Source organism: Blautia sp. RTP21359st1_E11_RTP21359_211015, assembly GCF_040910705.1.
Lineage (GTDB): Bacteria > Bacillota > Clostridia > Lachnospirales > Lachnospiraceae > Blautia_A > Blautia_A fusiformis.
In genome coordinates this window covers 1-54148 of record NZ_JBDGAB010000024.1, presented here as the reverse complement: position 1 = coordinate 54148, position 54148 = coordinate 1, and the positions used below count along the sequence as shown (strand labels likewise).

Here is a 54148-nt window from a genome sequence, read left to right as displayed (position 1 = left end):
TTAACAATTCGTCCAAAGGACTGCATAGGGTGGTTTCATTCGTGTAATTATGTGCAATAATTTATTGGATTGCTATAGTTTTTCACCAGATTTATTTACAATTCAAATTCCTTCTCTTTAAATCCATAATTTGCTTTTTTCAAATGGAGAAGTCCCATCAGCGCTGCAGGTCTCCTCCACTCTTCAGCCAGTTTCAGGAACACCTCCAGCTCCTGTTCCCCAAACCATTCGTTCTCATAAAGCTTCTCGATCTTTTCCCAGTCATCTTCCAGGATCAGGCGTTCCACAGCCGGACGGATCCTTTTCTTAAGATATGCTCCATAATGCGCGCGTTCCTCTTCCTCCACACCTTCCTCCAGAAAATATCCCCGCAGGGCAACTGCCAGCCGCAGCGGCTCCTGCTTGGTACTTCCGAATTTCCGGTAAAGATGAATGGCCTCTTCTTTGGCATCCTCGTTCTCCGCCCGCATTTCAAGAGCAGTGGCAGCAACTTCCACATCTTTTTGAAAACGGCTTAATTCTGTCATAATGATCCCTCCTGTCTGCTGTCTGTTTATAGTGTTCGAGAAAATGCTTTTGTATGACATTATCATATCACGTACCGCTTTGTTTGAACATTATTTTTTGATAAAAAAGAAGCCGCCACTGCCTTTTTTCTGACAGTGACGGTCCGAAATTATTTTCTCAGATTCCCTTTTTATAAAGAATAAATGAATAGATCATTGGCACAAGGATGACCAGCAAAATTACCGCAAAAACAATTTCCGTTTTCAGGAGCAGCGAATTCATAAGAAAAAGCAGCCCTGACAGGATCAGTATCCAGCCTGTCATACGGTTGGTACGGTTCCAGTTCTCCTCGCTGTTCAAGGTCCAGGGAAGCTTCATTCCCACTGTATAATTCTGTTTCACCTTATGAACGTAATTTCCGAGAATGATAAACATGATCCCCACCATGATATTCACGATCACACCTATATCAATGTCCATACCCAGAGCAAGACCATAGATTGACATGCAGGTGATCACAGACACCACCGGAACCAGCCACAGGACCATGGTAAAAATACGCCTGTTGATATTTTTTCTCTTTGGATCATTGGCTGTAAAAAACACGCAAAACAAATGGATCAGCAAAAGCAGAAATGGAATTCCAAAAACTGCCATCGGCTTGCTGCTCCAGCCGTTGGCCACATTGTGCTGATCAAAATGTGTTGCGATCTTCTCCGGCAGACGGTTCCACAGCAGGATCCCTGCCAGTGACGGTGAGATCGTAAGGATACTCCCGGAGATCAGGGACATTTTATATTCCTTCAGAAACTCTTTTCTTTCTTCACCTTTCATCATTCTTTCCCCCTTTCAGATCACTGAGCCACAGAAGCAGCTCCTCTACAACTGTGGTATTCAGTTCATAATACACGAAATTCTTCACCTTCGTTTCCCACACAAGATCTGCTTTCTTCAAAATTTTCAGATGATAGGATATGGTTGCACCCGTCATGTCAAAATGTCCTCCGATCTCACCGGCTGACATTTTCCCGTTTTTCAGAAGCTGCAGGATTTCTCTCCGCACAGGATCCGAAAGTGCCTTGAAGGTTTCCGCAAACGCCATCGTGTATGTCTTCCTCCTTTCAGATAGTATTTAGAAATATTTCTAAATAGAATATAGCATTTTCGAATTTCCCAGTCAATAAGTATTTAGATTTTTTTCTAAATACTTACATTTGTCATCTATAAAAAAATGAGGATACCGATCATCGCCTCTGCGATCTTACGATATCCTCATTCACCATCGATCAACCATTATTTATTTTTTCCCCTCTTAAACCTACCTCATGCAAAAACCAAGACTGGATGTGATCTCCGGCGCAAGCTCCGGCACATGTGCACAAAAGTCCATCTCTCTTCCAAGGCCAATGGATGCAACTCCAAGAATGGATTTGCCATTTACCGTTCTGCTTCCCCTTTTCAGATCCACTGCAAACGGAAAATGCTCCGTCACATCAAGAAAACGGTTCACTTCATCCATGCTCTCAAACTGTACTTTTTTTACTGTCATCGTTTTTTTCACCTCTTTTCTCTATCTATACTACTATTTTACTATGATATAATTATTTGTATAGAGTAATTTTTTTATAAAAAAGGTGATTTTTTTAGATGTTATCTTCTCCTATTTCTGTTACAATATAAAAAAACAACACCCAGGAGGTATCAGAATGTCAAAAAAGAACCTTATCGCAGGACAGTCCGGCGGACCGACCGCAGCTATCAACAGCAGTCTTTACGGTGTGGTATCTGAAGCACTTAAACATACAGAGGAGATCGACCATGTTTATGGTATGGTCAACGGCATTGAGGGATTTTTAAACGGAACAGTCCTTGATTTCCAGGAAGCACTTCCGGGAGAGCAGCTTCTCGCTCTTACCTGGACACCCGGCGCCTATCTCGGCTCCTGCCGTTACAAGCTTCCGGAATCCCTGGAGGATCCGGTTTATCCGAAGCTTTTTCAGAAATTCGAGGAGATGAATATCGGCTGGTTCTTTTATATCGGCGGCAACGATTCCATGGATACCGTCAGCAAGCTTTCCCGCTATGCTGAAAAGATCGGCAGCGACATCCGTATCCTCGGTGAGCCGAAGACCATTGATAACGATCTTGTAAACACCGACCATACTCCCGGATTCGGAAGTGCTGCCCGCTACGTAGCCTCCACCGTCCGTGAGATCACCCTGGACGCCTGTGTCTATGAGAAAAAATCCGTCACTATCATCGAGATCATGGGACGTCACGCAGGCTGGCTCACCGGAGCTGCTGCCCTTGCCCGGAAATATATTGGAGACAATCCGCTTCTCATTTATCTTCCGGAAACCGATTTCGATGTAGAAGAATTTCTCCAGAAAGTTCATGCTGCCTTCGAGAAAAACTGCAACGTCGTAGTCTGTGTATCTGAGGGAATCCATGATAAAGACGGCACTTTCATCTGCGAATACGACAGCGCTGCCGGAACCGACGCCTTCGGTCACAAGATGCTTGCTGGCTGCGGTAAATATCTTGAGAATCTTGTACGCAGCCGTCTTGGCGTCAAAGCCCGCTCCGTAGAGCTCAATGTAAGCCAGCGCTGCTCTGCAGCTATGCTCGCCGGAACAGACCAGCAAGAAGGCATCCTCGCCGGTGAATTTGGTGTACAGGCTGCCCTGAACGGCGAAACCGGAAAGATGGTCGCATTTAAACGTCAGAGTGATTCTCCGTACTCCATGAAATGTACACTGGAGGATGTCAACGTTATCTGCAACGAAGAAAAGACGGTCCCTGTGGAATGGATCACAGAAGACGGCTCCGATGTCACCGAAGACTTTATCCGCTATGCCCGCCCGCTGATCCAGGGAACTGTAAATGTTCCGGTTGGTGAGGATGGACTGCCGGCGTTCGTGTATCGGAAATAAGATTTGTGGTAATGCGGATAAAAATATCCACATTTGCTGCGTAACTCTGTCCTGAGTAACTGTTTATCCGTCATTCAATAAAAAATGCACCGGGAATTTCCTAATAGTTCCCGATGCATTTTCTTTATTTCTCTATATATTTTCTTTTTTATTTCTTACTGCGGTATGCTTCTGCTTCCCAGTGTGTGATAAAATATGTGATCTCATCGGTCATCTGCAGCGGGCCGCCAAAGCTCTCTGCATACACTGCAAGCTTGATTGCATCCTTTACCAGAAGCTGTGCCTTTGCTGCCTTTCCTTTGTCATCTTCCATGATAAATGCGCCAACGCCCTGTACCAGGATCAGTCTTGGCTCTTTATCATGCTCTGTCATAAATGCATCCAGCGCATTTTTCGCCTCATCAATATTTTCTACAAATAACGGATAAGGTCCGCAATATACAATATGATCCGGAGTAAACGGCTTCAGAAGAGGTGCCGCAGCAGTTTTATCTTTTACAAAATTATCCGCCTCCGCAGCCGGTACGACTTCCACCGCATGTCCAAGCAGACTGGAAAGCTTCTGTGCTGCCTGCTCTTTTTCAGGTGTAACTGCATCACTTACATCCGCAGTTCTCTTTACCTGCTTTTCCAGCTTTCCGATCACACCATCGAATAAAACGCCGATCTCCTCTACAGTATCAGCCGCAACAAAAATTCCGTGATTCTGAAGCAGAAGAACCTGCACGTCTTTTCCTGTTTCTTCTTTATAGGCATTCATTTTCTCGAAGCAGATACGGGCAAGTGTGTATCCCGGTTTGCAGATATCGATCCAGAGTACATCTTTTCCAAGAAGCTCTTCGCAAAGAGCCTTTGCGCCCTTTCCGCAGGTCAGTCCATTGATAAGTGTCGGATGAACATGCAGGACATACGTATAAGCAAACAGATTGTGGAGCAGTGCTTCCACGCTGGGACGTTTGGTTTTATCCTCATCGGTCACTGCCGCCATTACATCTGCAAGATATGCAGATTCACGCTTCACATCATCCGCCGGATATTCCGTTTTCATGATCTCATTCAGACGGGCTCTGTCCATTTTGACAAATTCCTCTGCCTTAATGGTAGCAAGCTGTGTACCGGATCCCTTTACATACAGTGTTGTATCGTCTTTTACAGAAGTATTACCGCCTCCTGCCAGAACATAGGCCGGATTGCTTCCGTAAGTGTTTGACATTTTTACCAAAGTTGAAAGCTCCATAAGTAAAATTCCTCCCTGTTGTGTCATTATATGATTTTTCCATATATTTATAGTACACGATACAAAGTGAATTATCTATATGAATATTTTTTCCAAAATTAGTACTTTCGTATCCTTTTATTATTTTTCCAAATGTAATATCTATGCATCTACTCTTTCCAAAGGAAATGATCTGTTTCTGCTTTTCATATTTTTTCCAGCTCGCATCCTCTCACGTCAGCAGTTCAAAGGTATGATACAGATCCACCTTCCCGTACCCCCACTCCGGGTTTGGGTACTGCATGTTTTCTTCTCTTCTTGCGCCTCTCTGCAGATAATATTTCACGCTGCTCCCGGTAAAAAACGGCTGGTTATCCCGTATGATCGCCCATTCAAACAGAAGTGCCGCGATGCCGGCGGTCTGTGCGGCGGAGATACTGGTCCCGGAGCGGGTTCCAAAGCCGCCTCGTACCAGCGGCACTTTTACGTTAACGCCAGGAGCTGCCAGATGTGGAGTGATCATGCCATCTGGCGTATAGCCTCTGCCTGCTGCAATGTAGATGCTTCCGTCACGATGCTGGTAGGCAGTTGCCGTAATGCTGTTCCTGGCGTCTCCCGGCGCTGTCACCGTGGTATAGGGGGATGGTTCCAGAAAATAGGTATCCTGGGAGATCAGCCCTTCCACAGGAAGCCATATATGGAACTGTACGTTCTGTTGATTTCTTGCCTGGGTAAAAATTTTCCAGATACCGGACGCCGGATGGAAAAATCGGATATACACCAGGGAATATCCGGTCTGACGCTCGATCAGGATATAATTCACATACACCTTTGTTTCCACAAAAACAAATGACAGCTCCTGGGTTCTGGAACCTATGGAACTGCTGACTTCCAGTATCTCACCGGTTGGTGACTGGATGGAAAGCTCATAGATTTCCGGCGGTTCTCCCCAGAATTCTATGGTAAAGCCCTGCTCTCTTTCCGCTACACGGAGTTCTGTCACGATCTGTTCCCTTCCCTGAGAAAAAATCCCCGTACTGTGGTTTCTTGTATTTCCTTCGTTTCCTGCTGCCACAGATACGGATACCTGAGAAAAATTTGCCACATAGTCCACATACTGGCTTAACGCATTGGTCCCCAGATGCGCGCCCTGGCTGCTTCCGATCCCCAGGCAGATAGAAAGTGGCATCTTCAGCTTTTTGGCCTGGGAAATCGCAAAAGCAATGGCCATCATCACATCATTTTCCTGAAAAGCTTCTGCCTCCGGAGGATAAAGATAAAAATTCCGGAGATATTGCTTTGCCGGCTTTACCTTGATGATGATCAGGGTTGCCTCCGGCGCTGCTCCGGTAAAATTTTCTCCGGGTACCATATTTCCAGCAGCAATACCTGCCAGTGCCGTGCCATGGCCGTTGGTATCTCTGGATGGCACGATGGCAAACGGCTCCTCGGAAGCCAGTGCCCGGTCGATATCCTTTTTCCGAAATAATTTGCCATATGGAACTTCTGTATCTGCTATACCATCCCCCGGCAAATTATCTGCATCTCCATTTTCAGCTTCCAACTCCCGTCCAGACTGATTTTGTTCTTCCTCTTCTATGGACTGATCCCATAAATAAGCGATTCTGGAGCCGCCTGCATTTCGAAACACTTCATTCTGATAATCAATCCCCGAATCGATCACCGCCACCGCAGTACCTTTTCCACGCAGCTTCAGATAAGGGTGATCGTGCAGCCTGTTGATCCCTGATTCCCCTGCTGCCTCCATATCCATGTAGGTATAACATTTCGGGATCGAATTATAGGAGGTTCCCGTGACCTCAATTTCTCCCATACTTTCCAGCGGAACATAAAGAACCCCGAAAATTTCATTGATCGCCCGAAAAGATGCCCCCGGAAAAAGTTCCATAGTATCCTGGACATTCTGCATATATTTCACGATAAAATCCCCGAAGCGCTGACTCTGTGCCGGATTTTCCGTCTGCGCTCCGGGGATCTTATCCTCTGTTTTCATATTTGGTTCAAAATCTTCTTTTCTGAGCATGACAGGCCTGCTTTCGCCTTTTTCATAGATGTATGCAGCGAAAACCTGTCCTTATACCACTATTGTCCAACTTTTTCCTGATACATGGGACTTCCCTGATCCATTTAAACACTGCTCTTGCTATCTCTTTTTTTCCTGATCCGTATCAGCAGCACGATCCCCGCAATCCCTGTAAAAATACTGATAAACTGGGAAGTCGACAAAATTCCCACACTTCCACGGATAATATCCCCACGGAAAAACTCGATCACAAACCGTCCAATGCTATAAAAGATCAGATAACAGGCAGTAACCTGACCATCTTCTTTTTTGTTCCGTGCGATCAGCAACAACAAAAGAAAATGCAGAAAATCCAGTCCGCTGGAATACAACTGCGTCGGGATCAGCGCCACGTGATTGGGCGCATATTCGGAATTCTGAAATATCACAGAAAAAACACTCTCTGTCTCTTTTCCATAACAGCAGCCCGCCAGGAAACATCCGATCCGTCCAAATCCCTGGGCCAGTGCCACAGATGGCAGGATCACATCCGCGTATTTAAAAAATACAAGCTTTCTGATCCTGCAATACAAAAGCCCCGTCAGTATCCCGCCGATGATACCGCCAAACACCACAAAACCGGAGCTTAAAGTTTCCATTATAAATCCCGGATCCTGAACAATTGATTTCCACTCTGTGATCCAGAAGAGAAGCTTTGCACAGAAAAATCCACCCACCAGGCACCACAGGATCATTGGAAAGATCTGTTCACTGTCAAGCTTCTGTTTTCCGGCTCTGTATTCTGCAGTCAGGCAGCCTGCCAAAATTCCAATGGCGATCATCAGACCATAACCGTATACCGTAAATGGCCCGATGGTAAGAAGTTCATTTTTCATCGGTTTCCTCCTGTTATCTCATTCTTATTTCCGTCATGATCTTCGCTCCCGTATGCGGACAGAAAACACTCCAGCAATGTAGCATTGGCCCGGTCATTCAAGGCGCTGTTTCCAGATTCTGCTACATCACATTCACCACAGATATCCACGCCCAGGATTCCCTCTGCACATATTTCTCTGACTCTCTTCAGACATTCCAGCATCGTATTCAGGCGCATATCCCCCTGGCTCCAGTTCGTGTCCGCATCATCCTTGCAGAGAACATCTTTATCCACAGAAATGTACAGCGGCAGCTTTCCCACATGCTTGCTTACAAACGCACACACCTGCGCCTCTTCCATTTCCAGAAGCTTCTCTCTGCTCAAGAATTCCACCTTTTCCTGAATCTCCGATTCCACTCTGGAAAAAGCTTCCTCATCCGGGCCGATCAGGATCACCCTCTTAAGCAATGGAAGTTCCATAGCAGAATCGTAGATCCATCCTCCGCAGGAAAGCAGACCTCCGAATGCCGGCGGCTGCATATCCGTGTGATTGTCAAATACAAGAAGCGAGAAAGGCTCCGATATCTTTTCCAGCCAGATCCTTGTCATATAGTGATAGTTTCCGGAATCAATAAAATGGATTCCTCCGGAAGAATAAGGGGCAATACGGCTGCGAATGGCATTCATCGCATCCTCATCACAGTAGCAGTTGGTTCCGGGAATGTCCCTGGCCTCCACCCGGGATACTTCTTTTCCCCTCCAGAACTGCTGATCCTCATATATTCCGGAAAAATCCATCATCAGTATCTTTATATTTTTATCTGTATTTTTCATGTGCACATCTTACCACGGAATGGCAGATGATGCAAGAGAAGGGTCAGTCCTTCCACTCTTCCAGTTCTTCATCGGAACCGTCCAGAAGATCCTTCAGGCTGCCGGTTTCCGCCTGGTCTTTGCCTACAGCCCAGAGCTTCATCTCCACATTCTCCGGTTCTTTTTCCCATCGGGAATTCTTCTGCTTTTGCTCTTCTTCCGGTTCTGTGGATTCTTCTGTCTCTTTTCTGTCCGCAGAATATCCGTCTGCATCCTGCGCCAGCATAGCCGCTGTAGTCTCTGCTGTAGTTTCTGTTGGATATTCTGTTTCCTTCCCACTCTGCTGCTCACTCGGCGCATTTTCATCCTGGGTTCTTGTATCATTTGGCACATCCATATCTGCCGTTTCATTTACAGCATCTGAACTGTCTGCACCAGAATCTTCCTTCTCTGTCTCCGCCTTTTTTGCGATCTTTCGAAGCCCCAGCTTCATAATAATATAGAATACGATATCCGCAGCTCCGTCACACACCAGCACCCAACCGGAAAAGATCAGCAGAGTCATGATCTTCGGAAATCTTCCAAACAGCATCACGATTCCAAGTGCAATGAAAACAAGACTTCCGATCAGAAGCACGCTCCATGCGCCGTTTCCTCCTTTTTTCAGAAGGAAGGCTCCTTTAAACTTCCACAGACTGTCAACCAGTACAAATGCGCTGAGCATCCATGGAAGCAGTTTGATCACGATAGACGGTGTCATAAAAAGAAACACCCCCAGCACAAAAACAACCACACCACTTAGAAGATCCATGATCGTAGCTTTCGCTTTTCCACGTATGTAAATATAGATATGATAAATGCCAGCTCCGATGAGGATCAGCCCGAATACTACTTTGCAGATCACGTCCACCGTCTGCGTGGGGATCAGGATCAGGCAAAGTCCCAGCAGTATATAAAATACTGAGGAGATGATCTCACCCTTTAGAATGTTGTTGATTTTTTCACCCATGTTCCTTCATACCTCCTCTGTTATTCCAACAGTATAGCTCTTTTCCACTGGTCAGTCCACCCTGAACCGTCAAAAAAATTTCTTTTTTCCAGAAAAATATTCTTAGAATTCAATACAGCCCGAAGGACTTTTCCGGCGTCATTTCGCCTTGTTCCTTCAGGCTGTATTTTACTTTTTATGTTTCTTCTTTTTTGTCATAAGACCACCGATCCGTCCGGTTTCTTTTGCAGAAAGGCTTTTCCACCCGTCTTTGATCACTTTATCCAGAACTCCCATCTCATCGGCAATCTCGTATTTCAGTTTTTCCGCCTGGGAAAGCTTTCCCTCAAGATATGCTTTTACTTCTTTCTCCCTGTTCATCTTCCACACTCCTCATCTTTTTTATGGAGTATGGACAATTTCCGGATAAATTATGCATTCTGAAAAATATGTCCGTCCTTTATGGGTACTGTCATTTTTAATCCGGGATAATGATCGCCGCAATGATATACGCCAGGATTCCAGCTCCGCCCATCAGCGTGATGATTACCCATACCAGCCGGACAAGAGTCGGATCGATATTAAAGTATTCCGCAATTCCGCCGCAGACACCACATAACATACGGTTTACTGATGATTTGTATAGTTTTTTGTTACTCATAATGCTTCCTCCTTTAATCTTCTTCAAATTCAACCTGAACATTTCCCATTCCGCAATCCAGTTTTATATTTTTCGTGGCACCTTCATTTGTGATCTGTTTATTTCCGGAAGTAATGGATGTTTCCAGAGAATCATCCACCTCCAGATTTCCAAGACCACATTTCAACTCATAATTATACTCAGCAGCTTTTCCTGTAAGTGTAAGCTCCATATCTCCCATACCACAGCTTCCTTTTAAATTCTCCACCTGAAATTCACTGATGTCAGCAGTTCCCACTCCGACTGTAAAATCTGCTTCCTTTATATCCAGGCTGCCGGAATTTTCAATGGTTCCGGCCCCCACATTTACTTCCATCTGCTCCGCTTTAAAATCACCATCCAGTTCGATGGTTCCGGCTCCCATCTGAAGTTTTATCTTCTGAAAGCTTAAGTTTTCCGGGCAAAAAATTTCTATGGAACGGTTTCTCACTTTTTGATTGCTTGCAATTCTCAGACTACCGTTGTTATTGCTGATCTGAATGCGATTGTGATCCTTCCCTGAAACTTTCACCTGGACTTTATCCTCATTCCATGTTTTCAAAACCAGTTCTTCGTATCTCAGATCACAGAAAAGGTCTGACACAGCCGAGGCCTCATATACTTTCGTATATGCGGAACTGTCTGCACTGTCTGCCAGAACGCCCTTCTCAGTTACCGCGCTCTCTGCAGCTGCCTGAAAATCGTCCTCCTGCTCATCCATATCTTCCTCGGAATCTTCCACTTCCCAGCTGTCTTCATGATCCAGAACACGAAGCACCTGCGTGATTCCATGATCCAGAACACTCACATCTCCCATAGTCGCTCCCATGGCAGCTCCGCCGGCAGTAAGTCCCAGGCCTGCTACACCGAATACTGCTGCAAGGATCAGAATTACCTTCAGAAAACGTTTCATACTTTTTCCGCCTTTCTTCCATTCAGGAGATTGCTGCAGAATCCCGTAAATTTCCGCAGGATCGCAGGCAATATCTTACCTGTAAACCACACCGTCAGTAACAGTAACAAAAGTCCAAATGCCATCATCAGGCATCCGATACCGATCGTCAGGATCCCGGCCGGCGGAAGAGACACCGTCATGGCAATCCCAACAACAATGCACGCAGCTGCACCGATCACAAGGATGATCGATCCCGCTCCCGCAAAAAATGTCAGCAGGAAAGGCAGCAATGCCAGTGTCACCAAAATCCCCAGTACTCCGCCAAATAATCCTTTTATCAGAGGCGCCGCAAAAACAAGAACGATCAGCGCAAGAATGATTCCTGCCTTATTCTGCTTTTTCTCTGCGTGATAGCCGCGCTGGGCACGTCTTTTCCTGCGGTCTTCGAAATTTTCTGTATTTCCCGTATCACGATGGGCCTCTCCCTGTCCATTTCCGTATACGGTTACTTCTGTATAATGGTCCGGCATTTCCCCGTTCTCTTTCACACGGGTATCCTGATATCCGTTCTCTGTGTATTCCCCGTAATCTTCACTGTTCTCCTGAAGATCTGCCTTAATGATCGCAGCAACCTTCCCCGGATTTCCCAGTTCCCGGATCACTTCTCCTTCATTCTCAGGACCTGCATCATCAAAATATCCTTCATAATATTCCAGTGCTTCCTGTCTCTCTGCCTCTGAAATATCGGAAAGCAGCCGTTCAAGCTGTTCCATAAACTGCTTTCTGTTCATAATCAAACTCCCTCCTCAAACATCCTGGTGATCTTGGATGAATAGATCTCCCATTCACTTCTGTAAAGATTCAGCTGCGCTGCGCCCTTATCTGTCAGCTTATAATATTTCCGGTTTCTGCCTGCATATTCCATATTGTAGGCTTCCAGACATTCATCCTTCTGAAGCCTGCGAAGGACCGGATACAGCGTAGATTCTGAAACCTCCAGAACACTTCGCACATCCTGGGTGATCTTGTACCCGTAGGTACCGTCCTTCTCTCTGGAAATAACAGCCAGGACGATCGCATCCAGGAGGGCTGCTCCTGTATTAAATACCATCTGCTCACCTCTCTATGACCTGTAAAACGGACATTCACATTCCGTCTTACTACATGCTGATGAACGCGATCACTTCACGATCCAACGCTCACATGATAAGTCATGTAATATTGTTCTGTGAATAATACTATATATCGTATAATATAGTTTTGTCAATAGTATTTAGAAAAATCCCTCTATACTTTATAATATTTTTCGGAAACCACTCTTTTCACACAATATCCGAGAGAGTCAAGTTTATATTATGGAGGAAATTATGACAGATTCAGATAAAATACAGACATTACCGCTTCCTTTTCTGGAGCGTATGAAAGAAATGCTGGGAGATGATTATGATGCTTTCCTGAAAAGCTACAAAAATCCCCGCACCTACGGTCTACGTGTAAACACCGCCAAGCTCTCCTGCCAGGATTTTCAGGCGCTTTCCCCTTTCCCTATCCGGCCGATCCCGTGGATCAATACCGGATACTTCTACGAGGAGGAAAGCCGCCCTGCACGATGTCCTTACTACCAGGCGGGCCTTTATTATCTTCAGGAACCAAGTGCCATGACACCAGCTTCCAGGCTTCCTATCGAACCTGGAGATTTTGTCCTGGATCTCTGTGCAGCTCCCGGAGGAAAAGCCACTGCCCTGGGTGCAGCCTTAAATGACACCGGATTTCTCCTTGCCAACGATATCAGTACTTCCAGAGCCAGAGCCCTTCTTAGGAATCTGGAGCTTTTTGGCATGAAAAATATGCTCGTCACCGACGAAAAGCCCGCCAAACTTGCCCAGCGTTTTCCTGCTTTCTTCAATAAGATCCTTCTGGACGCTCCATGCTCCGGGGAAGGCATGTTCCGAAAAGAGGAAGCCCTTGCCCGCGACTGGACACCGGAAAAATCTGCTGAGCTTTCTGATATCCAGAAAGACCTGGTCTTAAAAGCTGCCGATATGCTCCGTCCGGGCGGAATGCTGCTTTATTCCACCTGCACTTTTTCCCCATGTGAAGACGAAGAAGTGGTAGCCTATCTTCTCAGACAACGCCCGGATATGGAACTTATGGAAATGCCAAGATATGAAGGTTTCTCCAGCGGCCGCCCGGAATATGCCGGCACAGCAGACACTTCCGATTCCGAAATCGCGTTAAGCTTAAATGCATTTAATCCGGAAGAACTTCAAAAATGCGTTCGAATCTTTCCACACAAAATGGATGGCGAAGGTCATTTTCTCGCCCTGTTCCGCAAAAAAGGTGACTCTCTTCCACCCGTTTTCCGCTTTTCCGCAAAAGGACCGGACAAAAATACCCGGAAATGGCTGGAGGAATTTTTCTCTGAGATCGGCCTGAAAACCATTGGCGGTCAGGAATTTGACTGGAACCGTGTGGAAGTCCGCAAAGATAAAGTATACTATCAGCTGCCCTTCCCTCTGGATCTCCGCGGAATCTCCTTTCTTCGAAACGGCCTCTACCTGGGTGATCTGAAGAAAAACCGTTTTGAGCCGTCTCAGCCTCTGGCGCTGGCGCTTCACAAAGGAGATGTGGAAGCAGTTATCTCCCTGCCGGTTTCCGATGAGCGGCTTACCCGTTATCTGAAAGGCGAAACTCTTATGATCGAGCCGGAAGAGGCCACTCACAAAAAAGGCTGGCACCTTCTCTGTGTGGACGGTTATCCTCTCGGCTTCGGAAAGCTTGTAAACGGGATCCTGAAAAACAAATATCCTGCTGGCTGGAGAGTGTAATCTCTCCGCCGCAGGATATCTGCCCACATTAACATATCATTTCATTTTCAGATCAGAGACTGAACGCTTCTCCAAGAGTAAACGAATAAATATACCGTTCCTTCACCTTCCGGCCTGTCATCCGTTCCAGCGCCTGGGCGTAATCCTCCAACTGTACATGATAACGGTCGATCAGCTTCTGTTCTTCTCCACGTCTCACAAAGTCCGTTTTATAATCCACCAGAACGATTTCTTCATCCTCTATAAAATACGCATCAATGATTCCCTGTACCAGAACATTTTCCTCACACTGCCACTGCGGATCAAGCTCCGAAGCTTTTCTTGCGATCACAAAAGGCTGCTCCCGGAACAGAAGTCTCTTCTCTGAAGCTGCTTTCATCCGCTGTCCGAGAGGTGTTTCCACAAAATTCCAGATATCCTTTACCCGGACCGACTCAGCCTCTTTTCTTTCCATCTTCCTGGCGTCAACCCATTCTCTCAGCTGTCTGCGGATCTCATCCCTGTTTGCTGTCTTCTGATAGTCCAGGCATTCCATTACACGATGATAAGCCGTTCCACGAAGTGCCCCTGTATACCCTTCCTCTTTCTTCTCCTCGATAAATCGGGGAACCAGCGGCTGGATCTCTTCTTCCGTCTCATAATCCACCGTTTCTTCCAGATCCTGCTCACTGTGGTAGCTTCGCTTTTTCAGTTCTGATACACTCACCTTCACAGGAAGATCTTCCAGATATTGATAGGGATATACAAAGGAAAAACGTCTCTGGATCTCCTCCCGAATCTCACTGTCAAAAACTCTGCCCGGATTCCAGTTCTCCAGTGTTTCCTTCTTCATTTCCCGCTCTGCCTGTTCCATAACCTCACTTTCTGTCAGTTCCTGTGCTGTGACCCGTGTAACTTTGAATTCTGCCGGATCTTTGTACAGAGGATTTGCAGTATTCATAAAGATGCCATATTCATGAAATAATGGTGCCATGCAGCGATGCCTTGCCAGTGCCGGAAGCACATAATCCCAGTAAGTCTTCCCGCCAAGCCTTCTGCCCAGAGAAAGCAATGGTTCCTCACTGTCCCTTAATGCGGACAATTCTCCCAATTCCGGATGCAGGGCTCCAATAGTTCCACTGAGGATCAGTTTTTCCTTTGCACGTGTAAGCGCTACATAAAGTACCCTCAGCTCCTCTCCGAGGCTTTCCATCAGGAGCGCTCTCCGTATGATCTGCCTGCAAAGGGATGGAGCGATGATCCTCTTCTCCGGCAGGATCGCATCCGCACCGATCCCCAGCTCCGGATGGATCAGGATACTTGCGTTCATATCCCGGAAATTAAAGCGTTTTCCCATTCCTGCTGCAAACACTACCGGAAACTCCAGTCCCTTGCTCTTATGGATCGTCATGATCTGTACTGCACTTTCCCCGGTTCCGGAAAGATTTACCTCCCCGTAATCCACCTGATACTGCTGAAGCTTCTGGATATATCTTACAAAATTAAAAAGGCCTCGATAGCTTGTCTTCTCATATTCCATTGCCTTTTCCACAAGCATGTTCAGGTTTGCATTCCTCTGTTCACCATTTGGCATTGCCTTTGCATGGTCTCCATATCCGGTACGTGCAAGTACCTCCAGGATCAGCTGGTGGACCGGCGTGTAAGCCGCCTTATCACGAAGTGTATTCATGGTATCCATAAAACAGGACAGCTTCTCTCCGAGGATTTTTTTGTTTTCCTCAAAGCTCCCATGCTTTCTGTAGTCCTCCACAAACCTGCACACACATTCATAGATCATTCCTTCCGGATATGCGATCCGAAGCTCAGCCAGCTCTTCTGTGGTACATCCAACGATCGGTGAACGCAGTACGCCGGTCATGGGAATATCCTGCAGCGGATTATCCAGGATCCGGAGATAATTCAGCAGTGTCACAACCTCTGTTGCAGAAAAATATCCGGTTCTGGAGGCCGTATATACCGGTATCCCTCTTGCACTCAAAACCTCCCCGAAGGTTTCAGCCCAGCCTGAAGCAGATCGGAGCAGGATCACGATATCTCCATATTGAAGAGGTCGATACTCTCCCGTTTCCTTATCCAGCACCCGTTCATGCCCTACCATAGATTGGATCCTTCCTGCAATGGCAAGGGCCTCCAGCTCTCTCTCATTCTCCGTTACTTCTTCATCCTCCTCTTCCAGCAGCGGACTGTATTTATCCACAAGAAGGATCTCTGTTTTTACAAATTCCGGATCCTGGCCTTCCGGAAAAGAAGCTCCGGGATACAGAGCTGCCGCCTCGTCGTAAGCAATTCCTCCCAGATCTTCCCCCATGATTTGCCGGAAAATAAAGTTGACACTTTCAAGGACTTCCGGTCTGCTTCGGAAATTTTTGTGCAGGTCGATTCGCTGTTCCGAACTGTCTTCCAGTGAATAGCTCTTATATTTTTCCATGAACAGTTCCGGACGGGCCAGACGAAAACGGTAGATGCTCTGCTTTACATCTCCTACCATAAATATATTTTTGCGTTCATTGACCCAGCCGGAAACTGTCTGCATCAGGATCTCCTGAACCAGATTACTGTCCTGATACTCATCCAGCAGGACCTCATCATATTTTTCAGAAAGCTCTCTTGCCGCCTGGCTGGGCACATAGGTTTCTCCTTCCTTTTTCAGAAGGATGTCCAGGGCAAAATGTTCCATATCTGAAAAATCCAGAACATTTTTTTCACGCTTCTTTGCCTGGAAACGTTCTGCAAAATCCTTTGTCAGCTTTACCAGCATCTCCAGCGGTGGTGCAGATGCTTCTGTCAGTTCCGTCAGCTCAGCCAGATTTCCGTAAAAATATCGGATTCCCAGTTCCTTCAGATTATCTTTTGCATCTTCGCGAAGAGCTTTTACTAGATTTTTCAGCTGCTCCGATACTCCCTCCATTTTTTTTGAGGAAAGTCTTGCAAACTTCAAATTCCGGAGATTTTGCGCTATCTCATCATAATCCCTTTTAACGGACAGTTGTTTTAACTGCCGGATCAGTATCATATCTTTTTCCAGAGCCTCCAGATAAAGCTCCGGTCCATCCTGGAGCTGACAGGTCTTCATTGCGGTTTCTGTAAGCTCTTCCGCTTCTTTCAGTGCGCAGTCTGCAGCCTCCCACAGATATCGGAACCATCGCGTTCCCTCAAGACCTTTTTCCGGATCCAGATGATAATTCTCCACACAGCTGTCCAGCCATTTTTCGGGCCATGGATTACTCATCGCAGCATTATAAAGCTCCAGCACATGTTCCTTCAGTCCTTCATCCGTTTTTCCTGGCGCATAGCATTCCACAAATGCAGTAAAATCTGCCTTTCTTTCTGCATAATGATCTTCAAAAAGCTCCTTCAGCACATCTTCCTGCAAAAGCTTCAGTTCACCCTCATCTGCAGTCCGGTAACCCGGATCCAGTCCGATCAGATGAAAATAATTTCGGATCACATAGGCGCAAAAGCCGTCAATGGTAGTGATCTGTGCCGTATGGATCAACGTCATCTGTCTCTGCAGATGCTCATTATCCGGATCTTCAGCCAGTGCCTGATCCAGTCCACGTTCGATACGTTCCCGCATCTCTCCCGCTGCCGCCCTTGTAAATGTCATGATCAGAAGACGGTCAATGTCCACCGGTTTCAAAGGATCCATGATCTTACTTAAGATCCTCTGCACCAGCACTGCAGTTTTACCGGAACCGGCTGCTGCGCTGACCAGAATATTCCGGTCCCGGAGCGTGATGACCTTTTTCTGCTCCTCAGTCCATTTCACTGCCATTCTCTTACTCTCCCTTCATGATCTTTTTCCACAGTGCATCTTCTTCTATGGACGACAGCCTGTGAAACTCATATCCCGGTATCTTCCTGTCGAAGCCGCACACAGTAAGATACGGACAATATGTGCAGGCATTCTTTTTTCCAAGTTCATAGGGTTCCACTGCCGCATTTCCATCCAGGATCGATTCCCTGATGTCACAGATTTTTCTCCGCACATACGCTCCCAGAGCATCAAACTGCTTCCTTGAGGCAACAGAAGATCTTTTGCTGAAGCTTCCGTCCCGGTTCAGGGATACCGGTATGGAGGCCATAGTGCTGTCGATTTTGGTACTCATATTATCATCTGCCTGTACAAGCCCGTTCATTTTCATTTTCTTCAGCATCTGCTCATTGATGCTTTCCATATCCGCATGGATCTTCTCCTGTATCATAGGATCCTTCACATTATAATAAAACACACCGGCCGGAACGATCTCGCGATCCGGATACTTCCTTTTTTCCACCTGTAATGCTCCATCCAGATAGACCATCAGCTGAAGCTGAAGGCCATGATACAACGCCAGCAGATCAAACGAAGTATTTCCGGTTTTATAATCGATCACCTTCACATAGACCCGGTTGTTCTCCGGCTCTTCCATGATATCCACACGGTCGATCCTTCCGCCCTGAAACCTCACCTCAAATCCTTCCGGCCGGAATGCTCCATGCTTCAGCTGTTCCTGCAAAGCCCACACGGTACGCCGCAAAATACGTCTGGTCCGTTCGATCATATATTCATTTCTCGCACTGCTTTTAAGGATCGTATTTCCGTAATCTGCGGAAACCTGATCCAGACAGCTGTCTATGATACGGTTTCGCTCTTCCTCCGTAAGCTCTGCCCAGTCCAGTCCCTCTTTTCGGACTTCCGCCGCAAATTTTTCCAGTGCCATATGCATGACATTCCCCATATCCATAGCCCGGAACTCATACTCTGCACGTTCTGTAACCTTCAGGCCATACTGCAGAAAATGTGCAAATGCACAGGCCGCAAAACGCTCCAGCCGGGTAGCACTGTACGGGGAAATTTCTCCATAGAGGATCTTTGCCACTGTTTTTCCGATCTTATCTGACGGTCGTTCTGAAAAAGATGCCTCTGTAAGTTTTTTTACAAGGATCCGGTATTCCGGGCTCTGAAGATACCAGCTGTACAGTTCCTGGAATACCGCATTATCCTGGTAAGCTTCTCCTGCAAGCCCTCTCAGGAAATAATCCAGGCTAATTCCCGGAAGCTCCAGTAATTCCATAGGTTCCTGCATATCTCCGCACTGCCGGATCTCCATTTCCGGAAACATCTCCCGGATATTACTGACAAGAAAGGCCGGACTCAGGGCTTTTCCCTGGCTGTCAGACTGACAGAAGGACAGACAGAGCAGTTCTCTTGGCTTGGTCATGTTCAGATACAGATAAAATCGCTGCATGTTCATCAGTTCCTTGGGCCCCGGTGCAAGCTGGATCCCCTGATCTTTAAAAAATTCTCTGTCAATCTCCGTAAGCATTCCTCCACCGGATGTATTCTTCGGAATATTCCCTTCATTTACTCCCACAAAAAACAGTGCACGGATATCCTTCAGCCTGGTTCTCTCCATATCTCCCACAAGTACCTGGTCCATACTTGGCGGGATCAGAGCCACCTTGGCCTGGTTCAGTCCTGTTTCCAGAAGCTGACGGAAATCCTGGCGGTTCACGGTTTCCTCTCCAAGGATCTCCACCATATTATCCAGAAGTTCCATAACAATTCCGTAGATCTGGGCATATTCCTTTTCCATGGCCTTGTCGCCCTGTTCCTTGAATTTCAGTTCCTGATGCTTCAGTTTCTGCTGCACCTGGCTCCGCACTGCAAACTCGTAGAGAAAAGTACAGTATTCCCGCACCGTCTTTTTCCCACCTTTAAAGCTTAGCGCAAGCTCTCTGGTCTCATCTGCGAACCGCTGCCGGATCTCATTAAGCCTCTGAATGCTTTCCGGCGGCATTCCCCGGTAAATACGCACCCACACTTCATCCCATTTCTTAAATCCACGGATACCAAGAGCCAGCACATAATTCTCCAGAAGGTCTGCTTCCTCCCTGGTCACACAGGACATTCCGCACCGGAGATACCGGAATACACTCTCATAGGAAAAATCCTGCACTGCCATCTCAAGTGCTGCCCGGAAATATTCTACAAACGGATTCATCAGGACCGTATGCTTCTCATCAATGAAATACGGGATCCCTGCTGCTGTAAATACCTGCTTTGCAAGATTTCCATACTCCTCCAGGTTACCTGTGATCACGGCGATCTCACCGTAACGGCAGCCCTTTTCCCTTACAAGTCTGGCGATCCGGCGGGCAGCTTCTTCCATTTCCTTCTGCGGGTTCACTGCCGAAAACATGCAGATCTCATCCTGCGCTTTTTTATATATATTTTTTCGGTAACGGAAGATATTTTTTTCAAGGAAATGAAGGGCAGGTGCCTGGGAAAAGCGGGATTTTCCCACATCCTTCAAAAGAACCGGTGTCTCGATCTCCCTGGTCAGCTCCGAAAGCCCGTGGATCATCTGACGGCTCATATAAAAAAGCTGATAAGGTTTTCCTCTCATGTTCAGATTCTCATCCGCATCCATGGTCACCGTTACCATCACCTTCTCACAGACAGCAAGAAGTTCTCCCACAACACGCATCTGAATAGGCGTAAAACCGGTGTAACCATCCAGAAGGAGTACACTGTTTTTCATTTTTTCAGAAAACGGAAGAGCTTTTTCCAGCGCATCCATTACTTCTTCTCCTGTCATATAATGATCCTTCAGATATCCGGTAAATGCCTGGTAAAGAACAGCTACGTCCTTCAGCTTCATCTGAAGTAACGCTCTGTCACCGGAATCCTCGATCATCTCCTGGATCTCACTGTCCCGGATATCGTACTGCATAAACTCCGACAGGATAGACTTCACTTCATCCAGGTATCCCGCTTTACGCATCTGACCTCCCAGATAGGAAAGCTCCTTTCCATGCTGCTGTACCATCTTCTGCAGCACCATACTCTTACCGGTTTCTTCCAGAAGGATGCGGCTGTCTCCTCCAACTTCCTCCAGAACACGGTATGCAAGACGCTCAAAGCTCAGGATATCAATATTCAGGATTCCCCTGCCCGGACTCATCTCCACCAGTGTCTTCTGGGTCTGCATGGTAAACTGCTCCGGCACGATCACATAAAAAAGCTTCTCAGGATGCAGCCCTGCCTGTTCTATGATATTCTGATAAGCATAACAGGATTTTCCGCTTCCGGAACTTCCTATGATAAACTGTAATGACATCTTCATCCTCCCGATCACTTGCAGATTTTCAGTCATTCCGGCGCCATCCTGCGCCTGAAGTATTCCTATCATACCACAAATTCTGCTCCTATAGAACGGTCGTTCACTATATTCTGAAATATCTGCCTGCTCTTTTCCTTATTTTTCTAGGCACAGTATCGAATAACCTGCGCACAGCTGTGGCATAAATCCTCCCTCCCGATAATAAACTATATAAAAAGCTTTGGGAGGCGTGCGCCATGAGTTCCAAAACCAGGATCATCGTCCTACATATGAAAGAGATCATTTACACAGCTGTCTTTCTGGCTCTCGCTGTTGTTCTGGCTGTCGTTCTTTTCTTCATGTTCGGTCCCGGAAAAAATACCAGTCATACAGACAGCGAAAAATCCCGCTACAAGCCGGGCGTCTATACCTCTTCCATCACCCTGAACGAGAATACCTTCGATGTGGAAGTTACTGTAAATGCTGACAGGATCAAGGCCATCCGTCTGGTGAATTTAAATGAAACCACAAAAGCTTCCTATCCTCTTATGGAACCGGTTCTGGATTCTTTGGCAAGTCAGATCTATTCCAGTCAGTCCCTGGAAGACATTCAGTACGCAGGAGACCGGAAATATACCTCCCAGGTACTCCTTTCAGCTATCACGGATGCAGTAAAAAAAGCGGAGAACACTTAAGCTCTCCGCTTTGCGATCTACGTTCAGATTTCAATCTTCTCCAGCACATCCTGCCAGATCCTTGCACTTGCATCACTTGGCATTCTGAGATCTCCTCTTGGAGAAAGTGCCACGCTACCTACCTTCGGGCCATCCGGCAGACAGGAACGCTTGAACTGCTGGGCAAAAAATCTCCGATAGAAGGTTTTCAGCCATTTCAGGATCGTCTCTTTATCATAAATCCCATCAAAGGTCAGGCAGGCAAGCCTGTAGATCTTATCCGGTGTAAATCCTGCACGCAGCATGTAATACAGATAAAAATCATGAAGCTCATAAGGTCCTACCAGATCCTCCGTCTTCTGGGCGATCTTGCCATCCTTAGGAGGAAGAAGCTCCGGGCTTACCGGAGTATCCAGGATATCCAGAAGAACCTCCTTCAGTTCCTCATCTCCGCAGGTATCCGCATAATAACGTACCAAATGACGTACCAGTGTCTTCGGGACAGAAGCATTTACACCATACATGGACATGTGATCGCCATTATAGGTTGCCCAGCCAAGAGCCAGCTCGGAAAGGTCTCCGGTTCCCACAAGAACACCGCCTTCCTTGTTTGCCGTATCCATCAGGATCTGCGTACGCTCACGTGCCTGGCTGTTCTCATACGTCACATCGTGGATCTCCGGATCATGTCCGATATCCCGGAAATGGATATTTACCGCCTCTTTAATATTTACCTCGGTAAGCCTTGCACCAAGGCAGCGGCTTAACTTGCAGGCATTCTGATAGGTTCTGTCTGTGGTTCCAAAGCATGGCATGGTCACACAGTGGATCTGTTCTCTCGGCATTTCCATCCGGTCAAAGGCACGTGCCATTACAAGAAGCGCCAGGGTAGAATCCAGTCCTCCGGAAAGTCCTACTACCGCACTCCTGCTGTGGATATGCTCCATACGTTTCTTAAGTCCCATAGCCTGGATGTTCAGGATCTCCTCGCAGCGCTCATCACGCTCTTCCTTCACAGACGGAACGAAGGGATACTGTGGATATTTTCTGGTAAGTCTTGTTTCCTCCTCTGCTACGGAAAAATCAACTCTTGTATGACTGCAGGTAGAAACTGCCGGATACGTGGACATTCTTCTTCTCTCATCAGCCAGTCTCTGCACATCGATCTCACTGTAAATGATGCCGTTCTCAAAGCGTCTGCTTTCCGCAAGCATGGAACCGTTCTCTGCGATCATATTCTGTCCGCCAAACACGAGATCCTGGGTAGACTCCCCTTCCCCTGCACTGGCATAAATATATCCGCAGATCAGTCGTGCTGACTGCCCGCTTATCAGAGTTCTCCGGTAGGAATCCTTACCTACCATCTCATCACTGGCAGAAAGATTAACGATGATATGCGCACCGTTGACGGCATGACGGATACTTGGCGGCGCAGGGACCCAGAGATCCTCACAAAGCTCTGCTGCAACGGTGAATTCCGGAAATTCCTTACATTCAAAGATCAGCTCTGTTCCAAAAGGAATTTCATCCCAGAACTCATCCTCCTCATTTTTCTCGCACTTCAGGAAGTCCACAAATTCCACATCTTCTTCCTCTGCACCTGCAAACTGTCTCTGCTCATAAAACTCATTATAATTCGGAATATGCGTCTTCGGCACAAATCCCACGATACGGCCATGATTCAAAGCTGCTGCCACATTATAGAGCTTGCCTCTGTGACGCAGCGGGAGTCCCACAAAGATCAGGGCGTCCGTCTCCCTTGTCTCCTCTGCAATATGCAGAAGCTCATCCCACGCACTGTCCAGAAGACATCTCTGGAGAAAAAGATCGTGACAGGTATATCCTGTGATACAAAATTCCGGAAATACCATCAGCTTGACATGTTCCTTTTCCATTTCATGAATGGCCTTCAGGATTTCCTCTCCGTTTGCCTTGCAGTCTGCAACGGTAACTCTCGGCGTTGCCGCTGCCACCTTGATAAAACCATGCTTCATTTTTTCTTCCTCCCGAGTTTTATCGCTTGCACTCTCTTATGATCCTCTTAAGATCTTCCACGGTAAAATTATAATTCTTATTGCAGAAATGGCAGTTCATCTCAATGTCCTTGCCTTCCTGGATCATCTCGTTAAGTTCTTTTCTTCCGATGCTGATCAGCGCTTTTTCCACACGCTCTCTGCAGCAGTTGCAATGAAACTGTGTGGGCAGTGTATCATTGATCTCTATGTCAAAGCCTTCCAGTACTTTTTCAAGAAGACTTTCCGGTGTGTGTCCCTGCTCCAGAAGATTGGTAACAGAATCGATCTTTGATACGTTTTCCTCAAGCTTTGCGATCACCTCTTCCTCTGCAAAAGGCATCAGCTGTACAATAAAGCCTCCCGCCTGACGGACTGTATTATCCTTATTCATCAGCACACCCAGTCCTACCGCAGACGGAACCTGCTCGCTGGTTGCAAAATAATAAGTGAGATCTTCTGCGATCTCGCTGGTCTGAAGAGCAACCTGTCCCACATATGGCTCTTTCAGTCCCATATCCTTGATCACATCCATAAAGCCTACGCCGACAGCTCCCGCAACATCCAGCTTGCCTTTGCTGTTTGCCGGGATACATACATCCGGATTCCCCACATAGCCCTTTACATTTCCGTGAGAATCTGCAGTTACTGTGATTCCCTGCAGTGGTCCTCCTGCATGGATCCGAAGTGTAAGGAGATCCTTTTCTCCTTTCATCATAGCTCCCATCATGGCACCGCCAGTAAGGAGACGTCCCAGTGCCGCTGTTGCCACCGGACTGGTGTTATGATTCTTTCTCGCTGTCTCCACCATATCGGTTGTAACAGCCGCAAATGCACGGATCTGGCTGTTTGCCGCTGTTGCTCTTACAATATAATCACTCATATAAAAAATTTCCTCCTTTATTTCTCGTCTGACGGAATTTCCTTTCCATGTTCTCTGGCCACAAAAGTCAGTCTTCCGCTGTCCGGCTTCGGTGCATCCTTGGTGTATGCGTCATAAACCGCCAGCGGGATCAGGCCTGCCTTTTCAAGAAGTTCCCTTACTTTCTCCGGATCATAGGCCTTCTGGTAATGAATTTCCTCGTCTCTCTCATAAAGACCATCTTCTCTCGGAAGAAACAGAGTCAGATCATACACATTGATCCCGGTCTCCTCATCAAATTCATTTTCCCAGATAAAGCTTCCCTCTTCCCGATTCTCTGCAATAGTCGTATTTCCAAGCATTTCCCGGTATTTATACGGGGTGTTCATATCAAATATGAAAATTCCATCCGGATCAAGATAATTGTTCACCAGTTTAAATACAGTAAGCAGATCATCCTCCTCTGTGATGTAATTCATACAGTCACAGACGCTGACGACAGCACGTACTGTTCCATAAAGTTCAAACTCCCGCATATCCTGTTCCAGATAAAGGATCTCATGACCGGATTCTGCACGTTTTTCCATGGCTTCGCCAAGCATTTCCTCAGAGTTATCCACACCGATCATATCATAACCGGACTCAGCCAGAAGCTCTGTCATCACTCCGGTCCCACAGCCAAGTTCCAGCACGATCCCGTCTTCAATTCCGTATTCTTTAAGACTTCCTATAAGATATTCCGCCCATTTTTCATATTCCACATTGTCCATGAAAATGTCATAAACTCTGGCGAAATCACTGTATGCTTCCATAAAAACCTCCAAATATTTTCCGGGCGTTCCATCGCCCGCAGCGTTCACATTATACCATGTCTTCCTGTATAAGTATACGCCTCTGACATAATATGACACAAAAAATCCGGGACCGCAGCCACAAAAGCTGTGATCCCGGAATTCTTATCTAACCGAATCTCCTGCTACTCCAGGCTTTACTGTACAGGCATATAGTATACGTCTGCAGCCTCACCGTGCCAGTAAAAGCTTGTTCCATCCTCTTCATATACATCACAGTCATACTGAGAAGAGAAGGTGAAACGGTTTCCTTCGTTATCCATCCATGCACCGTTTCCGTCCGGAACGATAACACGTGGTTTACCATCGGAGTTTCTGTAAATAGTTCTTGTCTCATCTGTGTTGCCAAGCTGCTCATCTGTAAATCCGCCATTTACGATAGCACCGGAGGAGCTGCTGTCAGTGGATGCAGTTCCATTGGAAGAACCATCAGATGTACTGCTTCCGTCTGTAGATGTTCCGTCAGATGCTGCACTTCCGTCTGTAGATGTGCTTCCGTCGGCAGCTGTAGTTCCATCTGCTGCTCCGTCAGAAGAAGCTGCTGCATTACCATCTGCAGATGCACTTCCGTCAGAGGAAGCTGCTGCATTACCTTTACCGGCAGTCTTGGCTGCGGAACCATTTGCCGCACTCTTCAGAGTGGAATCACCAAGGATCGCAAAGCTGTCGACAGACTCCTGAACCTTTTTCAGAGCATCCTCTTTTTTAACAGATGCCACAAGGCTGTAATACTCACTGTCATTTACAAAGTATTTATTGATAGCATATACATAACCGTCACTCTTGGTCGTATCCTTATATTTCACAGTATAGGAATAAATGTTGATTCCGTCTTTCTGATCTGCCTTGTAATCCTGGATCTCAAAATCGGTTCCATTTACCATGTTCTCTGCCTGTGTCATGGAAACTGCCATATCCTGGGAGTTCGGGATCACTGCGGATTCCAGATCTGCGCCGGATCCGTGAAGGATCAGGATCCTGCCCTGGTCCGGAGACTCGAAGCTTACCATATCTGTCTCGTCGGACTTGTTGGCCCAGGTTGCATCCGGAAGCTTGATCGCTACGGATTTATCCTTGGATGTATAGGTTGTATTCTGTGCGTCTGCTGCAACAGTCGGTGTAACCTTCGCTTTTTTCGCCGGTGTCGGAGTAGGAGTAGACTCCACAACCACGCTGTCCTCTTTTCCTCCTCCGAAACTACATGCCGTCATGACACCAGAAAGAGCAACAGTCATAGCTAAAAGTGCAATAAATTTTTTATTCTTCATAGTATCCTCCTCATAATCATCATCAGTCACAAAATGTGTCCGGAACATTCACTCCTGAACACACTCTTTGCTATAGTTTACGATTTTATTACAGCTTTGTCAATTGATTTCTCCCTGTACTTTATGAATATCCTGTAAGCAGATATCCTGCTCCGTACAGGATTTTTCTAACATTATAATTTTCCCAGATATACCTATCTTATTCTCTTCTTATGCTGATCCTGTATTTCCCGTTTTACGCCTTCATTACGAAAGTTCTGATTTATTCCCCACCAAGTAAGCCTCCTGTTTTAATGACAAATATCTCCTTGAATCTGTCCCCTCTTTTTTTTCTATAATTGTGTCTTTATTCATGTACACTCATGTTGTAAAGTATACCCAACCAAAAATATATGAAAAGAGGACATCCATACATCGATGTTTTCGGGAAAGGATCTATCACTATGGAAAAAGCAGTTCAGACATCTCAGAGAACTGACCAGGAGCTTTCATCTGTTCAGTTTCTCACCATTACAGCGGCATTTGTTGCACTGACTTATATCTTCACCGCATTTATTAATGTTAAGCTTCCGATCGCTGCCAACGGCGGACTGATCCACCTTGGAAATGTGCCGTTATTCATCGGTGCCATTTTATTCGGAAAGAAAACCGGAGCCATTGCCGGTGGGATCGGAATGGGGCTCTTTGACCTTCTCTCCGGCTGGACCCTGTGGGCACCATTTACTCTTATTATTGTAGGGATCATGGGCTTCACAGTAGGTAAGCTCACAGAGGATCACCGGCACCAGAACATCAAATGGTATGTGATCGCCATTGCCGCAGCCTGCGTGATCAAGGTTGCAGGATACTACATTGCAGAGGTTATCATCTACGGAAATCCACTGGCACCGGTATCTTCCATCCCGGGAAACCTGGTCCAGATCGGTGTTGCAGCTGTCATCGTTCTCGTAGTGATCACACCATTAAACCTTGCAGCAAGAAAAACCGGATTAAAAAAATAGCTGTAACAGCTGCCGTAATTTGCGGAAATAATATAAAGATCAAGAGGTGAGCTTATGTATAAGATCATGACACCGGGACCTACACAGGTCGCAGAAAATGTCCGTCTGGCAAGAAGCATGGAATGCACAAATCCGGATCTGGACGAAGATTTTGTCGAATTTTATAAAGAAACCTGCGAGAAGATCAGCACTCTTCTCCATACCTCCAACGAAACTCTCATCTTAAGCGGTGAGGGTATCCTTGGACTGGAGGCTGCCATTGCTTCCATGACTGAGCCCGGAGATAAGGTTCTTGTTCTGGACAATGGTATCTACGGAAAAGGCTTTGCCGATTTTGTTTCCATGTACGGAGGCAGACCGGAGCTTTATACCAGAGATTATCAGAACACTCTCAATGTAAAGGAACTGGAAGCCTTCCTTGCGGATAACCATAACTACAAATATGCAACCGTAGTACACGGCGATACTCCAAGCGGCATGCTCAACGATGTATCTGCCATCTGCCCGCTTCTTAAAAAATACGGGATCCTTACCGTTGTAGATTCTGTTTCCGCTTCCTTCGGCGAGCCTCTGAACATTGATGCATGCCAGATCGATATCATGTGCGGCGGATCACAGAAGGTGGTATCTGCACCTCCTGGACTTACCTTTGTTGTAGTCAGCAGCGATGCAAAGAAGGCAATGACTGAAAGAAAGACACCCATTGCTTCTTTCTACGCAAATCTCACAACCTTTGCACATTATTATGAAGAAAAATGGTTTCCATATACCATGCCGATCAGCGATATCTATGGTCTGCGGGCTGCTATTGACAACATTGCCGATGATCCCGGGATCCTTACACGCCACGCCAAAATCGCCGCAGCCTCCCGAAAGGCCATTACAGGAGCCGGCCTGAACCTTTACCTGCACAGCGGATATTCCAGTACAGTTACTGTTTTTGAAGTACCGGAGGGCACAACAGCCGAAGCGATCCTTGAGGGAGTAAAAAAAGACTACAACATTATGCTGGCAGGTTCCTTCGATGTCCTAGCTGGCAAAGTGATCCGCATCGGACATATGGGAAACAACGCTACATTCTATAATGTAAGAGAAGTTTTCGCAGCCCTAGACGGGACTTTACGCAGGCTTGGCGTTCCGCTTAAGGCTTCCATGGAGGATATCTTCTGCAAAAACATGCAGTAATTTCTGAGATTTCAATAGTAAAAAGCACTGTAAGATGAATCCAACTTTTCATCTCGCAGTGCTTTTTTATAATTCTTATAATATTTTTCTTTATTCTTTTACCGCACCGGATGTCATACCACCTACGATGTATTTCTGGCCGATCATGTAAACAATAATAACCGGGATACAGGTAAGTACGATATCAGCAAAAATATAGTTCCAGTAACTCTTGTTCTTTCCGAAGAACTGATATACAGCCATTGTCATCGGGAAGAGACGGCTCTTGCTTGACAGATACAAAGGTGTGAGGAAATCACTCCATACTGTCATGAACTGAAGGATAAAACATGTTACCATAGTTGGTTTCAGAAGCGGCATGATGATCTTGAAGAACAGGCTTAACGGGCCTGCGCCGTCGATAACAGCAGCCTCGTCCAGCTCAACCGGGACAGAGATTACGAAGTTACGGATGGTAAATACACAGAACGGAATCATTGCACTGGTAAATACCATGATAATGCCAACTCTTGTATCGTTCAGGTGCAGTGTACTGAGTACACGTACCAATGTTACATAGTTGACCGGGAAGAACAGTCCGCAAAGTACAAAGTAATACAGGAATACATTCAATTTTGTTCTCTTACGGCACATAACAAATGCAGCCATGGAGCAAAGTACAACACCAAGTGTTGTAGCGATCAGCGCATATGCAAAACTGTTCAGGAATCCCTGGATCAGGCTTCCTTTTTCAATAACCTCAGAGTAGTTGGAAAATACCCACTCTGTAGGAAGTGCCAGACTCATTCTGGCTGCCTCTGCTTTTGTCTTAAAAGAGTTGATCAATACCATATAAAATGGAAGCACTACACATAAGCAAAGCAGGATACATACAACATGTTTTAATAAATTCTGAATTCTTTTTTTTGCCATTACTGCTGTACCTCCTGTTTACTCAATGTCTTAACAATAAATACACCTATGATCGCTGTAATTACAAGAAGAACAGTATTCAATGCAGAAGACATTCCATACTGGCCTCTGGAATAGAGCTGGAATGCATAAGTTGTAAGAACCTCTGTTGCATGTCCAGGGCCACCGTTTGTAAGTACATAAACAATATCGAATACTTTCAGACCATATGTAATACCAAATACAAGGTTGATCATGATAGCACCACTCAGCATCGGAAGTGTTACATACCGAAGTCTCTGCCAGAAGTTTGCACCATCGATCTGCGCAGCCTCATAATAAGATTTCGGAATCGTATTCAGACCTGCAAGAAAGATAGTCATAACATAACCAATACCTCGCCATGCATCTACACCATAGATGGATTTCCATACAATAGCCAGATCAGACAGCCATTTCTGTTTGAAAATTCCAAGATGGAATGCATCAAGAAGTGTGTTTAAAAGTCCGTTATTATAATTCAGGATGGATTTAAATACAAGACCAATGATTACAAAAGGCAGAATAGACGGCAGGTAGAGCAATGTTCTGTAAAGCCCTTTGCCTTTAAGTCCCTCCTGAAGCATAATCGCGATCAGAAGAGCCGGGATCAGCTTAACGATGTTGGAAATGATAGTAAACTTCAATGTATTGCCAATACCGCTCAGATAAGACTTATCTGATGTAAAAATCTCAGCAAAATTCTGCAGTCCCACAAAATGAGTACCATTAAGAACACTTCTGGAGTTCCAGTCTGTAAAGGAGTAACCAACACCCATTACACTGGGAAGCAGGAAAAAAATGATATATAATGCCAACGGCAGTATCAGAAACCACTGTGGATAGATTCTCTTCTTATTCACAGAAAGCACCTCCTGTTTTAAGTTAAAACAGAGCCGGCAAATACCGGCTCTGCCTTCGGGTCAACTAGTTTTAAGTTCTGTTATTTATTTCCAGTTCTCGTCGCCTACAGTTTTTGCTGCCTCAGCACGGTTGGTATCCATGTTCTTAAGAACATCGTTTGCTTCCATCTCGCCCTGGCAGAATGCAACCATATCCTGACCAAACTGTGTCCAGTAATCGTTTGTATATTTTGTACCTGTCTGAAGTGTTACAACAGCCTTCTTGTCATCCGGAACTGTTTTAAGGAACTCCTGCTCCTCCGGCAGCCAGTGCTGCTCAAGCTTGTCATCGTTAACGTCAAGGTTTGTGTATGCCGGAGAGTTGTCAAGAATTTCCTGAAGGCTCTCTGTTGTTGTAACGAAGTTGAAAAACTCTTTTACAAGATCCTCATGCTCTGTTCCCTTGTAACCAAACATTGTCGGGCCGGAGTTGCTGCTTGGATACCAGGTATTGTCGCCAAGTGGCTCAAGGAACATTCCAAACTCATCAGATGTGCCTGTGTCTTCCTGGATCTGTTTGATGAAACTGGAATTTGCAAGTGCCATTGCACAGTTTCTGTCACCAAATTCGTTGGACATGTTTGTACTGTCTGTTCCGATCCAGTCTTCTCCGAAGTATCCTGCATCAGAGAGTTCTTTGAACTCATTCAGAACTTCAAGCATCTTCTCGTTATCTGCAAATGTTGCTTTGTTTTCATTTAATTCGTCATATAGACCAGGTGTTGCTTCTTCATAAACGCCGCCGATCTGGAAAAATGCCAGCTGATGCTGCCATCCATCTGCACCAGGCATGAACCAAGGTGTGATTCCTGCATCCTGGATCTTACCGCAGAGTTCTTTCAGCTCATCATATGTTGTCGGTACTTCCCAGCCGTTCTCTTCGAACAGTGTCTTGTTGTAAACCATTACATACTCCGGAGATGCGTTCCAGATCTGAAGTCCGTACAGTTTGTCATTGTATACGCAGGACTCTTTTCTTGTCTCCGGCATAACATTCTCCCAGGAAGCTCCTGTAAAGTCGATGCAGTATTTCTCAGGATCAACGATGGTAGATTCAATTGCAAACGGGTTGGACTGGATCCAGAAGATATCTGCACAGGAATCTGTAGCAAGTTTGGACTGAAGAAGATCTGAATACTGATCAGCCGGAATCGTCTGAAGGTCTACGGTAACATCGTAGGTATCCTCAAAACGTTTAATTGTCTCATCGTAACGATTGTCCATCCATCCTGCTGAAACCAGGATGCTGAGCTCCTCGCCTGCGAAATCGCTCTTCTCATCCGCTGCAGATACGTTCACTGCAAGTCCTGTCGTCATGGAAGCGATCATTGCTGCTGCACAGGCTACTGCCAGAAATCTCTTTCTTTTCATTAATGTTTCCTCCTTTTTTTGAACTGATTTTTCGTTCTCTCTTGATGATATTAGTTTATCATCTGATCATTTTAAAAGCCATGGATATTCCTGCCCTGTATTTGTACTTTTTTCACAGTTCATTATACTTTTTTCATATTTTCCGTAACTATACACAAGTTTCTATTGACATTTTCAAGCACTATTTCAGAATTACATTTTTACGGTTTGTACTTTTTTTACAAATGTGCTATACTTTTAGCCAATGTTTTGCACGACCATTTCACACACAGGGGGCTTACCAATATGAAAACACGCAGTCTGCAGTCCAAACTTTTTATCGCCTATCTTGGCATGGCCTGCCTGATCCTTTTTTCTTTTGCCATATTCTTTTATGTTTTTGCATCCGGGCAGCTGAAGAAAAGCCAGATCAGTGCCATGAGCACCTTAAATTCCACATTTCAGTCCCAGGTAGACTCTGCAATCCAGAATCTTGACACTGTATCTGTAAACATCAATTACAGCAACATGTCGAAATCCGTTCTCGACCAGAAATTTGACCTTAATATTTCCGATGAAATGCTTTCTGCCATGTCCGATCTTTTTATCTCCTTAAGCGGCACCGAATTGAAAGCTGATCAGGTAAATCTTTATGATTTCTCCGGATATGTGCTCCAGGCCGGCCTTTCCACCATGGTCAAAAAAAGCGACGACTCTCATAATGAATGGATCCAGAAAGCCCGTGAAGCCAACGGAAAAAAAGTCCTGACAGCTCCTTACAGCACTTACGTCTATTCCAAATCTGCCCGTTATCCCCAGTGGTTCATCTCCCTGTACCGCTCCTTCACCAACCAGTACGGCCGTGGTGTCGGCGTGATTGAAACCGCCAAACAATGTAAATCCATCTTTAAGAGCATCATTTCCTATGAGAAAAAAAATCACGGAAACGCTGCCAGTGTCTATGTTTTCAATGATTCCGGCGATCTTATCTATCCTTATGATATCACAGCCGACGATGCCAATGATATTTCAAAATATTACAAACTTACTGATTCTGACCAGGATACCCTTACCGTACAGAGTCCCGTCACAGATCAGAAAGAATACGTCTCCAGACTGAATTCCGCATATACAGGCTACACTTATCTGACTATCCAGCCGGAATCTGTGATCCTTGCCCCTGTATACAAAATGCTGAAGATCCTTCTGGCTGTTGTTGCTGCTTTTCTTGCCGCAGCAGTAATCGTTTCCTACAGGCTTTCCCGCTCTGTAGTAAAACCGGTGAAACACCTGAAGCACATTATCCAACGTATGGAACTGGACACTCTCGGCCAGGAAAAAGTCACTTCCTATCCGGTTTCCGTCAATGAACTGGAAGAACTGTATCAGGCATTCCAGCTGATGAGCGATAACCTAAAAGATTCCATGACTCAGCTTAACGAAGCCAAGGAGCAAGAAATGAAAGCACGCAGCATGGCTTTGCAGAGTCAGATTAATCCTCATTTTTATTACAACTCTCTTTCCAGCATTATGGTGCTTGCAGAAAACGGAGATACGGATACCGTGGAAAAAATGTGCCGCAATCTTTCCAGGATCATGCGTTATATTACCAATACTGCTGAAACAACTGTAACACTCCGCGAAGAGCTTGATTATGTCCAGAAATATCTCTACTGCATGAAGGTCCGCTACCAGTCCAGTCTGAATTATTCCATTGATGTGGATGAATCTCTTCTGGATCAGCCGGTTCCGAAGCTGATCATCCAGCCTATTGTGGAAAACGCTATCAAATATGGTTCTGACTGCGAACCGCCATGGACTATCACAATCAGCAGTACAATAAACCAAAACAGCTGGCAGATCGATGTTACAGACACCGGACCGGGATTCACTGAAAAAGCCAAGAAAAAAATAAATTCAGATATCATGAATGCCATTCGAAATCCCGGCATGCCTGCTTTGAAGATCAACGGTCTTGGCACTGTCAATGTATTTCTCCGCTGGAAACTCTTCTGCAAAGATGACATCATTTTCAGGTATGGAAATACAGCGGACGGCCACGGAATTGTTTCTATTGGACGGTATTTTCAGACAGATGCGGAGGACTAATACTATGAACTATACTGTTATTGTGGCAGAAGATGAAGAACTTCTTCTGAATAATCTGGTACATAAGATTGAAAAAGCAGATCCTGATTTTCAGGTGATCGGCACAGCACAGACAGGTGCACAGGCCCTCTCGCTGGTGGAACAGATGAGCCCGGATGTGGTATTTACGGATATCAAGATGCCCGTCATGGACGGAATCACCCTGCTCACCAGGATCCGTGATCAGTTTCCCTTTACGAAATTTGTGATCACCAGCGGATTTTCTGATTTTGAATACGCAAAAAAAGCCATCACGCTGAAGGTTTCTGATTACCTTCTGAAGCCTGTAGATCCGGACGAACTCCAAAATGTTCTCCTTAAGATCAAACAGGAACTTCAGATCAAACGTGATGACTACGAAACCGTATTCGCCCCAGGTGCTTCCTGCATGTCACCGGGACAGATTGCAGAGCTTCTCAAGAACTTCATGGTACAGAATTATGCAGAGGATATCAACCTGAACCTGATTGCAGGAACCATGAACTACAGTCCCAGCTACCTGACCAAAATCTTCTGTCAGGTCTATGACTGCACCCCTACCAAATATCTGATCAATCTCCGGATGAGCCATGCACAGAAGCTGCTGATCCATGAGCCTTCCCTTTCTGTAAAACAGATCGGTGAAATGTGCGGCTATCACGACCAGGGATATTTCAGCAGGATCTTTAAGAAACATACAGGGAAAAGCCCTCTGGAATATAAAGATGAGGGAGAGCGCCAGCAGATCAGTTAATAAATTTTCCAGGTATATATAAACAAAAAAGTCATTTCACGACGTCCGGTTATGCTCTGTTCCCAAAGCATCCGGCTTCTGAAATGACTTTTTATATTTTATTTCACAACTTCATACATATACAATTCATGAAGAGCTCTCGTCGCCGCAATATATCTCGCCCGCTCCACGATCGGACTTCGGTCTTCCCCAGGAAATACAGAAAATACTTGATCAAACTCCAGCCCCTTTGCCATGTAGAATGTTGTGACAGTCAGGCCTTTTTGGAAGTTTGTGCTGTCTCTGTGAAGAAGGGACAAACGCTCCTTGGTATCAAAGCCTTCTGCTTCCAGCTTCTCCTTCAGAATGTAGTAAGTTTCCCTTGCTTCATCTGCAGTTCTTGCGATCACTGCTGCTGTTTCATATGAAATAATATCTTCAACACCTTCATCTGCATTCTCAGCTATGACTGCCTGCTTCGCAAGCCGCAGCTCTCTCACTACGCTCTCCAGTGCCTCCTCAAGCCCCGGAAATTCTTTTTCCACAACAGGTTTTCCATGACGTTCAAAAAGCTCCACTTCCGTAATTCCCGCCAGTTTATTGGCATAAGACGCAATCTCAACAGTATTACGGTAGCTCTTGTTCATCACGATCCTGCGTATATCTTTTCCAAAGATCTTAGGCAGAAATGTCAGCACATCCTGTTGCTCGCCGTCCATAGTCTGTTCTCTGTCCCCAAGAATAGTCATCCTGCATTTAAAGAGTCTCTGAATGATCAGATACTGGATCATGGAATAATCCTGCATCTCATCCACGATCAGATGGCGCACACCGGAATCCTCCTGCTGAGTTTCCAGCCGATATTTCAGATACAAAACCGGATACACATCCTCATAGCGCAGCTTTCTTTTTTCATACTGAACCTGTGGAAGAGAAGGAAAACCTTCCTGTCTCAGGAAACGGTTGTACAGCACATAGAGATCTCTTGTCTCATACATCCTGTAGAAACGGCTCTTCACAGCCTCCCTTTCCTCATCCGGAAGATCGAATCCCTTAAGAGTCTCCACCTCATCAATGAAATATTCTGCTACTGCATCCATTCTGGAAAGCAGCGGGATATCCATGAATTTAAAGTAAAAAAGCTCTATGATCTCCTGCTCTTTTTTGACCACGCCTCTGTGTTCCACATCACGGAAGTTCATAAGGCTGTCCTCAAGCTCCACCAGATATCCTTCCATACGATCCAGAAAATCCCGTGACAGTTTCTCTTTCAGAAGCTTTTCATCGCATAATCCTGCAATCTGACGCTCGATCAGATCATATCTGTCTTCACAGTCAGAAACAACATTTTTCAGTCTCTTGTATGCAAAAAGGTCAAAGCTCATCTCCCGGATATTCTCCTCGCCAAGCTCCGGCAGGATATGGGAAATATAGTCCGAGAACACCCCATTCGGTGAAAGCACCAGCACAGAAGAAGATTTCAGATTTTTCCTGTCATGATACAGGAGATAAGCGATCCTGTGCAGGGCAATGGAAGTCTTTCCGCTTCCTGCTGCTCCCTGGATCACCATGATACGATCCGAAGTGTTTCGGATGATCGCATTCTGCTCCTTCTGGATCGTGCGGATAATATTCTTCAGCTGTACATCACCGTTGCTTCCAAGCTCTGCCTTCAGGATCTCATCGTCGATCTTCACATCACTCTCAAACTCATAGATCATTTTTCCACCGCGGATCTTGTACTGCCACTTGGCAGCAATATCCCCGTGGATCTCGCCAAGCGGAGCCTGGTAGGAAGCCGGTCCCTTGTCAAAATCATAGAACAGTCCGGACACAGGTGCTCTCCAGTCATAGATCAACGGAAGTCCGCCGTTCTCCTCAGCCAGGTTCGCAATTCCGATATAAAATATCTCCGGCTCATCTTCTCCTTCATAGCAGAAATCCACCCTTCCGAAAAACGGTGAATCCATCATCTTCCTGAATCTCCGACGCAGTTCGATCTTCTCATTGCTGGCATTGATCTCATGGAGAAGTGCCTGCTGGTTATCAAAATTCTCATATCCGTACTGGTCCATCTCTGTATAGTTTTCCCAGTAGTACTCATGCATACCTTCGATTTCTTTCTGCCCGACCTCTATGGATTCATCCAGCTGTGCGATCCTGTGCTTCAATGTCTCTGTCACATGTGAAAGGTATTCACGTCCGTTTTTTACCGCTGCCATAAGCCTTAATCCACCACTACAGCAGTTCCACTTGCTGTTACCATCAGCATTCCATTATCTGCACCAAGCACTTCGTAGTCAATATCCACACCGATCACTGCATTAGCTCCCATTGCACCTGCACGCTGCTCCAGCTCTGCCAGGGCTTCTCCTCTGGCTTTCTGAAGTTCTTCCTCATAACCAGCGCTTCTGCCGCCAAAGAAATTCCGAAGACCTGCTCCAAGATCTTTCATGAAATTTACTCCTGTGATCACTTCTCCGAATGCGATTCCTTTATATTCACGGATTGCTCTTCCCTCTACAGATGGCGTTGTTGTTATGATCATGGTAAAATCCTCCCGTTTCTGTTGTTTTTTCTCAGGCATAAAAATGCCTTATTACAGAATTATACCCGAAAGCCGTCACGATGTATAGAGTAAAAAAAGGCTGCCCAAAGAGATGCCAGGCACCTTTTCAGACAGTCTTTCCTTATTATCGCTTATTTATTTTACAACTTCAGTCACATAGGAAACTTCTTCCATTCCCGGATAACTTCCCTGACGCCCGCCAACAGTCAGAGTTCCTGTTTTATCATCCCAGGTAAGCTCTGTTGTTGCATAAGCACCGTTTTCAAAATTGTAGTTATTTCCCTCATCCTCATAAATAGTGAACTTGCAGTCTTCACCTGGATATACCATAAGTTTCACCGACTCCTCAGGTTTCTGGGAAGCATATACAAGTCCCTCTGTAACAGGAAGGATACTTCCTGCTTTTACAAAGATCGGCATCCGGTCGATCGGAGCATCTACGGTTACGTACTGGCCGCCTTCATACTCCTTGTTTGTCCAGTAATCGTACCATTTCGTACCTGCCGGGAGATAGCATTTCCATGTTTTCTCTCTATGGAGCTCAGTACTCTCCGGTCCGTAATACATCGGCTCTGTAACAGCACAGATCAGAAGGGACGGTCCGAACATAAACTCATTCTCAACCTTGCGTGCTTCTTTATCCTCCGGGAAGTCAAAGAGAAGGCTTCTCATAATCGTATAATCATTAAAATGTACATCACCTGCAAGGGAATAAATATACGGCATCAGATGATAACGGAGCTTGATAAACTTCTCGATGGCATCATAGAACATGGTTCCTTTTTCACCAAAGTTCCAGATTTCTCTTGGTGTATCAGTTCCATGGGAACGGAACATCGGAAGGAAGGTTCCCATCTCCAGCCATCTTGTATACAGCTCACAGTATCCTTTATCCTTCACACCTTCGTTATATTTGCCCTGCCAGAACCATTTCGGCTCCGGATCTGTGTTGCAGCCGCATCCACGGTTCTGCCACTTATCAGCAACTGTAAAGAAAGCGCCGATATCCAGTGTCCAGTATGGATATCCACTCAGTCCCATATTCAGGCCTTCCACGATCTGTGTCTTAAGATTATCCCAGGATGCACAGGTATCGCCTGACCACAGCATTGCAGAATATTTCTGGCCGGAAGCATAGCCGGAACGTGTCAGGTTAAGAACTCGTTTCTCTTCTGTAGTTTTTCTCTGATTCTCATAAATTCCCTTTGCATGCATCAGTGCAAAAGCATTGGCAACAGCAGGATCCAGATATTTCTTGTGCTCACCGCCGACAAGCTCATATCTTTCCCATGGCTCTCTCTTTGCTGCACCACTCCAGTCAGGACCGGAAAACGGTTCTGTGGAATCGCACCACCAGGAATCAAAGCCCTGGTCAAAAAGTCCTTCCTGTGCCTGTTTCCAGTACATTTCTCTCGCTTCTTCATTAAAAGCATCATAAGTCGCATAATCATAAAGAAGATGACCAGTCTTAAAAAACTCTGTATGGTTCTTGCCGCCTGCATTCATATTCGGCCATACGGAAACCATGGTATGGGCATTCAGTTTGTGGATTTCCTCCGCACATTCTTTCATATCTCCGTAACGCTTCTGATCCAGGATCTTCTCGCCCCAGTTTCCAGGATTCCAGGTATTCCAGTCCTGTACCACACAGTCAAGCGGAACCCCAATCTCACGGTAGTGGCGAACAATCTCAAGAAGCTCTTTTGCCGTGTAATACTGCTCTTTGGACTGTACATAGCCATAAGCCCATTTCGGCAGCATCTGCGCCTTGCCTGTAAGATAACGGTAATCATGGATGATCTCATCCATAGTATGACCGCCCATAAAATAATAATCGATCTGATCTACAGTATCCAGAAACAGATAGGAATCTTTCAGATCATCATTAAAAGTCATAAGTGAACAGCAGTCAACAAGAATTCCATATCCTTCTGTGGAAACCAGAACAGGCATCGGGATACGCATGTTATGCTGATATAAGTACTGGCAGTGACCTCTGTAATTGTAAATACCTTCCTCTGCCTGGCCAAGCCCATGGATTTCCTCATCCTCTTTCCATGTGAAGAACAGTTTTCCACGATATGCTGTTCTTACTTTCTCAGCTTTCAGATTCTGGATAAAATTCCTCTCACCGTCAACTGTCTTTACACGGTTGATGATCGGCTCCTCATCGCCTGTATTATAGTGGATCACATCTGTTTCAGTCAGTTCCGGTTTCTTCTGGGAAAGCCACTTGCTTCCGTCTGCATGCTTCCAGATGATATCACCGGATGCAGTGTTGATCTCTGCACAAACTTTCACAGTTTTCACAATGATACTTCCTGCATTTTCCTCTGCTGAAAAATCAACCTCAGGATATTCTTTTTTCTCAATGATCAGGGAGTCCTGTGCCTCTTTGATCTCTTTTCCGGAAACGATCATGCGGATGATCTCCTCTGTCACCGGAACCACCCGGTATGTCAGCTTTCCTGCTTCAAACTGTACATAGCTATCTGTTTTAACCATAATTTCCCTTCTCCTTATCTGTCCGGTAAATCAGACATTAATATTCCGTTTCTGATATCGGAGCCTTTCTAATAAAAAAGCTCCGATATCAGGACAAAATTTCTTACTTTTATCCTAACATCGAAGCCTGATTTCCGTCTATGACTTATCCGCTCATGAATTTTAACTATTTTTACTGTTTCTTCTGCTTCTCATCTTTCGGCGGTTTCCCCACGTGTTTTTTGTAAAGTCTGTAAAAATTGGAAATATTATTAAATCCGCATTCCATGGCGATTTCCGTAACATTTTTATCTGTTTCCCGAAGAAGCTCACGCGCATGGTTGATCCTCATCCTTGTGACATAATCGCTGAAACTGATATTTGTCACCTTACGGAAATAAGAAGAAAAATAGTTGGAACTCATATATACGGAAGAAGCAACTTCTTCCAGAGTGATCTTCTCACAGTAATGATCATCTATGTAATTAAAAGCCTGCTCAAGACGCTTCATTGCATTTTTCTTCTCACGGAGCATTTCCCCTGACTTGCTCTCATCCTGATAAGCCCGGATCAGCATGGTAAGGATGCGAAGTACATTCGCCTTGATCATCAGCGGATAGCCTTCTTTTTTCTGCTGCCATTCGTGATAGATCTCCCAGATACTGGAACGGATCTCTCCGCTTACCTCTTCTTCCCTGCCGATACGGTTCTTAAAATTACTTCCTCTCTCAACAAAAGGCTTCAGATATTCCGTATCAAAAATACTCAGCTTTTCGGCCACGAATTCCGGTGAAAAGATCATCACAAGAAGCTTCATGTCTCCACCGATCAGCTTCCATCCATGAGGCTCCACATTATTGAAGATGATGATGTCATCTTCTTCCATTGTATATTCCTGCCCGTTTACAAAATAATTTCCCTTGCCCCCCAACACACAGGTGATCTCGAAATAGCTGTGCCAGTGATAACTTCCAGGCCGACTGTTCTCCGGTGTCAGTTCCACCTCTGAAATCTGAAAAGGAAATTCTTTGTCAAGGGGTATGTTGTCTCTCTCTAATCGCAAATTCTGCCTCCTGTAAACGCAGACACTGTCATCGCATCAGCTGTTTCCGGCAGGACCGGCAGCCTTTCCAGTGTCTTCTTACGCTCACAATATTATAGCAGATATTATTTTTCCATGCAATCTGTGATAGTTCGTTCTAACTCTTCCAGCTGATCTTCGTGCTTCCCATGGACAGCAATGCGGAAATAATCATTACCCTGAATTCCTTTTATCATATAGTAATCGCTGTCAATCTTAAAAAACGGCTGTTTCAGCATATCAAGATATGTGAATCCACCCAATGGTCTCAGCTTCAGAATGAATTCCCGCTCTACCGGTTCATCCAGAAGATAATCCCAGGCAAACCAGCCGGATTCTGCACATTTTTCCCTGGAAGGCTGTTTTCCTATTATTTTCATAATCGTGTATTCCCCTTTCCTTTACAGGCAGATTTCCCGTGGATCTGCTGTCTGCCCTATATGACTGATTCCTGTGATCGTTCTTCGTAATACATCCGTATAAATTTGCTCTGTAACTTGCCTGCTAAATATTCCGTGCCACAGATGCTGCTATTTCCTTCGCAGCTCCTAAAAATTCCTTTATATCCTTCTCCTCCGTAAACCACGAAACACTTACTCTCACAGTTCCGCCCTCTTCTGTTCCCATTGCCTTATGGATCAATGGCGAACAGTGAAGCCCTGAACGGACAATGATCCCATATCCGCTTTCCAGAATATACGCGGCATCCGAAGCTTTCAGTCCCTGAAAATTCAGGCTCATCACAGGTCCTCTGCATACGTCATGGTTTCCGTAGCTCCTTACACCCTCTATCTGTTCCAGACCACAATAAAGCATTTCCATCAGACGAGCTTCTTTTTCCATAATTGCCGCAAGTCCTGTCTGCTCAATAAACTCCGCCCCAGCCAGAAGTCCTGTGATTCCCGGCATGTTCTGAGTTCCTACCTCATACTCATAATCTTTGTTCTCGTAGGTAAGCTGTGCGCTGTTTCTTCCGGTTCCCCCATATTTCAGAGGCTTCAGCTCAATTCCGCTCCTGACATAAAATCCGCCGGTTCCCTGAATTCCCATCAGACTTTTGTGGCCTGTAAAAATAAGCGCATCTGCTTCCCATTTATCTGCATCAACAGGGATACAGCCAGCACTCTGCGACACATCCACGATCAGGATCAGTCCATGTCTCTTTACAAATTCCCGGATCATCTCCATATCCTGCACACAGCCTGTCACGTTGGAACAGTGGTTCACGATCAGCACACGGCTGTCCGGTCGTACTGCTGTTTCCAGGGCTTCTTCCGTCACTGTCCCGTTTATCGTACACTTCACTGCCAGCACCGGATGTTCTCTCAGCTGTTCCAGATTATATACCGGACGTAGCACACTGTTATGCTCTGTCTGCGTTATCAGGATGCTACTGCCTTTTTCACCGTAGTCCAGCCCCCCAAGGACTGTATTCATGCTTTCTGTTGCCCCTGATGTAAAAAATATTCTCTCTGTTTCCCTGATTCCAAGGAGCTGTCCCAGTTTTTCCCGGCAAAGTACTTCCACATCTTTTTTCATGATCGAGCTGCCGCCCCGGAACTGCGAAGCAGGCGTGCCGCTAAGGCACGCCTGCACAGCTTCCAAAACAGCAGGGGGCTTCGGCCAGGAAGTTGCCCCGTTGTTCAGATATATCATCCAATCATCCTTCCAGAATATTGAAGTTCATAATTTTTGCAATCTTCTTGATCATCTTTGTGTAATCACCGAAGATCAGCACCTGATGATGTCCGAATCCTGCAAGATTGTGCATGAATTCTCTTGCATCGTCCATCTGGATGTAGTAGAACGGACTGCAGTATGTATCTGCATATTCAGAACGGATAACCTTGCCTTTCTTGATGCACATGGTATCGCCTGCCGGATTGAAACGTCCAAGTGTGATATAATCATCATCGTTCTCTGTGAAGTCAACCTGCAGTTTTCCACCGAATCCCTGGCCTGTGAATGCCCAGAGTTTGTATGCCAGCGGTTTTGTTCCATAACCGTTCATCTGAAGAGCCGGTACTGCATGGTGGATGCGGAGAAGCTCGTCTGTCTCGTGGTTCGGGTTACCCATGAATGCCGGACGTTTTCCGGCATACTGCATGATCAGCATGGCCATCAATGCGTTAAGGTCTTCCTCACATCCGCTTGGAATTCCCTCGTCTTTCATGATGGAATGACACATACATGGTGTGAATTTACGGTTCTGCGGGATTTCTGTTGTACAGAGCTCATGACATGCGGTTGAGAAAGCGTTGCAGTCATAAATATCCATCATCTTTTTGGCAGCCAGATAATATTTCACGTCATTGATAAACCAGTCTGTGTTTACCTGTGTATCAGTAGATCCAGCAATGATCTTATCTGCAATCGGCTTTGCTTCCTCATCTGTGATCTCATCCATATATTTGAAAATGGATGTAAATGGAAGCTTCACCACTTCAACTCCGTAACGCTGACGAAGGATCTCCGGATCGCGGATCAGACTCTGAATTCCGAATGTAGGCTGAGATCCTGCTGTCAGTACAAGCGCCCTTGTATTGCGAACTGCTTTTCTTACCCAGAGAATATGCATGATCTCATTCACATCCTGAAGATCCATACATACATATGCCTCTACTCCGATGGAACGGCAGTATGCTGCAAAATCAATTCCTTCGTTTCCGTTCTGCCAGATAACGACCGGCTTTCCGAAACGCTCAAGCTTAGGAATTCTCCATCCCATGCAGAGGAAGCAATCGATCTCATCAACATCCTCTCCGATTTTTGCAAAAAGGTCTTTATCTACAACAAAAGACTCATTATAGCGGACATCCACAGGCTCCGTGAATTCTACCTCATCAATAACCCCTTGTAATCCCTTAACTGAATTTTTGAATGCCTCATCAGCTGCTTTTGTCTCAGCTTCAACAGTCATATCCTCTTTATGTCCGGCACGACATGGTCCCTCCCAGAAATGTGTATGTGTCAGACATCCAACCAACGGTTTTACTACAAGTTTCATATCCATTGCTTTCTGTTTCATAATAAAAATACCTCTCTTCTCTTTAACATTCCGCATTTTCCAGTTTGTAGTTTTTCCACACACTCGATATATCCTATTATACTGTATGAAGCATGGAATTCCTCTTTATTCTTCCGAACAGACTGTACTTTCTTACGATTTTGTGCTATTTTCATATAATTTATATTATTATTCCCATCATTTTTATATGAATTATACAATATTTATTCACCACATTAACCTGAAAAAAATCCGCAAAAAAAAGCACCGGAAACGTGGCCGATCCGTTTTTCGGATGGAAGTACATTTCCGGTGCTGTAATCCTGCCCAATACTCAGGTTATCTTATGCCTGTGCCTCTTTCAGCAAAGCAGACATTCGGAATCCGCTTCGCTACTTCCTCATGAACAAAAACAGGATTATGCCTGTTTTTGTTCAAACTGACTGTTATACAGATCCGCATAGAAGCCCTTCCGTGCCAGCAGCTCTTCATGATCTCCCTGCTCAATGATATCTCCGTCCTTCATCACCAGGATCAGATCTGCATCCTTAATGGTAGAAAGTCTGTGGGCGATAACAAAGCTGGTTCTGCCCTTCATCAGGTTATCCATAGCCTTCTGGATCTGCATTTCTGTTCTTGTATCAACGGAAGATGTGGCCTCATCCAGAATCAGGATCTTATTGTCTGCCAGAATTGCTCTTGCAATGGTAAGCAACTGCTTCTGCCCCTGAGAAACATTACTGGTCTCCTCATCCAGGACCATCTGATAGCCGCCGGGCTGCTGCATGATAAAGTTGTGGATATGGGCCGCTTTTGCTGCTGCGATCACCTCTTCATCCGTTGCGTCCAGTCTTCCGTAGCGGATATTTTCCATAATGGTTCCGGAAAACAGCCAAGTGTCCTGCAACACCATTCCGAACATCTCACGGAGATTGCTGCGGTTGAAGTTCCGGATATCATGTCCGTCAACCTTGATGCTTCCGCCATTTACATCATAAAAACGCATCAGCAGCTTTACGATCGTCGTTTTTCCTGCACCTGTAGGTCCTACAATGGCGATCTTCTGACCGTCATGCACATCTGCGGAAAAATCATTTACAATGATCTTATCCGGATTATAACCGAATCTCACATGCTCAAACTGTACATTTCCTTCCAGTCCCTCAATGGAATCCGGGTTCTCCGGCTGAAGTTCTTCCTCCGGCTCCTCAAGAAATTCAAATACCCGCTCAGAAGCTGCCGCCGAGGACTGCAGAAGGTTTGTAACCTGGGCGATCTGCTGGATCGGCTGTGTAAAGTTACGGATATACTGGAAGAAGGACTGGATATCTCCAACCTCGATAGTTCCTTTGATGGCAAAAATCCCTCCGAGAAGTGCCACCATCACATATCCCAGATTTCCCACAAACTGCATGATCGGCATCATCATTCCGGAAAAGAACTGTGACTTCCATGCAGACTCATAAAGCTTCTGGTTGTCATGCTCAAATTCCTTCAGCGCATCCTGCTCTTTGTTGAATACTCTTACCACATCATGGCCGCCGAAATTTTCCTCAACCTGACCATTTACTTTTCCCAGATACTCCTGCTGTGCCTGGAAATATTTCTGGGAGTGTTTCATTACTTTATTAATGATAAGCATGGAAACCGGCAGGATCAGCACTGCTGCCAGTGTCATCCACACGTTGATGGAAAGCATCATGATAAATACACCGATCAGTGTTGTTACGGATGTGATCAGCTGTGTCATGCTCTGGTTGATGCTCATCTGCAGGGTATCCACATCATTTGTCACCCTGGAAAGGATCTCACCGTTTGTTCTGCTCTCGAAATAATTCATTGGCAGACGGTTGATCTTCTTTGAAATATCCTTTCGGAGATTGTATGTAACATCATTGGAGATCCCCGTCATGACAAATCCCTGGATCAGGGAAAAGCATGCACTTGCCACATACAGTCCCAAAGTCCACAGAAGGATCATTCCGATCTTACCGAAATCAATACCGCCTGTACCGTTTACCTTAGCAACCAGACCATTGAACAGCTCTGTGGTAGCTTTTCCAAGTATCTTCGGGCCTGCAATATTAAACGCTGTACCTGCCACTGCAAAGATAAACATCAGGATAAAACGAAATTTATATCTGCCCATATAGCCAAAGAGCTTTTTCATGGAGTCTTTGAAGTCCTTGGCCTTCTCTGTTGGCTGCATTCCGTGTCCGCCCATCGGACCTCTTCTTCTCTGCTGACTCATGCCAATTCCTCCTCTGATAACTGACTCATGGCAATCTGGCGATATACCTCGCAGGACTTCATCAGCTCCTTATGGCTTCCGATCCCTGCCATATGTCCATCGTCCAGTACAAGGATCTTATCTGCATTTAAGATCGTACTGATACGCTGTGCCACGATAATGGTTGTTGCTTCTTTTGTATGTTCTTTCAGCGCTTTTCGAAGTGTGCTGTCTGTTTTGAAATCCAGTGCGGAAAAGCTGTCATCAAAGATAAAGATCTCCGGATCTTTTGCGATAGCTCTGGCAATGGAAAGCCTCTGCTTCTGTCCACCGGAAACATTGCTTCCTCCCTGTGCGATCGGAGTCTTATATCGCTCCGGCTTGGTGTCGATAAACTCCGTAGCCTGTGCAACCTCTGCTGCTTTTTTCACTGCATCTTCCGAAATCTCTGTCTTTCCGTAACGGATATTGGAATCAATGGTTCCTGAGAAAAGTACACCCTTCTGCGGAACATAACCGATCCTGTCACGGACATCCTTCTGTGTCATTTTCCGGACATCCACGCCATCCACTTTCACAGATCCTTCTGTTGCATCATAGAAACGCGGGATCAGATTGATCAGTGTACTCTTACCGCTTCCTGTACTTCCGATGATCGCTACTGTCTCACCTTTTTCTGCCTTGAAGGAAATGTCTGTGATAACATTCTCTCCTGCCTCCGGATATGCGAAGCTTACATGATCAAATTCTACAGTCCCCTTCACATCCTGGGAAGGCTGTACCGGATCCTCCGGATCCTGGACACTGACTTCTGTCTCAAGCACCTCGTTGATACGGCGTGCAGATACATTTGCTCTCGGCAGCATGATAGACATTGCTGTGATCATCAAAAATGACATGATGATCTGCATTGCATACTGGATAAACGCCATAACATCACCAACCTGCATGCTTCCGCTGTCTACTGCATAAGAACCGCTGTAGATGGTCAGTACGGAAACTGCGTTCATGATCAGCATCATCACCGGCATCATAAATGTCATACAACGGTTTACAAAGAGGTTTGTCTTCGTCAGAGTGATATTTGCATCCTCAAAACGCTCCTCCTCGTGTTTCTCCCGGCTGAATGCACGGATAACCGGAATACCGGTAAGGATTTCTCTTGTTACCAGGTTCAGCTTATCTACCATGGTCTGCAGGGCTGTAAATTTCGGCATTGCGATCCTGAACAGCATTGCCATAAATGCCATGATCAGTACAATGGCCACCCCAAGGATCCATGTCATGGAGGAATCTCTCTGAAGCACGCGGATCACACCACCGATTCCAAGGATCGGCGCGTAAAGCACGATACGGAACATCATAGCCATTACCTGCTGGATCTGCTGGATATCGTTCGTGCATCGTGTAATCAGGGATGCTGTTGAAAACTTATGGTACTCTCTGCTGGAAAAACCTATGACTTTGTTATAAACCAGCCCACGGAGATCATGTCCCATAGATGCAGCAACTCTGGATGAAAGAAATACCACACATACTGCAGCCATCATGGTGACCAGTGCCATCAGCACCATGCGGATACCTGTTGCTTTCATGTAATCCATCTGTATGGCATCCACATCTTCACCCATAGCTTCATATTCTGCACGAACATAGGAAACACCTGCCTGTGTGATGATGGATTCCTGCATCTTGTCGATCTTTTCTCCGACCTGGTCCTTCATAGCAGCCAAAGCCTCTGCCGGCATCTGAGAAAGAGCCGCCAGTGGATCCGTCCCTTCCGGGATTCCCATTTTTGCAAGAGCTGCCTTTGATTCCTCACTGTCGGACGTCAGAGTAGAAACGATCACCATCGGTTTGCCGAAGATATCGTTGAGTTCTTCTCTGTCTTCTTTGGAGATTTTATCCTTTAATACCAGATCATCTCCCTCTTCCTCATAAAATCCATCCACAGTTTTCGCATCATCCTCTTCCATAAACAGCTTCAGACTGTCCATAGACGTCTTTCTGATCTTCTCAGGAACACTGTCTTCAATACCGTTCTGCTGAATTCCCACATTAATGATATTTGATGTGTAATTCGGCAGAGACAGATCACAGTATGCCTGAAGAAAAAGAAGCGCAATGATGAGTACGATGTAACCTGCAGATCGTTTCAGATATTTCATCAGTTTAATCACGTTTCTGTTCCTTCCTTTCTGTCATTTCATCCGGATGAAGCTTTTCTATGGCTTCCTCCGGCTGGATCTTTTCGATATTTACAAGGATCTGCTCCAGAAATCTCCGAAGCAGGCACTGTTCCGCCTCACTGAAGCCTTCCATCATCACAGCCTCATTTTTATGGATCCGTTCCAGTGCTTTTGCCTTGATTTCCTTTCCCTTTTCTGTCATGTAGATCCTGGTCACACGCTGGTCCTTTTCATCCGGTTTCTTATAAAGAAAGCCTGCTTTCTCCAGTCTCTGTATCGATACATTTACCGTAGGCGGCTTGATATGCAGGATCTTTGCAATTTCCCGCTGACTCAGGCCATCCCTTCCGGACACAAGCCCCAGAACCGGTATCTGTCCCGGATAAATCCCAAGCTCCTGCATCTGACCAAAGCATTTCGTCATAAAATAACGGTCTACCTTCATAAACAGAGATAAAAAGCTGCTCTGCCTTTCTTTCTCATCTTCCTCCTTACAAAACACGCTGTCACTCCTCTCTCATCCGATCAGACACCTGCTCTTTGTTAATGATATACGAAGCAGTGATCTTCTTTTTTAATTAGTCGGCTAACTATATATAATATACATCTGCACAAAAAATGCAACTGGTTTTTGTGAATTTTACACTTTTTTAAGATTTACAGCTTCTTTAATTTCCACCTGAAATCTATTAATTAATTTGTCAAGCTAATTTATTTTCTGCTGTTTTTCCTATTTTTTTCGCAAAAAAAAATACCCGCTTCGTTTTTTTATTCGAAACGGGTACTTCTTTCTGTTCCTGATTTTCTTATACAAACTGATTCACAGTCGGATCATAAGCATAATCGATCATGTCAAGCTTATCCTCCAGTTCTTTCCGGTTAAGTCCTCTGTCCTCACAGAAGGCATCCAGGGATCTGTAAAAATCCCGCAGCTGTGTATTTACGTAACTTAAAAGCATTACCGGGTCCTTTGGTATCATAATCTGTTTCCATCCTTTTATCTGATATTTATCCAATATCCCAGATGCTGCTGGATAGCTGTCTGATCTGAAATATCAGATTTACTATCTTACCAATTTTATTTTTTGTCAAGAGCCAGTAAAAAATTTTTCAGGATTTTTTATTTCTTCAGTATCTGATAAAAATATTCCATTCCTTGTCCCCAAAAAAGAACTGCCTGGTTCCGATTTTCATCCTGAAATGGATTTCTATCAAAACCGACAGTTCTTTTCCTTGTCAATCTATCATAACTTTATGGAGTTATTTTTTACTTCGTGCTGACGGTAAACGCTCCGTCCTTCACATCCAGCACAATGGTATCTCCGGCATGTACATCACCGGAAAGGATCTTCTTGGCTGTCAGTGTCTCCACATAATTCTGGAGATAACGCTTCAGAGGACGTGCACCGTAAACCGGATCATAACCGTTATCCACTACCATCTGTTTGGCAGCATCTGTAAGCTCCAGAGAAAGCTCTTGGTCAGCCAGACGGTCGCTGAGCTCTTTGACCATAAGATCTACGATCTTACCTACATTATCCTTGGTCAGCGGCTTGAACATGATAATCTCATCCAGACGGTTCAGGAACTCCGGACGGAAGTGACCACGAAGATCATTCATAACCTGTTCCTGTGCGTCCGGTTTGATATCTCCCTTCTCGTCGATACCGTCAAGAAGGTACGGAGAACCAATGTTGGAAGTCATGATCAGGATCGTATTCTTAAAATCAACCGTACGTCCCTGTGAATCCGTGATACGTCCATCGTCCAGTACCTGCAGAAGTACATTGAATACATCCGGGTGAGCCTTCTCGATCTCATCAAAAAGAACAACACTGTACGGTTTTCTTCGAACGGCCTCTGTCAGCTGTCCGCCTTCCTCATATCCGACATATCCTGGAGGCGCTCCGATCAGACGGGACACGGAATATTTCTCCATGTACTCACTCATATCGATACGGACCATATTCTGCTCATCGTCAAACAGTGTGGCAGCCAGAGTCTTGGCAAGCTCTGTTTTACCAACACCGGTTGGTCCGAGGAACAGGAATGAACCGATTGGCTTTGTGGGATCCTTGATTCCGGCTTTGGAACGAAGGATCGCATCTGTTACAAGACGAACACCCTCATCCTGTCCTACTACACGTTTGTGCAGCTCATCCTCAAGGCCCAGCAGCTTGGTTCTCTCACCTTCTGTCAGCTTGGTTACCGGAATACCGGTCCATCTGGAAATGATACGTGCAATCTCATCATCTGTGACAGCCTCATGTACCAGGCTTCTGTCACTCTCCTTAACCTGCTTCTCCTCAATCTCCAGCTGCTGCTGAAGCTTCGGCAGCTCGCCATACTGCAACTCTGCTGCTTTCTCCAGATCGTAATTCTGTTTTGCTTTCTGGATCTGTTTATTGATATCCTCGATCTGCTCACGTAATTTCTGAAGCTTCTCTACGGAATGCTTCTCATTATCCCACTGAGCTTTCTGGGTATTAAAAGTATCTCTCAGCTCTGCAAGTTCTTTCTGCAGATCAGCCAGACGCTCTTTACTTAAGTTGTCAGTTTCTTTTTTCAGGGCAGACTCTTCAATCTCCAGCTGCATGATCTTACGTCTCTGCTCATCCAGCTCTGTCGGCATGGAATCCAGCTCCGTCTTGATCAGCGCACAGGCTTCATCAACAAGGTCGATGGCCTTATCCGGGAGAAAACGGTCTGTAATGTATCTGTGTGAAAGTGTGGCAGCTGCAACCAATGCACTGTCTGTGATCTTAACACCGTGGAATACCTCATATCGTTCCTTCAGGCCACGGAGAATGGAAATGGTATCTTCCACTGTCGGCTCATTTACCATAACCGGCTGGAAACGACGGGCAAGTGCAGCATCCTTCTCAATGTACTGTCGGTACTCATCCAGAGTTGTTGCACCGATACAGTGCAACTCACCTCTGGCAAGCATAGGCTTCAGCATGTTTCCTGCATCCATGGCGCCGTCTGTCTTACCTGCACCCACGATCAGATGAAGCTCATCGATAAACAGAATGATCTGTCCTTCGCTCTTCTTCACTTCCTCAAGTACCGCTTTCAGACGTTCCTCAAACTCACCACGATACTTGGCACCTGCAACCAGCGCACCCATATCCAGGGCAAAAATCTTCTTATTCTTAAGACCTTCCGGTACATCTCCTGCCACAATACGCTGTGCCAGTCCCTCGATGGCTGCTGTTTTACCAACGCCAGGCTCACCGATGAGAACCGGGTTGTTCTTGGTCTTACGGGAAAGGATACGAATAATATTCCGGATCTCCATATCACGTCCGATCACCGGATCAAGTTTCTGGTTCTTCGCCTTCTCCACAAGATCCTCACCGTATTTATTCAAAGTATCATAGGTTGCCTCCGGGTTGTCACTGACAACTCTCTGGTTTCCCCTGACTGTAGATAATGCCTGAAGAAAACGCTCTCTGGTGATTCCGAATTCATTGAATAGCTTCTTCATGCTCGGGCTTGGATTCTTCAGCATGGAAAGAAACAGATGCTCAACCGATACATACTCATCTCCCATAGCCTTCGCTTCGTCCTCTGCACTGACCAGTGCCTTGTTCAGATACTGACCAAAGTGAAGCTGTCCACCGGAAACCTTAACTTTGGCATCCAATGCTTTCTTTACTGTGTCAATAAAATATTCCTTCTGGATTTCCATCTTCTCGATCAGCTTGAGGATCAGGCTGTCCTCCTGTGTCAGCAAGGCATACAGAAGGTGTTCCTCTTCGATCTCCTGATTGCCATATTCATAAGCAATCTTTTCAAGATCCTGGACAGCCTGTACGGATTTCTGTGTAAATTTACTGATATTCATAGGCTTTCCTCCTATTCTATGAAAAGCATTTCCAATATTCGCATACCGGAAATGCTGTGCTTTTTTCTTGTTCTAGGAGAACTATAACACCATTTATTAGCACTGTCAAGAGGTGAGTGCTAATTTTTGTGTTATTTTTTTGCAACTGTAAAATGAAAAACTAATTTCTACATTTAGCCCTTTATGTTCTTTTGTTGGAAGGTGTTTCTTTACGAGCTCAAGTTTCAACTCCTTACTATACTGTTTCCTAGACATAAAAATATGCTCCTCATATGATAGATTTTTGGATATTTCCATTGTCTACCATATGGGGAGCATATCAATCCAACGGTTTTCAGTGCTTTTTTCATATTACTTTATTGAATATCCCTCACTCTGCCTATATAAGTGAAACTTAGCGAAACTTAAATTAAATCTCTTTCAGACAATTCAATTTGGATATTCACCAACTGTGGATTATTTCTCAGTGCACCAGTTTCCAACTTACCGCCTGCTGCCTTGCATCCACAAATCTCTTATAAATACCTTCCTGTTTCATTAATTGCTCATATGTTCCATGCTGTGCAATTCTTCCTTTTTCAACAACCACAATCTGGTCTGCATGTCTGACTGTTTTTAATCTGTGGGCAATCATAATAATCGTTTTTTCCTTTGTAAGTGCATCTACTGCATCCATGCGGTGGAGTTGACCGGCACACAGGGCGGCACCATCCGGGGTAATCTCTATGAGCTGGACTATCAGCAGCATTTCCGGCACGTCGTTGAAGCCTCCCAGCCGGTGAGCGTGAACCGGCTCTTTTATGAGCATGGAACCCGTGACATCCCGGATGGCCAGTATTTTGACGGAAGCCCTGACCGGGTGTTGGGAAATTTCCTGCGGTATGAGGCCCAGCCCCGGCGACTTCAAAGCCCACGTTACGGCTTTGCATGACAGCCGGATTGAAACCGAGGCCCGGCGCATCGTGGATAAGCTGAAAAATCTGTCCGCGCCCAACAGCCCCAACAAGACACATTTTATGGTGGAGATCTCACCGCACTTTGACGCACTGGCTTCCACCAAGGACAATGACCGGCTCTTTGCCATGCTGCCCTATAAGTCCCTGTGCTTTACCAGCATAAAAAACCGACACGGGGTATATGCCATGATTAACAAAGATGAGCGCCGTGATGTGAGTATTCGCAAGCCCCGGCCATCTATCCGCAAGCAGCTTGCCGACAGCAAACAGGCCACCAGCCCGAAAAAGGCGGCGGCCAGAACCAAGAAAAATGAATTGGAGGTATGAGGAATGATGCACTTTACCGTGGAAGAAGAAAATTTGATCTGTGTGTACCACAACGCAGACCGACGCAGGACGATAGGCAAGATCACCGCAGCCATGCCGGGTATGGACGGGGATATGTGGACGCTGGCCCAGCAGACCCTTTCCAAGCTGAAACGTATGACGGATTCTGACTATGACAGCCAGAAATTCTATTTCACAGACGAGAACGAATAAATAACAGCAGACGCCGGGCGCGGCGGCCATGTGGCCGCTTGCGTCCGGCGTCTTTTCTTTTTGCCTGTTCCTACGCATTTAGAACCCAGTATTGGCGGGGATAGGATAAAACACTCACATACCCCGCCGACTATGCGGGAAAAACCTTGAAATATAGGGCTTTTTAAGGCCCTAAATGCGTAGGTTGGTGCTTTGTTGCGATATGCTCCACGGTTACGGTATATTGTTCATATTCTGTTTTCGGGAATCTTTATGAAATCTTCAAAATTGCCCGGTATGCTATCCGTAGAATCAAAGAAAGGACTTGATTATATGGATATGATTTTGAAAACGACTGACCTCTGCAAAAATTTCAAGGGGCAAATGGCGGTAAACAATGTGTCACTGAACATCCGGCGCAACTCGGTTTATGGTCTGCTGGGACCGAATGGGGCTGGCAAATCCACGATCTTAAAAATGCTCACCGGCATTTTGCGCCCCACATCGGGAAGCATCGAGTT

44 protein-coding genes and 2 pseudogenes are annotated in these 54148 nt (G+C 45.7%); 10 read left to right on the top strand and 36 right to left on the bottom strand.

Going from position 1 to position 54148, the window contains the following annotated elements; genetic code table 11:
* Positions 1-95: 95 nt before the first annotated feature.
* The 4 genes from AB5026_RS10070 to AB5026_RS10055 form a co-directional block, all read right to left on the bottom strand.
* Entirely contained in the window at positions 96-527 is a 432-nt protein-coding gene (locus AB5026_RS10070; protein WP_015527195.1) for a hypothetical protein, read from the bottom strand.
* 157 nt (positions 528-684) lie between these two features.
* Positions 685-1344 (bottom strand): SdpI family protein, encoded by a 660-nt coding sequence (locus tag AB5026_RS10065; RefSeq protein ID WP_326929022.1) that lies wholly within the window; start codon positions 1342-1344, stop codon positions 685-687.
* Positions 1331-1609: an autorepressor SdpR family transcription factor gene (locus AB5026_RS10060; protein WP_015527197.1), complete on the bottom strand. Its 279-nt coding sequence runs from the start codon at positions 1607-1609 to the stop codon at positions 1331-1333. The genes AB5026_RS10065 and AB5026_RS10060 overlap by 14 nt, the downstream gene beginning before the upstream one ends.
* Positions 1610-1825: 216 nt before the next feature.
* On the bottom strand, positions 1826-2056 hold the full coding sequence (locus tag AB5026_RS10055; RefSeq protein ID WP_015527198.1) for an HPr family phosphocarrier protein: 231 nt from the start codon (positions 2054-2056) through the stop codon (positions 1826-1828).
* 157 nt (positions 2057-2213) lie between these two features.
* Here AB5026_RS10055 and AB5026_RS10050 point away from each other — a divergent pair, with 157 nt between their 5' ends.
* The gene (locus tag AB5026_RS10050; RefSeq protein WP_368213253.1) at positions 2214-3440 is read left to right on the top strand and encodes a 6-phosphofructokinase; all 1227 of its coding nucleotides are present in this window, start codon (positions 2214-2216) and stop codon (positions 3438-3440) included.
* Between the two features lie 148 nt (positions 3441-3588).
* Here AB5026_RS10050 and AB5026_RS10045 read toward each other — a convergent pair whose 3' ends face one another.
* The 10 genes from AB5026_RS10045 to AB5026_RS10000 form a co-directional block, all read right to left on the bottom strand.
* On the bottom strand, positions 3589-4677 hold the full coding sequence (locus AB5026_RS10045) for a class II aldolase/adducin family protein (protein WP_174095839.1): 1089 nt from the start codon (positions 4675-4677) through the stop codon (positions 3589-3591).
* A 211-nt stretch (positions 4678-4888) separates the two neighbouring features.
* The gene (locus AB5026_RS10040; RefSeq protein WP_368213252.1) at positions 4889-6700 is read right to left on the bottom strand and encodes a S8 family peptidase; all 1812 of its coding nucleotides are present in this window, start codon (positions 6698-6700) and stop codon (positions 4889-4891) included.
* Positions 6701-6804: 104 nt separating this feature from the next.
* Positions 6805-7575, bottom strand: coding sequence for a prolipoprotein diacylglyceryl transferase (locus AB5026_RS10035; RefSeq protein WP_015527202.1), 771 nt, complete (start codon positions 7573-7575; stop codon positions 6805-6807).
* On the bottom strand, positions 7572-8390 hold the full coding sequence (locus AB5026_RS10030) for an arginase family protein (protein ID WP_368213251.1): 819 nt from the start codon (positions 8388-8390) through the stop codon (positions 7572-7574). Before AB5026_RS10030 ends, AB5026_RS10035 begins: the two co-directional genes overlap by 4 nt.
* Before the next feature lie 43 nt (positions 8391-8433).
* Positions 8434-9378, bottom strand: a complete 945-nt coding sequence (locus AB5026_RS10025) for a DUF308 domain-containing protein (RefSeq protein ID WP_215638213.1) — start codon at positions 9376-9378, stop codon at positions 8434-8436.
* 168 nt (positions 9379-9546) lie between these two features.
* Positions 9547-9738 (bottom strand): small, acid-soluble spore protein, alpha/beta type, encoded by a 192-nt coding sequence (locus AB5026_RS10020; RefSeq protein WP_015527205.1) that lies wholly within the window; start codon positions 9736-9738, stop codon positions 9547-9549.
* Between the two features lie 97 nt (positions 9739-9835).
* Entirely contained in the window at positions 9836-10018 is a 183-nt protein-coding gene (locus tag AB5026_RS10015; RefSeq protein ID WP_015527206.1) for a PspC domain-containing protein, read from the bottom strand.
* 13 nt (positions 10019-10031) lie between these two features.
* Entirely contained in the window at positions 10032-10949 is a 918-nt protein-coding gene (locus AB5026_RS10010) for a DUF4097 family beta strand repeat-containing protein (RefSeq protein WP_278635316.1), read from the bottom strand.
* Positions 10946-11722, bottom strand: a complete 777-nt coding sequence (locus tag AB5026_RS10005; RefSeq protein WP_092068371.1) for a DUF1700 domain-containing protein — start codon at positions 11720-11722, stop codon at positions 10946-10948. Before AB5026_RS10005 ends, AB5026_RS10010 begins: the two co-directional genes overlap by 4 nt.
* A 2-nt stretch (positions 11723-11724) precedes the next feature.
* A complete protein-coding gene (locus AB5026_RS10000; RefSeq protein WP_015527209.1) occupies positions 11725-12042 on the bottom strand; it encodes a PadR family transcriptional regulator in 318 nt (105 codons plus the stop codon).
* Between the two features lie 256 nt (positions 12043-12298).
* On the opposite strand from AB5026_RS10000, the gene AB5026_RS09995 reads away from it, so the two are divergent.
* Positions 12299-13759, top strand: coding sequence for an RsmF rRNA methyltransferase first C-terminal domain-containing protein (locus tag AB5026_RS09995; RefSeq protein WP_368213249.1), 1461 nt, complete (start codon positions 12299-12301; stop codon positions 13757-13759).
* A gap of 52 nt (positions 13760-13811) precedes the next feature.
* Here AB5026_RS09995 and addA read toward each other — a convergent pair whose 3' ends face one another.
* On the bottom strand, positions 13812-17534 hold the full coding sequence (gene addA / locus AB5026_RS09990) for a helicase-exonuclease AddAB subunit AddA (protein WP_302690703.1): 3723 nt from the start codon (positions 17532-17534) through the stop codon (positions 13812-13814).
* 4 nt (positions 17535-17538) lie between these two features.
* A complete protein-coding gene (addB, locus tag AB5026_RS09985; protein WP_368213248.1) occupies positions 17539-20937 on the bottom strand; it encodes a helicase-exonuclease AddAB subunit AddB in 3399 nt (1132 codons plus the stop codon).
* A gap of 167 nt (positions 20938-21104) precedes the next feature.
* On the opposite strand from addB, the gene AB5026_RS09980 reads away from it, so the two are divergent.
* Positions 21105-21542, top strand: coding sequence for a hypothetical protein (locus tag AB5026_RS09980; protein WP_110103232.1), 438 nt, complete (start codon positions 21105-21107; stop codon positions 21540-21542).
* A 23-nt stretch (positions 21543-21565) separates the two neighbouring features.
* Here the strand turns inward: AB5026_RS09980 and AB5026_RS09975 are convergent, their stop codons facing one another.
* The 4 genes from AB5026_RS09975 to AB5026_RS09960 form a co-directional block, all read right to left on the bottom strand.
* A complete protein-coding gene (locus AB5026_RS09975; protein ID WP_110103233.1) occupies positions 21566-23515 on the bottom strand; it encodes an NAD(+) synthase in 1950 nt (649 codons plus the stop codon).
* A 19-nt stretch (positions 23516-23534) separates the two neighbouring features.
* The gene (hslO, locus tag AB5026_RS09970) at positions 23535-24416 is read right to left on the bottom strand and encodes an Hsp33 family molecular chaperone HslO (RefSeq protein ID WP_015527218.1); all 882 of its coding nucleotides are present in this window, start codon (positions 24414-24416) and stop codon (positions 23535-23537) included.
* A 17-nt stretch (positions 24417-24433) separates the two neighbouring features.
* Positions 24434-25207 carry a class I SAM-dependent methyltransferase gene (locus AB5026_RS09965; protein ID WP_022426586.1) on the bottom strand — a complete coding sequence of 258 codons (774 nt, stop codon included), beginning with the start codon at positions 25205-25207 and terminating at the stop codon, positions 24434-24436.
* 176 nt (positions 25208-25383) lie between these two features.
* On the bottom strand, positions 25384-26514 hold the full coding sequence (locus tag AB5026_RS09960; RefSeq protein ID WP_059086908.1) for a hypothetical protein: 1131 nt from the start codon (positions 26512-26514) through the stop codon (positions 25384-25386).
* A gap of 443 nt (positions 26515-26957) precedes the next feature.
* On the opposite strand from AB5026_RS09960, the gene AB5026_RS09955 reads away from it, so the two are divergent.
* Positions 26958-27515 (top strand): ECF transporter S component, encoded by a 558-nt coding sequence (locus tag AB5026_RS09955; protein ID WP_118608389.1) that lies wholly within the window; start codon positions 26958-26960, stop codon positions 27513-27515.
* Positions 27516-27569: 54 nt separating this feature from the next.
* On the top strand, positions 27570-28700 hold the full coding sequence (locus tag AB5026_RS09950; protein ID WP_368213247.1) for an alanine--glyoxylate aminotransferase family protein: 1131 nt from the start codon (positions 27570-27572) through the stop codon (positions 28698-28700).
* A 90-nt stretch (positions 28701-28790) separates the two neighbouring features.
* On the opposite strand, the gene AB5026_RS09945 is transcribed toward AB5026_RS09950, so the two are convergent.
* From AB5026_RS09945 to AB5026_RS09935, 3 genes are all read right to left on the bottom strand, one after another.
* Complete coding sequence (locus AB5026_RS09945) at positions 28791-29612, bottom strand: carbohydrate ABC transporter permease (RefSeq protein ID WP_092068387.1); 822 nt, start codon at positions 29610-29612, stop codon at positions 28791-28793.
* The gene (locus AB5026_RS09940; RefSeq protein WP_226843038.1) at positions 29612-30493 is read right to left on the bottom strand and encodes a carbohydrate ABC transporter permease; all 882 of its coding nucleotides are present in this window, start codon (positions 30491-30493) and stop codon (positions 29612-29614) included. Before AB5026_RS09940 ends, AB5026_RS09945 begins: the two co-directional genes overlap by 1 nt.
* An 84-nt stretch (positions 30494-30577) precedes the next feature.
* Positions 30578-31903, bottom strand: a complete 1326-nt coding sequence (locus tag AB5026_RS09935; protein ID WP_015527223.1) for an ABC transporter substrate-binding protein — start codon at positions 31901-31903, stop codon at positions 30578-30580.
* A 285-nt stretch (positions 31904-32188) separates the two neighbouring features.
* Here AB5026_RS09935 and AB5026_RS09930 point away from each other — a divergent pair, with 285 nt between their 5' ends.
* Entirely contained in the window at positions 32189-33991 is a 1803-nt protein-coding gene (locus AB5026_RS09930) for a sensor histidine kinase (protein ID WP_368213246.1), read from the top strand.
* Between the two features lie 4 nt (positions 33992-33995).
* Positions 33996-34763 (top strand): response regulator, encoded by a 768-nt coding sequence (locus tag AB5026_RS09925; RefSeq protein ID WP_092068395.1) that lies wholly within the window; start codon positions 33996-33998, stop codon positions 34761-34763.
* Between the two features lie 98 nt (positions 34764-34861).
* Here the strand turns inward: AB5026_RS09925 and AB5026_RS09920 are convergent, their stop codons facing one another.
* The 13 genes and pseudogenes from AB5026_RS09920 to AB5026_RS09860 form a co-directional block, all read right to left on the bottom strand.
* Complete coding sequence (locus AB5026_RS09920) at positions 34862-36964, bottom strand: UvrD-helicase domain-containing protein (RefSeq protein WP_368213245.1); 2103 nt, start codon at positions 36962-36964, stop codon at positions 34862-34864.
* A gap of 5 nt (positions 36965-36969) precedes the next feature.
* Positions 36970-37290, bottom strand: coding sequence for a putative heavy metal-binding protein (locus AB5026_RS09915; RefSeq protein WP_015527228.1), 321 nt, complete (start codon positions 37288-37290; stop codon positions 36970-36972).
* A gap of 156 nt (positions 37291-37446) precedes the next feature.
* Positions 37447-39816 (bottom strand): TIM-barrel domain-containing protein, encoded by a 2370-nt coding sequence (locus AB5026_RS09910; protein ID WP_368213244.1) that lies wholly within the window; start codon positions 39814-39816, stop codon positions 37447-37449.
* 172 nt (positions 39817-39988) lie between these two features.
* Positions 39989-40858, bottom strand: a complete 870-nt coding sequence (locus AB5026_RS09905; protein WP_092068404.1) for an AraC family transcriptional regulator — start codon at positions 40856-40858, stop codon at positions 39989-39991.
* Positions 40859-40962: 104 nt separating this feature from the next.
* Positions 40963-41256 (bottom strand): hypothetical protein, encoded by a 294-nt coding sequence (locus AB5026_RS09900; RefSeq protein ID WP_110103239.1) that lies wholly within the window; start codon positions 41254-41256, stop codon positions 40963-40965.
* 124 nt (positions 41257-41380) lie between these two features.
* A complete protein-coding gene (locus AB5026_RS09895; RefSeq protein ID WP_368213242.1) occupies positions 41381-42532 on the bottom strand; it encodes an aminotransferase class V-fold PLP-dependent enzyme in 1152 nt (383 codons plus the stop codon).
* A gap of 4 nt (positions 42533-42536) precedes the next feature.
* A complete protein-coding gene (locus AB5026_RS09890) occupies positions 42537-43904 on the bottom strand; it encodes a hypothetical protein (protein ID WP_092068733.1) in 1368 nt (455 codons plus the stop codon).
* A gap of 397 nt (positions 43905-44301) precedes the next feature.
* The gene (locus AB5026_RS09885; protein WP_368213240.1) at positions 44302-46134 is read right to left on the bottom strand and encodes an ABC transporter ATP-binding protein; all 1833 of its coding nucleotides are present in this window, start codon (positions 46132-46134) and stop codon (positions 44302-44304) included.
* The gene (locus AB5026_RS09880) at positions 46131-48293 is read right to left on the bottom strand and encodes an ABC transporter ATP-binding protein (RefSeq protein ID WP_110103242.1); all 2163 of its coding nucleotides are present in this window, start codon (positions 48291-48293) and stop codon (positions 46131-46133) included. Before AB5026_RS09880 ends, AB5026_RS09885 begins: the two co-directional genes overlap by 4 nt.
* Positions 48286-48804, bottom strand: coding sequence for a MarR family winged helix-turn-helix transcriptional regulator (locus tag AB5026_RS09875; protein ID WP_021651325.1), 519 nt, complete (start codon positions 48802-48804; stop codon positions 48286-48288). The genes AB5026_RS09880 and AB5026_RS09875 overlap by 8 nt, the downstream gene beginning before the upstream one ends.
* Before the next feature lie 304 nt (positions 48805-49108).
* Entirely contained in the window at positions 49109-49282 is a 174-nt protein-coding gene (locus tag AB5026_RS09870; protein WP_368213237.1) for a DUF4250 domain-containing protein, read from the bottom strand.
* Between the two features lie 287 nt (positions 49283-49569).
* On the bottom strand, positions 49570-52152 hold the full coding sequence (gene clpB / locus AB5026_RS09865) for an ATP-dependent chaperone ClpB (protein ID WP_173739304.1): 2583 nt from the start codon (positions 52150-52152) through the stop codon (positions 49570-49572).
* A gap of 463 nt (positions 52153-52615) precedes the next feature.
* Positions 52616-52828: pseudogene (locus AB5026_RS09860) on the bottom strand (ABC transporter ATP-binding protein); the annotation flags it as partial.
* On the opposite strand from AB5026_RS09860, the pseudogene AB5026_RS09855 reads away from it, so the two are divergent.
* From AB5026_RS09855 to AB5026_RS09845, 3 genes and pseudogenes are all read left to right on the top strand, one after another.
* A pseudogene (locus tag AB5026_RS09855) lies at positions 52826-53435 on the top strand (hypothetical protein); the annotation flags it as partial. The pseudogenes AB5026_RS09860 and AB5026_RS09855 sit on opposite strands and share 3 nt — an antisense overlap.
* 6 nt (positions 53436-53441) lie before the next feature.
* Complete coding sequence (locus AB5026_RS09850; RefSeq protein ID WP_215638335.1) at positions 53442-53648, top strand: transposon-transfer assisting family protein; 207 nt, start codon at positions 53442-53444, stop codon at positions 53646-53648.
* A 312-nt stretch (positions 53649-53960) separates the two neighbouring features.
* Positions 53961-54148: ATP-binding cassette domain-containing protein (locus tag AB5026_RS09845; RefSeq protein ID WP_368213255.1), on the top strand; the 188-nt coding region annotated here is incomplete at its 3' end.

Excerpts from the sequence above, each read along its gene's own strand:
- AB5026_RS09870 (WP_368213237.1), bottom strand. The coding sequence starts at position 49,282 with ATGATACCAAAGGACCCGGTAATGCTTTTAAGTTACGTAAATACACAG.
- AB5026_RS10000 (WP_015527209.1), bottom strand. The coding sequence starts at position 12,042 with ATGGTATTTAATACAGGAGCAGCCCTCCTGGATGCGATCGTCCTGGCT.
- AB5026_RS10035 (WP_015527202.1), bottom strand. The coding sequence starts at position 7,575 with ATGAAAAATGAACTTCTTACCATCGGGCCATTTACGGTATACGGTTAT.
- AB5026_RS10045 (WP_174095839.1), bottom strand. The coding sequence starts at position 4,677 with ATGGAGCTTTCAACTTTGGTAAAAATGTCAAACACTTACGGAAGCAAT.
- addA (WP_302690703.1), bottom strand. The coding sequence starts at position 17,534 with ATGGCAGTGAAATGGACTGAGGAGCAGAAAAAGGTCATCACGCTCCGG.
- AB5026_RS10065 (WP_326929022.1), bottom strand. The coding sequence starts at position 1,344 with ATGATGAAAGGTGAAGAAAGAAAAGAGTTTCTGAAGGAATATAAAATG.
- AB5026_RS09960 (WP_059086908.1), bottom strand. The coding sequence starts at position 26,514 with ATGAAGAATAAAAAATTTATTGCACTTTTAGCTATGACTGTTGCTCTT.
- AB5026_RS10055 (WP_015527198.1), bottom strand. The coding sequence starts at position 2,056 with ATGACAGTAAAAAAAGTACAGTTTGAGAGCATGGATGAAGTGAACCGT.
- AB5026_RS09850 (WP_215638335.1), top strand. The coding sequence starts at position 53,442 with ATGCACTTTACCGTGGAAGAAGAAAATTTGATCTGTGTGTACCACAAC.
- AB5026_RS10015 (WP_015527206.1), bottom strand. The coding sequence starts at position 10,018 with ATGAGTAACAAAAAACTATACAAATCATCAGTAAACCGTATGTTATGT.
- AB5026_RS09895 (WP_368213242.1), bottom strand. The coding sequence starts at position 42,532 with ATGATATATCTGAACAACGGGGCAACTTCCTGGCCGAAGCCCCCTGCT.
- AB5026_RS09890 (WP_092068733.1), bottom strand. The coding sequence starts at position 43,904 with ATGAAACAGAAAGCAATGGATATGAAACTTGTAGTAAAACCGTTGGTT.
- AB5026_RS09945 (WP_092068387.1), bottom strand. The coding sequence starts at position 29,612 with ATGGCAAAAAAAAGAATTCAGAATTTATTAAAACATGTTGTATGTATC.
- AB5026_RS09975 (WP_110103233.1), bottom strand. The coding sequence starts at position 23,515 with ATGAAGCATGGTTTTATCAAGGTGGCAGCGGCAACGCCGAGAGTTACC.
- AB5026_RS10030 (WP_368213251.1), bottom strand. The coding sequence starts at position 8,390 with ATGAAAAATACAGATAAAAATATAAAGATACTGATGATGGATTTTTCC.
- AB5026_RS09885 (WP_368213240.1), bottom strand. The coding sequence starts at position 46,134 with ATGAGTCAGCAGAGAAGAAGAGGTCCGATGGGCGGACACGGAATGCAG.
- AB5026_RS10010 (WP_278635316.1), bottom strand. The coding sequence starts at position 10,949 with ATGAAACGTTTTCTGAAGGTAATTCTGATCCTTGCAGCAGTATTCGGT.
- AB5026_RS09930 (WP_368213246.1), top strand. The coding sequence starts at position 32,189 with ATGAAAACACGCAGTCTGCAGTCCAAACTTTTTATCGCCTATCTTGGC.
- AB5026_RS09965 (WP_022426586.1), bottom strand. The coding sequence starts at position 25,207 with ATGGAAGCATACAGTGATTTCGCCAGAGTTTATGACATTTTCATGGAC.
- AB5026_RS10005 (WP_092068371.1), bottom strand. The coding sequence starts at position 11,722 with ATGAACAGAAAGCAGTTTATGGAACAGCTTGAACGGCTGCTTTCCGAT.
- addB (WP_368213248.1), bottom strand. The coding sequence starts at position 20,937 with ATGATAGGAATACTTCAGGCGCAGGATGGCGCCGGAATGACTGAAAAT.
- AB5026_RS09955 (WP_118608389.1), top strand. The coding sequence starts at position 26,958 with ATGGAAAAAGCAGTTCAGACATCTCAGAGAACTGACCAGGAGCTTTCA.
- AB5026_RS09950 (WP_368213247.1), top strand. The coding sequence starts at position 27,570 with ATGTATAAGATCATGACACCGGGACCTACACAGGTCGCAGAAAATGTC.
- AB5026_RS09920 (WP_368213245.1), bottom strand. The coding sequence starts at position 36,964 with ATGGCAGCGGTAAAAAACGGACGTGAATACCTTTCACATGTGACAGAG.
- AB5026_RS09900 (WP_110103239.1), bottom strand. The coding sequence starts at position 41,256 with ATGAAAATAATAGGAAAACAGCCTTCCAGGGAAAAATGTGCAGAATCC.
- AB5026_RS10040 (WP_368213252.1), bottom strand. The coding sequence starts at position 6,700 with ATGCTCAGAAAAGAAGATTTTGAACCAAATATGAAAACAGAGGATAAG.
- AB5026_RS09980 (WP_110103232.1), top strand. The coding sequence starts at position 21,105 with ATGAGTTCCAAAACCAGGATCATCGTCCTACATATGAAAGAGATCATT.
- AB5026_RS10060 (WP_015527197.1), bottom strand. The coding sequence starts at position 1,609 with ATGGCGTTTGCGGAAACCTTCAAGGCACTTTCGGATCCTGTGCGGAGA.
- hslO (WP_015527218.1), bottom strand. The coding sequence starts at position 24,416 with ATGAGTGATTATATTGTAAGAGCAACAGCGGCAAACAGCCAGATCCGT.
- AB5026_RS09995 (WP_368213249.1), top strand. The coding sequence starts at position 12,299 with ATGACAGATTCAGATAAAATACAGACATTACCGCTTCCTTTTCTGGAG.
- AB5026_RS09935 (WP_015527223.1), bottom strand. The coding sequence starts at position 31,903 with ATGAAAAGAAAGAGATTTCTGGCAGTAGCCTGTGCAGCAGCAATGATC.
- AB5026_RS09915 (WP_015527228.1), bottom strand. The coding sequence starts at position 37,290 with ATGATCATAACAACAACGCCATCTGTAGAGGGAAGAGCAATCCGTGAA.
- AB5026_RS09910 (WP_368213244.1), bottom strand. The coding sequence starts at position 39,816 with ATGGTTAAAACAGATAGCTATGTACAGTTTGAAGCAGGAAAGCTGACA.
- clpB (WP_173739304.1), bottom strand. The coding sequence starts at position 52,152 with ATGAATATCAGTAAATTTACACAGAAATCCGTACAGGCTGTCCAGGAT.
- AB5026_RS09925 (WP_092068395.1), top strand. The coding sequence starts at position 33,996 with ATGAACTATACTGTTATTGTGGCAGAAGATGAAGAACTTCTTCTGAAT.
- AB5026_RS10070 (WP_015527195.1), bottom strand. The coding sequence starts at position 527 with ATGACAGAATTAAGCCGTTTTCAAAAAGATGTGGAAGTTGCTGCCACT.
- AB5026_RS10020 (WP_015527205.1), bottom strand. The coding sequence starts at position 9,738 with ATGAACAGGGAGAAAGAAGTAAAAGCATATCTTGAGGGAAAGCTTTCC.
- AB5026_RS10025 (WP_215638213.1), bottom strand. The coding sequence starts at position 9,378 with ATGGGTGAAAAAATCAACAACATTCTAAAGGGTGAGATCATCTCCTCA.
- AB5026_RS10050 (WP_368213253.1), top strand. The coding sequence starts at position 2,214 with ATGTCAAAAAAGAACCTTATCGCAGGACAGTCCGGCGGACCGACCGCA.